The organism is Litorimonas sp. WD9-15 (assembly GCF_050271975.1).
Classification (GTDB): Bacteria; Pseudomonadota; Alphaproteobacteria; order Caulobacterales; family Maricaulaceae; genus Litorimonas.
The window spans coordinates 57,672-114,435 of record NZ_CP189850.1 but is presented as its reverse complement, the minus strand read 5'-3'; the positions used below and the strand labels follow the sequence as shown (position 1 = coordinate 114,435).

Below are 56,764 nucleotides of genomic sequence, written 5' to 3'. Positions count from 1 at the left end.
ATATCATGCGTGCCGAGGATACGGCCATAGCTCGACTCCAGACCCCAAATCGCAGTCAGCACTTCACGCGGCACCCGGTAGCGCGCTTCAATATCGTCAAACCTGCGGCCCGTCTGGATCAGTTTATCGCGACCGTCTGAGATACGCGCGTCGGACGCCGCGCCGTCCACATAGGACCAGACGGGTTTTGTAAATTCAGGCTGGTTCGCATCGCGTTCCAGTGCGAGGGGGTTGATCTTTGCCGGGATAATCACGCCGTTGACGAGGTCGGGCGCGTAGCCCTTCGCAATGGCGCGGGCGATGAAGTCCCGTTTCCAAAGCGCATGGCGTTGTTCCTGCGTCAGTTCAGGCGCGGGCTGTGCGACTTTCGCGACCGAGCTGACATCCGTCGCCGTCGCTTGCGCAAGGGGCGGCGTGGCGCAGGCTGTCAGAATGAGGGCCGAGGTCAGGAGAAGTGCAAGTTTCATGGCCAAGCCTTATCATTTCGGAGAGGCTTCCGATAGGTCGACAAATATGACAAAGTAGCGAAGATGGTTAACCCGTGTTAAGTAAATTTGGAAAGCTGGTCAGGGATGACATCCGTAGTTTTGTCCAGTTCTGGTCTGGATTCTGGAGCCTAAGGGGAGGGAAAAGGCACCCGATCCTAGCTATTTTTGTCACACTTTACGGGATTGTCTTTTTTATAGGACTTCTCAATCGATACTTAAATTGAACCGGAGGGTTAACCACCTCACCCCATCTGTTGACACCCCGCGAGTCGCTCTCTATATGCCGCGTTCGAATTCAAACCCTTTTGATGAAAGCACCGCCATGAAAGTTCGTAGCTCGCTGAAATCGCTGAAGAACCGTCATCGTGATTGCCAAATCGTGCGTCGCAAGGGCCGTCTTTACGTGATCAACAAAACTGATCCTCGCTTTAAGGCCCGTCAGGGTTAATTGCGACACTCGGACGCTCGCGTCTGACTGAAAGTTTATGTGAGGCCCCTTGCCAGAGATGGCGAGGGGCCTCATGCTATTTACAATGAAGTATTATCTCACAGCCCTGATATGCGCCTTGCCGATGACGGTCATGGCACAGGACGCGCCACAAAAGGCACCGGATGACCTGCAGGACCGTCTGCGGATTGAGATTCCGGGTTCTGATGAGTCGCGCAGAGACAGGGACCTTCCTGCGCCCGAACCCCTGCAAGTGCCCGAATTAGAGCTTCCCGAACCGGATATTCCGCAACTCGACCTGCCCGGGCCGGATATTGCGCCCGAAATCGTCGCGCCGGATTATTCCAAACTGCCGCCCATGGCGGAGCGTGCCGCACGATTGGATGATTTATTCGAAAAATTGGCGGCGCGAGACGATGAGGAGTCAGCCAATCTCGTGGCTGAGGAGATTTGGGCGATCTGGTTGGATAGTGGTTCGGCTTCGGTCAACCTCGTCCTGCGCCGGGGATCTGATGCGGCCGCGAAAGGTCGCCCCGATGATGCGCGGCGGTTTTATAATGCGACCGTCGATCTCGCACCGGACTTTGCGGAAGGCTGGGCGCGATCGTCGCGTTTAGCGCTGGAGCAGAAAGATTATAACCGTGCTTTGAATGAGGCGATTAAAACGCTCTCGCTGGAGCCGCGCCATTTCTATGCGCTCTGGACGATGGGGAACGTGCTGGAAGCGCTCAACCGTCCTGATGAGGCTTTGGAAGCCTACCGTGAAGCCAATGCGCTTTATCCGGAATTGAAAGCCGTAAAGGACCGACTTGAAGAGTTAGAGCGCGAAGTCGAAGGCAGCGTTCTTTAATCCACAACCGTCGCGTCTAAAATCCGGGCCGTTTCTTTATCATGGACCAAGAGTGCATATGACGTGCCGTCATGATCGGGGCGCTCCACATTGACCGCGCGACCGTCCCATTCGATCGTTTCAACATCTGTCACGACATTGGTGAGACGCAGAGTCCGTCCGCCATTTTCACCGCGCTCGACATCGACTTCCTGCTCACCTGGCATGAAAGAAACGAGGGCGAGCGTCGTCGCACCGGACGCATTGCCCGTGATGTTTAACTGCGATCCCACACGTTTGGCTGTGAGTGACACACCTTCACCCTGCAGGGGCATGCTCACGACATCTTTTTTGGAATAGCGTGGACTGTGGGCTGATCCGCTGAGGACGATTTGCGGCGTGTAGATATTGGACGCGCCAAATGCATCGCGGTAATCGCGCTGGCGCTGGGTGAATTCCGGATCGCCGAATGTGTCCTTCCAACCCAGATAGTCCCAATAGGTCACGCCGTAACTCAACACTAGCGTATTGGAGTCTTCTGCCAATTTCCCGACAAATTTATTGGCGGGCGGACAGGACGAACAGCCTTGCGACGTGAATAACTCGACCACGTGGGTTGGGTTGGGCTCACTGGCATGTGCGGTTGTGGCAAAAGCTGCGGTTAGCAGCGCGAGGGAGAGAGTACGATAGGTCATGCCTATCCTATAGCGACCCGAATCTGAACGCGCGACAAACGCCTTCATCACAACTGGGTGAAGGGCTGCGTCATAATGACGGTATCACCTCATCCCCCTCATTTTCCATATCCGGATTTCCATCTGCAGAGAGCATGACCGCGATCCAGCGTGTTGTCGGGAATTGCGCGAGGATGATCATGATAATGACTGTCAGCGGCGCGGAGAGGAAGGCACCAACTCCGCCCCACAGCGCGCCCCAGACCGAAAGCGCGAGAATCACGACGAGCGCCGAGAGGTTCATACTATCACCCATCATCTTGGGCTGTATCGTATTCCCGATAATCGTTTGCGCCCCGAAGAGTAGCGCCGCCAAAAGCCCAACGCGTCCCAGACTGTCAAATTGCACCAGCGCGAAAATCACGGGTAGGCCAACAGCGAAAAGTCCGCCGACAATCGGGATGTAGTTCAGGACAAAGATCACGAGCGCCCAGAACAGGGCATTATCCAAGCCCAAAGCCGTCATGGCGATATAGGAAATCACCGTCTGCATCAGGCTGATAATCGTTTGGACAGAGAGGTATTTCTCGATAGAGGTGCGAATGCGCGCACCGACCTTTGCGGCCTGTTTCCGACGTTCCATATTGGGGAAGAGATCATCCATCTTTTTCGGAAAAGAGGACTGTGCCGCAAAGAGGAACACAACATAGAGGGCGATCAAGAAGAATTCTGACAACACACCTTGAACGGTGGAGGCAAATGTCGTCAGGCCACCCTGGATTTTCTCGGTCAGGCCGAAGCTCTCATTCATTGATTCGAATGACATGGTCTCGCGACCCGTCACATTTGAAATCCAGGCAAATATCTCGCTCAGGCGTTTTTCATATCGCGGCGCATCGCGCACGACATCGCCGACCGTATCCGCAATCACGAGGATAAACCCGGCCATGAGTGCAACGACGATAAGCACCGCGATTGTCAATGCCAACCAATAGGGAAATTTCGGGGACAGATTATCCATCCAACGCGCAAAGGCGTCGATAATCAACCAGACAAAAATGGCCAAGGCAAAAGGCGCCATCAATTCACGCGTCAGATAGAGTAGCGCGATCAGCGCCATGCCGGCGAGAAAGAGAAGCGTCGCGCGGATAGTGGTATCAGGTGTTGTCGTCATAAATAGGTCCCTCTTATCCGCAGTTATATTGCATTCAGGCGCGAGACCCCATAACAAAATCAAAGAAATTTATTTGGGACTCACCACCATGAAAAACGCAATTTTTGTCGGCACAGATACGGATGACAAGAAACAGCATCTGCTCCTCCCGCTCGCCAATCGACATGGTTTGATTGCGGGGGCGACGGGTACGGGTAAGACGGTCACGCTGCAAATTTTGACGGAAGGGTTTTCCAAAGCGGGCGTTCCCGTTTTTGCCGCCGATGTGAAGGGCGACCTCTCCGGTGTGTCCCAATCCGGCAGTGTCGATCACAAGCTGCATGACAAACTCCTCCAACGCGCGATGAAAATCGGGCTTGGGGATTACGATTATTCTTCCATGCCGACCACGTTCTGGGACCTTTACGGCGATCAGGGGCATCCCGTTCGGACAACGATTTCCGAAATGGGGCCAACATTGCTGGCACGTCTGATGGGGTTGAACGATACGCAGGAAGGCATCCTGACCATCGCGTTTGAGCTGGCCGATGATGAGGATATGTTGCTGTTGGATATGAAGGACCTGCGCGCATTGCTGAACTTCATCTCTGATAATAAAGCCGAGATCAGCCGCGAATATGGCAATGTGACGAGCCAGTCCGTCGCCGCCATTCAACGTCAGCTCCTTAAACTGGAACGGGCGGGTGCGGATGAGTTTTTCGCGGAACCTGCACTGGAACTCGCGGACCTGATGCGCGTGGACGAAAATGGGCAGGGCGTCGTTAATATTCTGGCGGCGGATGAATTAATTAATTCGCCGGATCTCTATTCGACATTCCTACTCTGGCTGCTCTCGGAACTGTTTGAAGAACTGCCGGAAGTCGGGAACCCGGATAAGCCGAAAATGGTCTTCTTCTTTGACGAAGCGCATTTGCTCTTCGAGGACGCGCCGAAAGCACTGGTCGATAAGATTGAACAAGTCGCCCGCCTGATCCGGTCCAAAGGTGTTGGTATTTATTTCGTGACGCAGAATCCGGCGGATATTCCAGATTCTGTCCTCGGCCAGCTCGGTAATCGCATTCAACACGCCCTGCGCGCCTATACACCGAAGGAACAGAAGAGCATCCGTGCCGCGGCGAGTTCCTTCCGTGAAAATCCGGCTTTCGATACGGAAGAGGTGATCACCGATCTCGGTGTGGGCGAGGCGCTTGTCTCTATGCTCGACGCGAAAGGCGTGCCCGGCATTGTGGGGCGCACCCTGATCCGCCCGCCTGCGTCGCGCCTAGGCCCTGCCACAAAAGCGGAGCGGAAAGGCATCATCGCGAGCTCGACCCTCGAAGGAAAATATAAAGAGACCATCGACCGCGAAAGCGCCTATGAAGAGCTGGAGAAAAAAGTCCAAGCCCGCGAAAAGGCTGAGGCCGAAGCCGAGGCAGAAGAAGCCAAAGCCGAAGCGGCCGAGAAAAAAGCCAAGGCCAAGACGACCAAGCGTCGTTCAAGCCGAAAGAAAAAATCCGCAGGCGAAGTCCTCGCGCATGAAGCGAAACTCGTCGCGCGCCAACTCGCCAGGTCGCAGGGGCGGAAACTCATTCGCGGAATTCTGGGCGGTTTTATGCGGCGGTAGGGCATGAATTGGCTGAGAATCTTCGCGCCAATATTAGGCGTTCTACTATTTTGGTGGTTTGTCTTTCCTCGTTTTAACCTTAAGCCTGCGACGCCAGATGAATTGGGACGGGTTATGATTAAGCCGGGAATTATATCTTGGCTTTGCGCATTTTTCTGTCTTGTTTTGACGATTTCATTCCAAGCATTTGCTGTTACTGAATTTCTGTCAAAAGGTGATGATGTTCTATTTTGGACTGTGCTCGGGCTGCCGCTATCCTGCATTTTCGCGTTTGGTGTATATGTCATATGTTTTACGCGTCTTTGCGTTTCTGATGAAAACATTGAAGTGAAAGGTCTCACTAAATGGGGGCAATATTCTTGGGATGACATAGCAGGAGTCGATTACCATCCAATCTTAGGGACGCGTGTCCAGCTCTTAGACGGTAAGTCTCGTTATGTTTGGCTTTATGGTTATGGAACGTCTCAAGTCGCTGATATGTTTCTGTCTAAGAACAAACCTTTTGTTATTACCCCATGACCCTCCGCACCCGTTTCGCACCCTCGCCCACGGGGCAACTTCATCTCGGTCATGCGCGGGCGGCGTTTGAAGCGTTTGGCTTTGCCCGCGAGCAGGGTGGGACCTGTCTGCTGCGGATTGAGGATATAGATCACACGCGATGCCGCCCTGACTATATGCGCGGCATTTACGAAGACCTCGATTGGCTGGGCTTGGATTGGCCTCTGCCCGTCCGGGTTCAGAGCCGGCATATCGCCGATTACATGGGGGTCGTCCGCGAATTGGTTGGGCGAGGGCTCGCCTATCCCTGCACCTTAACGCGAGGGGATATAAAAGCCCGGAAAACCTGCGGTCCCGCTACATCTTTGAGCTTCAGCAAAGATGTTCTGATGGCTTGGGGTGATTACTCACTTCATGGCATTGAGTCCGCATACAGGCTGTCCGACGAGACGATTGAAATACTCACCCAGTGTTTAGACAATGCCGCGAGAAGGGAAAGCCCAACGCTACCCTTTTCAATCCGGTTCAACTTGCAAGCGGCGCTAAGTGAAGTAAGTGAGCAATCACTTACTTATCAGGAAATCTCGAGACGTGATTGTGTGGATCGCGTTAAGAAGGTTGAAAAACAGAATGCGTTCAACGTTTTAAACGATTGGGTTCAGTCTGATCGCCCTGACCCCATTATCGCCCGTCGAGATATCGCCACATCCTATGATATTGCGGTGACCCATGATGATGCGCTTCAAAATATCACGCATATTGTGCGTGGGCGGGATTTGGCGGATCAGACCCCGCTCCACGTCCTGCTTCAAACTCTGATGGGATGGCCGACGCCAATCTATTACCATCACGATTTAGTCCTACGAGAGAACGGCGAAAAACTCGCGAAACGCAATCTCGACACGGCTCTCGCCAGTCTGCGCGAGGCGGGGCAGAGTGTGGCCGAGATAAAGCGCTTAGCCGGTGTCACCCAAGAATAAGAACACTTAGCCCGCTAGGAATAGATCGGCGCTTCACCTAATGAAAAAATATGACGCCTGATCTCATCCTCTCCCTCTTTGACGCGCTCGGCATGTTCGTCTTTGGCCTGTCCGGTGGCTTGATGGCTGTGCGACAGCGTTTTGATTTGCTGGGCGTAATTATCATCGCCTTCCTGCCTGCCATTGGTGGTGGGACGTTGCGGGATGTCCTGCTCGACCAACCCGTCTTCTGGTTGGAGGATGTGCGAATTCTCTACATCCCAACCCTCGCTGGATTGGCCGCCTTTTTCGCGCCGCGGCTTTTCTCCCGTATTCGGATTTTAAAATGGATTGACGCGGCGGGACTGGCGCTGTTTGCGGTGGTCGGCGCGTCGAAAGCGCTCGACCTTGGCTATGGGCTCGGGATTTGCGTGTTGATGGGCACGATGACGGCGACGGCGGGGGGGCTTATCCGGGATGTCGTCTGTAACGAGACACCGTTGCTGCTGCGTCAGGATATTTACGCGACAGCCGCCATTGTCGGGGCGGCGGCTTTCGTGATTGCGCGGACAAACGGGTTGGGTGAATTAGCGGCTCTGTCAATCGGGACGGCCCTTTGTTTTATCGTCCGGGCCATCTCGCTAAGATTCAAACTCAACCTGCCCCTGCCAAAAGTTGGAGAGTGATATGAAACGGTTTCTGAAATGGGTGGGTATCGTTTTTGTCACGCTAATCGTGATTGGGTTCGTCAGTCTTAAATTTATCGTCTGGCCCAAAGTGGATGCGGATATGAATCCCGTGACGGCCCATACACCTTTTAATGTCTCGGAAAAGGCCAAAGCCCTGCATGATGAGCTCTGGGTCGCGGACCTCCATTCCGATAATCTCCTCTGGCGACGAAATCCCCGGAAACGCCACGATTACGGCCATGTCGACCTGCCGCGCCTCGAAGAAGGCGGTGTCGAATTTCAGATATTCTCAGCCGTCACGAAATCCCCAAAGGGACTGAACTTTGACGAAAATGACGCGAATGCGCCCGATGATATCACAACGCTCGCGCAGGCGCAGCTCTGGCCGCTGCGCACCTGGGGTTCGATCTATGAACGCGCCGCATATCAGGCGCAGCGCTTGCAGAAATTGGAACGGCAGGGCGAAGTCCATATCGTGCGGACTTCTGCGGATATGACGAAGACAGACCGTCTGCTCGGACTGCTCTTAACCGAAGGCGCGCATCCCTTGGAAGGCGAGATCGCAAATATCGCTCGGCTCAAGGCGGAAGGCTACCGCGCGATGGGCTTGCAGCATTTCTTCGACAATGAACTCGGTGGCTCCATGCATGGGACGTCTCAAACGGGATTGACGGAATTCGGGCGGGACGCCGTGCTGGAAATGCGAGCGCAGGGCATCATTATCGATGTCGCACATAGTTCCCGTGCCGTCGTGCGCGACGTCCTCGAACTCACCAAAGACCCCATCTTCGTTAGTCACGGCGGGACGATTGCCCATTGCCCCCGAACGGCCAACCGGAACCTTCCGGATGATATTCTAAAGCAAATCGCTGCTCGTGGTGGGATAATCGGGATCGGTTATTTCAATGGCGCGATTTGTGATATTTCGCCGGACGGGATTGCGGATGCGATTATTGATGCGGCGACTTTGCTGGGCCCGGATGCGGTGGCGCTCGGCTCCGATTTTGACGGCACAGTCACGACCTCGCTCGACACCTCAGAACTCGCCGCGATTACGGATGCGTTGTTGCGAAGGGGGATGAATAGGGAAAATATCCGCAAGATCATGGGGGGAAATGCACGGCGGTTTTTTGTGGAGAATTTGCCGGTGGAGTAGTGTCAAACTTACTTGATTTCCGATAAAGACTTACCTGTTGACTTGCGCAAATTGATGAAAGCTAAGTGTCTTAAAGCGCCCAAAATAAGACGCTCGTTTTTGACGTCAAATTCCCCAAACTAGAGTCGAGAAAAGCAAACTAAAAATACCTTTATAAGTTAGCAATAGCCAAAGTAAGATTGCTTTTAGCTTGTGTTTCCAGTTGATCAAAAAAGTATGCTGTATGGTATAAACGCGGTCGCGACATAAAGGATTTTAAAATCTCTTTTCGTTTCTTTCGAAATATAAATAATGGGACTTGCTTATATTCTTTCCGTACGTTCTTCTCAAACTCAGCGTAAATGTGCTTCTGAGCACCCAAAATGCTCAAATCAATATCAAGCATTAACTTGCCATCACCTGTCTGGGGGGCGGCATGATCTTTAGTGAGGGTAATAAGCTGACTAATACGTTCAATAATTTTCGGCTCTATAGAGTTTCGGGACAAAAATGACTTTGCCAACTCAGCACTGTCCTCTTCATTCGTTGATGAAAAAGGTTTGTAAATCACATCATGGAACCAAAGTGCTAACTCGATTTCATGTAGATAAGTGGCTTGCTGTGAAACGGCGTCTAAATGTTTAAAACAGGCATTTATGTGCTCAAGGGTATGATAAACGCGATGTTTTTCTGAATAGGCTGCTAGGAGACTGTCATAAGTCTCGTCGTTTTCAGAAAGACCAAAAGCTGTCATAAGCTGATGCCAGCCCTCACGATTAACTCTTAAGCTTTGGGGCATCATCTTTCCTTATTCCGAAGGCCTGCAATAGGTTTTTCATCGCTAGAACGCTATAAAGCCAAGCCTTACGCCATCTATTGCCCAGTAAAACTATATGTACATGCCATCCTTTTTCCCTTCGAGCGCTATACCCACTGTAGAGTACAGAAAATGCCTCTCGATCACCAAGTTTTTGGAATGCAATCTTCTGTGCATATTGCACCCCTAAGGTAAGCATCTCTGTGACATCTATATCAGAAGGCTCTCCAAGAGTTCTAGGAAAGCATAGTAAGTAATAGTTAGGGATTAGATCGTTTCTTATGCTCAGAAGCTTGCACTCTGCGCCTGACTTCAAAGTAAACCTATCGACGATATGATTTTTGGTCATGACGTAACAATAAGTAAAATTGGAAAATATAGAAGTTATCTTTTCGCATACCTAACGCCCTAAATTGCCGCCGTAGCTGAGTGTCCTAAAATCGCCCAAAGTAAGCCACTCGTGGACTCGAAATATTATGGAATTTTGGGTCAGTTCGAAAACAATGATAAGTCACTTAAAATAGTGCCGGCGAGCTGAAAATTCCCAACCCCAAACATGACCGCGGCCCCTGTCCTGTTCGCGGGGCTGAACGCGAAGAGGGCCGGAGCCGCTATCGACGGGAGCCTAGGGAAAGGGCCGTCTTGTCAAACGTGGGAACGTTTTTTGTCGTCGCAGGTCAGACCAAATTCAAAGTCCGGGGGCTGGGGGGGCTGATAAAAAACCGAACCCTTTACTTGTTCTGCCCTGCGACTAGTCTTGTCTGACCCTGCATTGCGGTCCAATAAAGCCCCAATTGTGACCAGATTAGGGCCATCTATTACAAAAGAGAGAGAAAACGGCCATCCACTCGCGTCGCAGGCGTGATCACGCACAGGGTTGTCAAACAGGGGCGACGACTTATGTTGAGAGTATGACACAGGTTGTTCCTTTTCCCACAACATCAAACACACCGTCAAAAGGTCCGTCTCAGATCGCCTTTGACCGACAAGAACTCTCCGCAATTTTAAACGTCTATGGCCAGATGGTCAGCAAGGGCGATTGGAAAGATTACGCCATGGATTTCCTGCGCGATAAGGCTGTCTTTTCCGTTTATCGCCGCGCATCGGAGCATCCGCTCTACCGGATCGAGAAAGTGCCTGCCCTGCGCAATAAACAGGGGCAGTTTTCCGTCATTGCGCCGGGGGGGTTGGTGTTAAAGCGCGGACATGAATTGACGACAGTCTTAAAAGTTTTCGACAAAGCGCGATTCCGCAGCGTCTAGGGGCTGACCTCAAATTTATAGAGCAGGGTCCGCTGACGGGCGGAGAAATTATCGTCTGAGATTATAAAGATGATCCGTGTACCGTCGGGTTTTACATCCTGCGCAAGGCCTTCAAAATTATCAACGGCCAGCGGCGGGGCGAGACGGACCGTTAGCTCCGGCAGGACTATTTCGTTCATATTCCCCTGCTCATGATCATAATATCGCGTCAGGTGCACGTCACTATCCGCGCCCACCAATTTGAAATTTGGTGCGACGGGAACCTGTTCAGGCTCAAGCTCAACAATGCCCTGATGATTGAAAGTCAGAACGGGCGCGACATCGCCGACCGATGTTTCATATCCCGCTTGTAAGCGACCTTGCGCATCGACATTCAAACTCTCCGCGCCACCATTTGCCGAGATTTTTGATTTCAGAATACGTTCGGGCAGGGCGGCGAAGAGAATGCCCTTGGCCGCCACGCCGCAACGTTCCAGATTAAAGGCGAGGATGCGGTGATTGCGCTCAAAGCTGACAAAGGCGAGGCCGTCACTGAGGGCAAGGCCTTCTGCATCGCCATCAGCTTTCCCGCTGACCAATCGACCTTGCTCATCCAGCATGGCCATGGAACTGCCGCCGCCATTCGGGACGCCGTCAGACAGTCCAATCTCAAAGAAATTGCCTTGGTCGGAAACGGCGAGGAGGTCGCCAGACGCTTGTAGAGCCAATCCCGAAAGTCCGCCGAGATCCGCGCTGGGCGAGGTCAGGTGCCATCCCCCGATAAATTTGACGGAAGGTGGCAGCGCTTTGGCTGTGTCTTTCGGTTTACCCAGTTCAACAGGCTTGGCTTTGATCTCCAAAGGGGAAGGGGCATAACCTTCTGCTTCTGACGTGCAGGAGGCTGAGGCCAAACGTGAGTTCGTCTCCATTTGGTCAATGGAGTCCGAAATTATCGCAGGCATTGCGGTCTCACCCGCACATGCCGAAAGCAGAATCCCGGCGACGCAGAGAGTGGAAAGACGCGCCAAACTCACGGGCTAGCTCGGTAGGGGTGCAGTCGGCCCGGCGAGTCCTTCGCCGCGTTTTGCGCCTCCACCGCGCACACCTTCCGTGTCTTTGGCAGGGCAGAAGGACAACACAGTTGAGCCTTCGGCGCGGAATTCCTGACCGGGCTGAATGAATTCCAACAATCCATCGGGCTTGCGCGCGAGAATCAGGTCCAGGTCGTCACCGCGATCCTTATAGAGATCGTCTAGCGTATATTCGCCCGAGAGGTTCGTGGCCCGGAACCTCCATCCGCCCCACCAATCCCGCGTCAGGGCATCAAATGTCCGCCCGCGCGATGTTAGTGTCCGTCCGCGGGAGGTGAAGGCAATGCCGGCTTCTTGATCGACCTCATTATCTTTTGCGCCAATTTGGAAGACGCGGTGTCGGCCCAGTTCCGGCGCAAATTCCACGCAGACGAGCGCGTTATAGGCCTCGTTCGGTGTCGCCGCGATTAGGATGTTAAACGCGCCGTGATCGAGGGAGTAATCGGCATTTTCCGACAGAACTTCGCCGTAAAATGTATTGTGGCCTTCCAGTCTCGCGCCGCGAAGACGCCGCCAATTTGTATCGGCCACTGTGACTTTAATATGCATGTCCTTCAGCGCTTTGGCGAGACCAAGTGACCACGGGTTTGCCCCGACAATCAATACGCCGTCACCGTCACCACTATCGAGTTTCAGCATATGGGCGAGCGGTCCGATAAAGAACCCGGCGAAAAGCACTGTGGCAAAGACGAGAGCAAAGGCGAGCGGCACGAAAATCGCGCCATCCGCGCGACCCAGGGCCTGCATTTCCGCCGCAAATAAACCCGCGACCGCAACAGCCACAATGCCGCGCGGCGCGATGAGGGAGACGAGCAAGCTTTCTTTCCAAGACAGGCCGGACCAGAGCGTCGAGAGCATCACCGCAATGGGCCGAACGACAAACATCATGGCGAGGACAAAGGCGATGACTTTCCAGTCCTGCACGAAAGCGCGCAAGACTTCGGGCGTCAGGGTCGCCGTCAACATGACGAAGACTCCGGAGACGAGGATGATCGCGATATTTTCCTTGAAACGGCGCATTTCCACCATGGAGGCAAATTTCGTATTGGCCATGGTCATACCAAGGGCGGTCACCGCCAGCAGGCCGGTTTCATCCGCCAGAATATTGGCGAGCACATAAATTACGAGCACCCAAGCAAGGACGACGGGGGCTTTTAAATATTCAGGGATCAGACCTCTGCGGAAGGCCCACGCCATGCCGATGCCGGACAGGATTCCGACAACGGTTCCGAGGATTGCGGCAAAGGCGATCTTACCAAAAACCATGGCCATGCCGACATCCATCTGGGTAATCCGGATAAATTCGAACACGACAACCGCAAAGAGTGCGCCGAGCGGATCATTCACGATCCCTTCCCATTTCAGAACATTGGCGGGTTTGGCCTGTAAATGCGCTTGGCGGAGGAGGGGCATGATGACAGTCGGCCCGGTCACAATGAACAAGCCGCCCACCATAGCCGCCATATCCCATTCCAATCCGGCAAGATAATGGGCCGCAAGCGTACCTAGGCCCCAAGCTATGGGACCTGCCAAGACCACCATTCGGATGACCGCGCTTCTCGCTTCGCCCAAATCTTTGAATTTCAGGTTCAGCCCGCCCTCAAACAGGATAATCGCCACAGCAATCCCGATCATGGGGCGGTAAACATCGCCAAAATCGGATTGCGGGTCGAGATGGAAAGCCTCCAACCCATCATGTAGAAAGCTCGGCATGTTCAGGGTCATGAAATAGGCGACGAGCGGGCCGAAAATCAGCCCCGCAATCGCCATAAGAACGATAGCTGGACGTTGGAGTTTCCAGGCCAGCCATTGCGCGCCGATACCCAGCGCCCCGATCAGCGCAATCTTAAACGGCAGCACTGAACCCACATGATGTGCGTCTGCGCCACCGGCCGAAAATATCATATCGGCCGTCAGGCCTATCAATTCAAAACCCATGTAAGGTCCAGTCTATAGTGGCAGGCGCTTCCCCTTTGAGGCCCGACCGACCTTGGGAATAGCCTAATCGAGGGAAGAGGTCCAAATGATAAAAGCGGCCTATTCCTCGACGCGGAAAATATCGAACCCGATAGCGGATGTGCCGTAATCACCTTCATCATATTCATCGATAGCATCTTGAAAGAAGTGCAAAATATGATTGTGTATCCGTTCGAAAACGGGCTGTAATTGCGTCTCGTCGATCGGCAGGGGCAGGGCGAGCGGACGTTTATCGCCGATGGAGACTTTCATCATATCGCCTTCTTTGCGACAATGAAATTTCAGACGCATGTAATCTTTGTCCTGCGAAATTCGTACGGCCAATCCGAAGGTGATCGGCTTCAGTGGAAGATAGCCCTGACCGGAGACTGAAAACGCGCCGGACTGATAATTCTCAGCCCGAAACGGACCTTCCGGCGGGACGAGGAAGACGCAGGGCTCGTCTGAGCCGTCGAGCCAGGCGCAGAATGTATCGCGGATTGTTTCCGCCACAGATCGGATTTGGGCGTAATTATCGAAACTCCGCGCGCCGTGCACTTCGGCCACGGCCCAAATTTCGGAGAGTTTCGAATCCTCTGTCGGTTTCATATCGTGCTTCGTGTGGAAAGGTGTTTCGGTCATTCCCGTGTTGTGCCGTGAAAAATGGTCAAGTCAATCGTTGGCGCGGGGTAAAAGGCGAACTGTTTTCCCGTAGGGCGCGACTCTGGCACAGGGATTGAAAGGTCATGTCCAACGTATCAATTCGGGAGTGGGCTATGCGCACAGTAATGATGACAGGACTCATAGGGCTAAGCGTAGGCCTGAGCGGTTGTTCGCAAATTTCCAGTCTCTGGAAGGGCAAGTCTGACACCAAGGTTGAACAGGAGGCGTCACTCCGCTCAACACCCTCACAGGATTACGGTTTTGGTGATGGTGGCTATGAAGTCGACCTTTATGAGGTCCCAACTGAATCCGTTTATGCGGGATATGAGGTCGAGCTCTATAATCCGTCACAATATTACTATTACGGCTATGGTGACACGGGACGTCGTGCATTCACGACATCAGTAACAGCAGACCCGCGAGAGGCGGCCTTCGTCAAGCTTAACGGGCAATCCGATGCCAATGATTGGCGTAATTGCGAAACCCGACATCAGGGTTATCTCTTTCTTTCTGAGTATGATTTTCGTCTCGACCCGGAATTCGAAGTGTGCATGCGCAATAAGGGCTATGTCTTGACGAGCGAGGCCGGTTTTTCATCGGGGCAGGCTTTGAGCGCGCAAACCGCCGGACTTCGCGGCTATGCAACATCTTCCAGTATTTCCTATGGCGGGACTTATTACCCTTAGCCTTCAGCTTTGAGGATGGCCTTTAAACCGTTTTGAAAATGATAAAAGGTCGGGGTAAAGCCCAATTCATGCGTAGCGCGATCAATGCTAATTCGCTTACATTCGGCGTAAAATGTCCGCGCCATATCTGACACGTCCTCGCTCCCGACACTGACGCGCGGCGGTGGTGGCAGGTCAAGAAGCTGTGCCGCGTAATCCAGCACATCCTGCGGCGGGGCAGGGTTCCCATCCGCCAAATTGTAAATGGCCTGTGGATTTGGTTTGTCCGAACTTAGCAAGAGAGCGCTGACAATATCGTCGACATGGATGCGGTTGACGACCTGACCCTCTTTAATGACCGCGCGGGCCTTGCCCTGGCGTAATTTGTCAAAGGGCGACCGTCCGGGGCCGTAAATTCCCGCCAGTCGGAAAATATGAACGGGCCAACCTGTTTCCACCCATGCAATCTCCGCCTCTGCACGTGCCTTGCCGCGTTTTAAACCGGGTGTCGGGGCTTCACCTTCAAAAGCCCAGCGGCCTTGACGATCCCCATAGACTGAGGTCGCGGACAGATAGGCAATCCATTTGGCAGAGGGTATGAGCTTGCCGAGCGCTGCTAATGCGGGGTCAGAGCCGTCCTTATGGGGCGGGATGGATGTCACAATCATATCCGCTGATTGGAAAATCTTACGTAGATCGTCGGACGCCTCTCCATCAAACGCCAGACATTTCACGCCATCTAGATCTGTCTGCCCATCCCGCGTTGTCACGGTGACCGCATAGCCTCGCGAGATCAGCGCGGGCGCAAGATGCGATGCGGTATATCCCGCACCAAGCAGGAGCGCAGATTGAGGCTTATTAATGCGACCGTTCATTGTCGGCTCAGTTTCCCCCCGCTATGGCGCGTCTATGACAAGATTAGCTCTCATCACATTTCTATCTTTTGCCTTTAGCATGCCCGCCCTTGCTGCGGACTTAACGGCGGAATTTGATCAGCGCCATGAGGAATGTCTTGAATCCATCGCGGCAGATGCGGAAATCGCTTATGAGGACGCGTTGATTTGGGTTGATGATGGCGGGGGTCGCCGTGCCAAACATTGCGTCGCCATGGCTCTCTATGCGTTGGGGCAGGAAAAACAGGCGGCGTTCAAACTGGATGAGCTTGCCAAAGCGACAGATGGTGGCAGTCCCGCCATGCGGGCAAATTTCTACCTTGAGGCCGCGAATTTCTGGCTGGCCGCAGAAGAGGCGACGAAAGCCTATACGTCTGCAACGGCCGGCTTAGACATCGCCTATCAAAATACCGACCTGCGTATTGCCCGCGCCCGCGCCTATGCGCTGTCCGGGCGATATGATTATGCCGAGACGGATTTGACCTCTGTTCTGACTCTGGACCCGACCCGCGCCGACGCACTTCGCTACCGTGCCGATGCGAAATTTAAGCAGGATAAATTGAACGAGGCGCAGGTGGATATTGAGGCCTCCCTCGATCTTGATCCCCAATCGGTCGAAACGGCTTTATTGCGCGGACAAATCCGTGAGGCCGTTCGGCTAAAGGGTGTCGAAACAGCGACAGAATAGAAAAGCCGGATTGACGCCTATACGGTTTTGCCTTCAAGATAATCCGCACGCCGCCGTCGGATATCGCCATGATCGCCCATACAATTATCGAGACATCCGATTTGGACGCGGCCGTCCTGTTTTACGATAAGCTATTTGCCATCATGGGCGGACGGTCCATCCGCTCCCGCGAATGGGAACGCGCCTATGCTGTCCATCGCGGTGCGCCCGCCTTTGTTTTGCAAGAGATTAAATCCGGTGCTGCAACCCCAACGGGTCAGCGCGCCATAATTGTTCTGCAATGCAACACAGAGGCCGATGTCCAGAAGGTTTACGACACGGCGTTGCGCCTCGGGGGACAGCCGGACAGCGCCCCGGCTTGGCAGGATGAAACGATATTTACAGCCTCCTTATATGATAAAGACGGCCATAAGATTGGGTTGCGCGCACGGCAGAAAACGCGTCTGCCTGTACCTCAAAAATTAAGACGGGGTTCCCGACAGGAAGATGACCGTGCGTCCGTGGCAAGCGGAATTAAACTGCTCGATATTGTCGAGCGATATAAATCGCTGGATGACGCGACGATCCTTGATTTTGGCTGCGGGGCGAAAATCGCGCAGGCCCTGCACCAGATCGGCGACCCGCAATTCCGTTATTACGGTTTGGATATTTATTCTGAACTGATTGAATTCTTACAGCAGAGTTTCCTAGACGATCCTGCCTACGCGTTTTCCGTCGTGCCGTTTCATAACGCAATGTATAATCCAACGGGTGAGATGATGACGCCGGATTCGGCCCTCCCCATTCCAGACATTCGCGCCGATATTATCACGATGTTCTCCGTCGTGACCCATCTCAATCCGGAGGACTGTGTCGCCGTTCTTTCGATTTTGAAACGATATGCCAAGCCGGAGACACGCCTGATTTTCTCAACCTTTCTGCAGCCCGATCAAGTCGAGCCTTTCGTAGATCAAGACCCAATGCGTCCTTTGCTCGAGGCGAAATACAGACCGGATTTCATGCGCGAGCTAATTACAAATGCAGGTTGGAGCATCGTCGAGGAAAACCCGCCCTTTAGAAAACTCATCCAACATTACTTCGTCTGCGAGTTGAGCTGATTAATTCTCCGTTCCATAATCCGGCGCGAGTGTCTCGCTGAAAAATTCCAAGATCTGACGGTCTCGATGAATACGGTTGGCGGTATTCCGGAAGCCGTGTTTCTCGCCCGGATAGGTCTGAATACGCATATTGTGCATGTTATTTTTCTGCACAGCGTCCATGAGTTTGATTGAGTGGCGGAACACAACATTATCATCGGCCATCCCGTGGATGAGCAGGACGGGTTCCGTCAATCCGTCGAGATATTTAAACACGCTACCATCCTCGTAGCTACCAGCCGTGTAATTCTCCGCGCCAACTGTCGGGTCACCGAGATAGCGTTCCGTATAGGCCGTATCGTAAAGCGTCCAATCCGTGACGGGTGCGCCGGAGACACCGGATTTGTAATGGTCGGTCTGTGCCAGCATATGCAGGCTCATATAGCCGCCATAAGACCAGCCATAGACGCCCATATTCTCGCCATCGACAAAGGGTTGTGAGGCCAGCCAGTCCGCGCCTGTGGATTGGTCGATGACTTCGATCTGGCCCATACTGCGGTAGAGATGATCTTCGAATGCCTTACCCCGGTTGGTCGCGCCGCGATTGTCGAGCGTGAAGACAATAAACCCGTGATGGGCGAGCATATTTGCGAGCTGTTTCCGCCCAAATCCGCGCCGCACACGTTGTACACCCGGACCGCCATAGACGATGGTGATGGCGGGACGTGTTTCGCCCGCTTTCAGGTCTTTTGGTTTGAAGAGCATGTAATCCAGCGGGGTGCCGTCTTCAGCGTTAATTTGGCCATATTCGGGTGTAATATGCGCGTCGAGATGCGGCGCGTAAGGATGGCTTTCATCCAGATTATTCTCGTTCAGCCAAGCCAGCGGGGTGCCATCCGCTTGCATAGCGCGCAGGGTTGCGGGTATGATATCATCCGTATGGGTCTGTAAAAAACGGGTGCAATCCCCATTAAAAGACGCCCCGAATAGCCCGTCGCCCTGCGTAATTTGTGCGACAGTCGGCCCGTCTTCTGCGAGGGAAACTTTGAAAATATGGTTTGAGAGCGGGGTGTCCTGCCATCCGCTGACAAATACGCTCTCATCCGCACGACAGACGAGGTGATTGGCGTTCAGCGTCTCCGGGGTGAGGGCGTTTATGGTCCCGTCAGCGTCCACTTTGAAAATCTGACGGACATCATTGCGCTGGGCTGACCAGAGCATGCCGCCCTCTTCCGTTGGCATCATGGGCGGACCGATATTTAACCAGGTCGGAGAGGTTTCTTCATAGAAGAGTTCTTTTGCGCCCGTTTTCGCATTGACCTTGTAAATCCGGTGCGTCTTGTGATCGCGGGCAAGGACGCCGACAAAGGCGGTCACATTGTCCGGCGCCCACGCGACGCGGGTCAGATAGATATCATCGCCAAGAGTGTCGTCATCATCCAGTGCAACCCAGCGTGTCTTTCCGCCTGTGGCCGAGACAAAACCTAGCTTCACGGTCGCATTATCTGTTCCGGCAAAGGGATAGCGCTGCGCGATATTCGTCACGCCGTCCGTGCCGAAATCAATGCGATTTTCAATCGCGACGGGGCTTTCATCGATTTGAGTATAGGCGACCATTTTTGCGTCGCGGGACAGCCAATATCCCGTCGCGCGGTCCAGCTCTTCCTGCACGACAAAACTGGCCGTCGCATTGCGGATTGTATCCGTACTGCCGTCTGAGAGTTGACGTTCCAGACCTGTTTCCAGATCTTTGATATAGAGTTCGTTCTCGCGGACATAGGCAACTTTTGTACCGTCAGCGCTGACTTTCGGGTCCGTCTCAAATCCCTTCGTCGCGGTGACTTGGCGGCTCTCAACCGCCGTCAAATCGTGAAGATAAATATCCCCACCTAACGGAAAGAGGAGAAGGTTCTCCCCAACCCAGCTATATGACACGATACCGCTGCCATATTCACGGGCGCGCTCTCGGCGGTTTTTCTCCTCCTCGGACAGGACTTCCGGTCCCGCCAGCAGGTCGGTCGAACTGACGAGGAGGCGGCCTTCTCCAGTTTCCAGATCATAGGCCCAGAGGTCCTGTTGCGCCGCGTCATCCTCTCGCCCTTGCAAGACGGTCGCAAATTCACCCGACGGAGCAATCTGCACAGAGGATAGGCGCGTCCCGCCAAGCGCCGGAGAGCTGTTAATCCGTTCCGGCGTCAATCCACCCTGCACGGGCGTATTTCGAATATAATTTACGGGCTGTGTCTCAGCTTGTGACTGCATCACGGCTTCTTTCAAAGTCGTGGGCGGTTCATCGGACGCGGTACAAGCGGCGAGAGCCATTGAGAGAAGAAGAGCGGGGAGAACAAGTTTCATGTCCCGCTTTTGCGACGGCGAGAGGGGGAGTGCAAGCGATGTCATGCGGAGAAACATTGCGCAGAGATAATTTGTTCAACGAAAAACCCCATGCCAAGTCTTCGTTGAATAGGGGAGTTGGGGATGTTGTTTTTGAAAATATTGGTTCGGTGGATAGCCATGCTCACATGTCTGTTTGGCTTTGCCGCCTGTCAGGAGAGTTTGGTTCCTGAACCTGAATTGTCAGATCAAAATATCCAAGACTTAACTGAGCAAATCAAATGGCTGGATAGCAGTGTGACCTGCGAGCGTTTGGACGTATTGGTCAGACGCGTTGGCAATGTCGAGGCGATCCCGGAATTTTATCGGCGAAAGCTCTGGGCACAACAAGCGGTCTGCAGTGTGACACCCGGAACTGATATCAACACATCTGCCTATGAAATGACCAAAGCGGCTGGAATATGGGCTGACTTATCAGAAGATGTTGTGACGCTTTATGCGAAGTCCACGACCGCTTCTGAACCTCAGCTATGTTGCGCGATACAGAAAGCGGTTTGGGGCCCTATCGGGGACATTGAGGATAAAATCTGGAAAGCGAGACTTCGCCTGAAAGAAGCAGATCGGGCAAGCCTCATGTTCATGGATACGAGCGGGACAAACCCTGATTTTAGTCCGCTCATTATCCAAGGCGAAAATGCTGATATTGTAGATGTTCCGTTTCTAAGCGACCCTGCTATCAAATTGTCCGGTACATTTGAACAACGTCAAATTTCCAGTTCTGAATTGGGAGAGACGCGAACGGTTAGTATCTACACAGCCAAAGGAAAATATGATCCCAATGCGCCCGTCATCATCTTAGCAGATGGTATCAGTTTGGGATATTACGCTCGTATGATCGACCCAATGATTGAACAGGGTTTGATAAAACCTGTTAACTTTATGGGTATTCATTCGGAGCGAGACTCCATCTCTGAAGCATTGCGAGATTTGCCGAAAGATCCGCGGGCGTCAGATTATCTGCCCGGATATGACAAGGATTTTCCTGACAGATTTGATAATCACATGGAATTCATCTTCGAGACCGCGCTTCCAACACTATTTCCATCCTCAGAGAATAGTCGCAGACTGGCCGTAGGCGGTCATTCGAATGGCGCCGTATTTTCAGTTCATGCCGGTGTGAGAAACCCAAACCTCGTGGATGCTGTTTTATCTGTCTCAGGTGGGTTTGGCGGCTTGAAAGCCGCACAGGAATGCTCAGAGGACGGCGCTAACTTTTATATTTCTGCGGGAGTGTATGAGCCGTCTTTCCTGGCCTCTACGGAAGTGACCGAACAGACATTGAAAGCGCAGGGATGTAACACCCGCGCGACCTATCATCCCGTCGGTCACGATCCCGGATTTTTCAGGACAGAACTTTACCGCTTTCTCTTGGCGGAGTTCGGCAATGACTTATAAAGTTCCTTTGATATTTCATCCGCTGGAGTCTTTCGCTACCTTTTCATGAAAGAAGAGCTGCGCTACGCCCGTTTCATGTTAGTCCACGCCTCACATGCCTGATCTCCGCCCCGTTTTCTTCGTCATTGGATTGATGAGCGCTGCGCTTGGCGTTTTAATGTTCATCCCGATGTTGGTCGATTTGTTTGACGAAGCGCGGGCGTGGCGGGCCTTTGGCATTTCCGGTGGGATTGTGACGCTGTTCGGTGCGTTATTGGCGACAATTACCTATACGCCCGACCCGACTTTGCGGGCGCGGGGGGCTTTTGTTCTCACCGTGTTTGCGTGGTTGACACTGGCCATTCTCTCCGCACTGCCCTTTCTCTTTGAACCGATAAATTTATCGCTGACCGATGCAATGTTTGAAGCGACGTCCGGCATTACGACGACCGGCGCGACGATCCTGACGGGTCTGGATGATATGCCGCGCGGGGTGCTGATGTGGCGCGCTATCCTGCAATGGATCGGCGGCGTGGGTATTGTCGTGACGGCGATGGCCGTGTTGCCGATGTTGAAGGTCGGCGGCATGCAGCTCTTCCGGTTGGAAAGTTCAGATATGGGCGAGAAAATCCTGCCGCGTGCGGCGAGTCTCGCCTTGGGAATTTCGCTGGTCTATCTCTTTCTGACGGTCTGTTGTTTCCTCGGATATATTTTTACAGGTATGTCGCCTTTCGACGCCGTGGCTCATGCGATGACGACGCTGGCGACAGGTGGATATTCCACGTCGGACCTGAGCATGGGCGGTTTCATGGATAATGGCGCAGACATTGTCGGCACGATTTTTATGATGCTCGCCGCGCTGCCATTCGGGGTGTATCTGCTGATGACGACGCGCGGGGATTGGAAGGCGATTTTCCGCGACAGTCAGGTGCGGGCTTTTGTGACCGTGATTGCGGCGCTCACGCTTATCATCACATTCTTTCTTATTCTATCTGACCAGTTTGAATTGACCCGCGGGCTGAGGCTTGCCGTCTTTAATACGGTCTCTATCGTCACGGGGACCGGCTATGCGACGGCGGATTATAATGGCTGGGGGCCATTCGCGGTGACGGCCTTTTTTGCCTTCATGTTTATCGGCGGTTGTGCGGGGTCAACCGCCTGCTCCATCAAGATTTTCCGATATCAAGTCGCCTTTGAAGCGATGCGCAATTACCTCTTCCGCATGCCGCGTGAACATGTCGTCGTGCCAATGCGTTATGGCGGGCAAGCGTTGCCACCCACCGTCGTCTATTCCGTGATGAGCTATTTTTTCGTCTTCTTCATGACCTTCGTCTTAACGGCAATCCTGCTCTCCCTCATCGGGTTGGACCCCATCACGGCATGGTCGGGCGCGGGGAGTGCGATCGCCAATGTCGGTCCGGGATTGGGCGAGATTATCGGTCCGGCCGGAACCTATCAGGACTTACCCAGCTCTGCGAAATGGGTGCTCCTAACCGCGATGATTATTGGCCGATTGGAAATTGTGACGGCGTTGGTGCTGCTCACACCCGCGTTCTGGAAGTCGTAGCCCAGTTTTGAGTGGGCGCGGGACGCCTAAGAAATATTCGCCGGATCAAACACGTAATTCGTCGCGCAAAATTCGCAATTTGCCGTGATGACGCCGTCCTGCACCATGTCTTGAATCGCAGTTTCGTCGAAACTCTTAAATGTATCCACGAGACGCTCGCGGGAACAGCGGCAATTGGCATTGACGTCATGCGTTTCGACAATCCGCACGCCGTCCTCATGGAACAGGCGAAAGAGCAGGCGATGCGTTGAGAGATCAGGATCGATCAGTTCCGCATCTGTCAGCGTTCCGAACAAGGTCTGCGCGGTCTGCCACGGCATGGTCGCATCGATGCGGGCTTCGTCATCCGCGATCTTCTGGATCATCATACCACCGCCGGACCAATGCGCGCCGTCCGCGTCGACGGCCTGACCACAAGCGAGGCGGATTTTGGTTGGGATTTGCTCTGATTGATTAAAATAATGCTCTGCACAATCAGAGAGGCGGTCTCCGTCAATCGCGGCGACGCCCTGATATTGATCCATATCCGGACCTTGATCGATCGTCATGGAGAAGGTCCCCGCACCGAGCAGTTCTTTTGCGGTGGGATTGCGGGATTCGCTCTCAATCTCTTTGAGTTTTGTTTCATCCCAACGCGCATAGCCACGGATACTGCCCTCAGTCGTACAATCCGCCATCAGTAAGCTGATCGCGCCGTCATTTGTGCCGTGACACTGTACGACCAGACGGCCCTTGAATTTCAGGGATTGCGCAACGAGAGCACCCGTCATCATGGCTTCACCTAGGAGGCGGGCAACAGCCTCCGGATAGCGGTTTTCGCCGCCCGGTCGCAGCGCTTGTTCTAAAGCCGGGCCGAGTTTCACAGCACGGCCACGCACGGGCTGGTCATCTAGTTGGAACACGGTGACTTGGTCGGTTGTATTGGCGTCTAATGTCGGGGTCGTATCGGTCATCCGCGCCATGTGGGGGATGAAGGCTGAAGACGCAAGTAGCTGTCTGCAGACACGAAAAAACCCGCCGTCAGACGGGTTTGATGTTTCAAATTTTTGGCTGCAGCTAACGGCCGTTTGAGCTAGTTGACTTGCTTCGCCATCAGATCACGAATTTCTGCAAGCAGAACTTCGTTAGCTGGCGGAGCGGCTGGCGCTTCTTCTTCAGCCTTTTTCGTCTTGTTCATACCTTTGATGATCATGAACATGACGAAGGCCACAATGATGAAACTGATGAGTGCATTAATAAAGAGGCCGTAACTGATAGCTGTTTCCGGCGTTGTGATCGTTCCGTCAGCCGCTACGACAGCTTCGGTCATGACATATTTCATATTTGCCATATCGACGCCGCCCATGATTGGGCTGATGGCCGGCATGAAGACGTCACCGATGAACGATGTGACGACTGTTGCAAAAGCCGAACCCATCACGAAGCCGACGGCCATATCGACGAGGTTACCCTTCATCGCAAATTCTTTAAATTCTGAAATCATTCCCATTGGATTTCCCCTTGAAAGTTAAAGCCGGACCCTATTCCGGCTACTGCGCGCGTAATTCGCATGTAGAGGGGGCATGGGTCAACATACTTAATTTTGTCTATGAATGCTGTTCATCTTGTATCAATCAGGTTCCACACATCAGAAAGGTCCCGCCCATGCAATATCTTCATACAATGCTTCGCGTCTCAGATCTTGAGGCAGCGCTCGCCTTTTACTGTGACGGATTGGGGCTGGTCGAGACCCGACGCTATGAAGCCAAGAAGGGACGGTTTACGCTGGTCTTTCTCGCGGCACCCGATGATGTGGAGCGGGCGAAAGCGGATAAAGCTCCCTTGGTTGAATTGACTTACAATTGGCCCGCAGAGGACGGCACGGCGGAAGAGCTTACGGGTGGGCGTAATTTTGGGCATTTGGCTTACCGTGTCGATGATATTTACGCGACCTGCGCGCATCTCCAATCCCAGGGCATCACAATTCTCCGCCCGCCCCGTGACGGCCATATGGCGTTCATCCGCAGTCCGGACGGCGCATCTGTCGAGTTATTGCAGGCAGGCGACAATCTCGCCCCGCAAGAACCTTGGGCGTCAATGGAGAATACCGGAGAATGGTGATTTAGATATTCAATTCTTCGAATTGATTGTCCGAGGACCGAAAGCCTTAGCTTTCAGCTAAAAAATTATTTCTTAGACGCGTCGTCAATCCGTTGACGGAGTTCCTTACCCGTGCGGAAGAACGGCACATGTTTTTCCGGCACGGCGACACTTTCGCCTGTGCGCGGGTTGCGTCCGGCGCGGGCATCCCGGCGGCGCACGGAAAATGCGCCAAAGCCACGGAGCTCCACGCGCGCACCAGCTTCAAGTGTTTGTGTGACTGTTTCCAGCACGACCGCCACCAAACGTTCCATATCCCGACGCGTCAAATGCGGATTTTCTTCGTGGAGGGTGTCGATGAGTTCTGATCTTAGCATGGCCCTTATAAATCAGGGACGGCCCTAACAGGTCAATCGAAATCCGACATTCGGGCATAAAAAAAGCCCCTGTTACAGGGACTTTTATGGTTAATGCTGGCTTAATTTTCTCCGGTCAATGCGTTCACCGCACTGACCGAAGAGTTTAAAGCCTAGTTGTCACCTTTGAGGGCAGCACCGAGGATGTCGCCGAGGGACGCGCCGGAATCGGCGGAACCATACTGTTCGACGGCTTCCTTCTCTTCCGCGATTTCCAGCGCCTTGATGGACAGCTGATAATCATTACGGGCGCGGTTGGCGCGAGTAATCATGGCGTCAACCTTGTCACCGACGGCAAAGCGTTCCGGACGCTGCTCGGACCGTTCACGGGACAGATCGCCTTTACGGATGAAGGCTTTGACATCATTCTCTTCGCCGAATGTGACGTCCAGACCGGCTTGCTGTACGTTGACAACTGTACAGGTAACAGTCGCACCGCGATTGGCACCGGCTGCACCGGCAGGGGCTTCGTCTTTGGTGAGTTGCTTGATGCCGAGCGAAATACGCTCTTTCTCAATGTCGACTTCGAGGATTTTGGCTTCAACTGTGTCGCCTTTATTATAATCCTTGAGGGCTTCTTCGCCGGACTTGTCCCAAGACAGGTCGGACAAATGCGCCATGCCGTCGATCTCGCCGTCCAGTCCGATGAACAGACCAAACTCCGTGATAGAGCGAACTTCGCCTGTGACCGTGCTGCCGAGCGGGAAGCGGTCGGAGAAATCGTCCCAAGGGTTGCTTTGAACCTGCTTGATACCGAGGGAGATGCGACGCTTCTCCTGGTCGACATCGAGCACTTCGACTTCGATTTGCTGCGATGTGGAGACGATTTTGCCGGGATGGACGTTTTTCTTTGTCCAGGACATTTCAGAGACATGGACGAGGCCTTCAACGCCTTCTTCCAGCTCGATAAATGCACCGTAATCGGCGATATTCGTGACCGTACCTGTGTGACGTGTGCCGGGCGTGTATTTCGCGGCGGCTGCATTCCACGGATCTTCCTGAAGCTGCTTCATGCCGAGGCTGATGCGTTGTGTTTCAGGGTTGATGCGGATGATTTTGACCTGAACCGTGTCGCCCACATTGAGGACTTGGCTCGGGTGGCTGACGCGACGCCAGGACATGTCTGTGACATGAAGGAGGCCGTCAATACCGCCGAGGTCAACGAAGGCACCGTAATCGGTGATGTTCTTGACAACGCCGTCACGTGTTTCGCCCTCTTTAAGCTGACCGACGAGTTCCGCACGTTGTTCCGCACGCGACTCTTCGAGGATGGCGCGACGGGAGACAACGATGTTGCCACGCGAGCGGTCCATTTTCAGGATCATGAAAGGCTGTGTCTGACCCATGAGCGGGCCAATATCGCGGACCGGACGGATATCAACTTGCGAACCCGGAAGGAAAGCATTGATGCCGCCGAGGTCGACCGTAAAGCCACCTTTGACGCGACCGACGATTTCGCCGTTCACAGGCTCTTCTTTTTCGAAGAATTTGTGCATCTTGACCCAGGCTTCTTCGCGGCGCGCTTTGTCGCGCGAGAGAACGGCTTGGCCGAGGGCGTTTTCAATACGCTCAAGGTAGATATCGACGCTGTCGCCGACTTTTGGCATTGTGTCTTCGCCGGGTGTGAAGAACTCACGGGCGTCGATACGGCCTTCGGTTTTCAGACCGACGTCAACAATGACGACGTCTTTTTCGATACCGGTGACAAGGCCGGAGACGACTTTGCCTTCTTGCATCGGGGAAGCCTCAATCGCGGCTTCAAACATGGATGCAAAATCATCCGTGGTGGGGTTCATAGTTTCGGACATGTGTAAGGGAGTTCTCCAACAATTAGGTCCTGCCAATTATTCGCCTCATTGCGAGCTAATGGACTAGCCCGGCCAATCCGGGCGTAAGAAATATGACGCGGCAGGAGGTGGAGTGCCATCCAGCGCAGTCGCGCGGCCTATAGGGGAGGCGGGTTGGGGATGCAAGCGGGGATCATGTTTTTCAAACGCGGATTAAGGGCCGTCTGATCCTCATTGCGGACGTTAACTGAGCGGATTAGATTGCCAAGAATGACAAATTTTCGAAACACCTTTTGTAGTGCGTCTATTCACATGGCTTTTCACACTAACCTAAGAAAATAGAGCCTTCAGGATATTGTATTCTCGGTGTCGTTTTCGATGCGAGAAAGAACCCGAGGGTCAGAGGGCCCAGTCTGCCCAAAAACATGATTAAGCAAATGATTGCCCTGCCAAAGTCATTGAGCTCGCCGGTCGCCCCCTGGCTCAATCCTACTGTTCCAAAAGCAGAGGTTACTTCAAATGCAGCTGTCAAAAAATCTATTTCATGCGTCGCAACGATCAAAAATAAACCCGCCAAAATGACGAAAAGGCTGATTGTCAAAAGCGCCATCACTTTTAAGCCTTGCTGTAATCCCACACTGTAACCGAATGCTCTCATTTTTCCAGAATTGCGAAAAAATGCTATCGTTGCGAGCAGGAGTACCACAGCGGTTGTGACCTTAATGCCACCCGCCGTAGATGTGCTACCGCCGCCGATGACCATCAGAACCATCGTCATGAGTGTTGTGCTATCCTGCATGGCTGCCGTATTCATTGAGTTAAAACCAGCCGTTCGGGGGGTAACGGCCTCGAACCATATTGCGTTCAGTCTCTCCCCTGAAGTTGCCAAACCAGCCAATGTTTCAGGGTTGTTCCATTCCAACACTCCATACCCAAAGCAGGAGATAAGGATTAAGCTGAGTGTTCCGACTAACATTAAACGTGTGTGCAGAGAGAATTTCTGCCATTTTCCATGTACCAAGATATCAGACAGAACTGCGAAGCCGAGACCTGCGACAATAAACTGAACGGAAATTGTAATTATAATGAGTGGATTGCCAACATAGCCCATGAGGCTGTTTGAGAACAGTGAGAATCCAGCGTTATTAAAAGCCGAGATAGAATGAAAGGCAGCCTGCCATAACCCTTCACGCCAACCAAAGTCAGGCACGAAAACGAATGCCATTATGGCCATGCCGATTACTTCACAAACTAACACGACTTTGAAAACAATCCGGACAATGTCGAGTAATCCCCCTAGAGATGACAGGCCCATTTCTTCCCGAAGGAATTGCCGTTGTGCTAGACCAATTTGCATCCCTAAAGATGAGAGGACCAAGACCGCAAATGTCATTAGGCCCATGCCTCCGAGCTGTATCAACAGCATAAGGACACCTTGTCCAAATGTTGTGAATGCCGTTCCGGTGTCTACAACAACTAAGCCAGTAACAGTTACAGCTGAGGTCGCGGTAAAGAACGCATCTGACCAAGTGATACCGTCATTGGATGCGACGGGTAACATTAGTAATAAGGCACCGACCGTAATCCAACTTAAGTACAGCAGCGCCAGCAGAGCGGGGGCTGGTAAATCTAAAAATCGTCTCACTGCAGATTACATTACGTCGGAGAATTTGCGTAATTGGCTACGCGTGCCGAATAGAATGATCTTATCGTTTTCCTTCAAAACATCATTAAATTCAGCGGAACTAGAAAACACGCCATCAGAGTAAACACCCATGCAAGAAATATTGTGGGCTTTTTCAAATTTAAACTCCGCCAGTGATTTACCTGCTAAAGAAGAAAGCACCTCCATCATGACGACGTATTGTCCGTCGCCCAGTGACATAAAGTCTTCCAGATGAGGATTATGGATTATCTGAGCGATATGTGTGCCGAAGCGCTGCTCGGGAAGTACAACATAGTGAACACCAATTGCCTTCAAGATTTTTTGTTGAGTCTGGGTCTGCGCTTTAACCCAAACCTGTCTGCATCCTAATTCCATCACATTCATAGCAACCAGAATACTAGCCTCAGTATTTTCGCCGATGGAAACTAAGACCGCATCATAAGTCTCAAGTGCACATTGAGAAAGAGCTTTGTCATCAGTCGCATCAACCTGAATAGATGACTTTATCTCATCACATATCATGCTCACGCGAGCAGGGTCATCGTCAATACCAAGGACATTGTCTCCCATGCGGGTTAATTCTCTAGCTACAGAGACACCGAAGGTGCCGAGGCCAATGATAGCTACATTTCTGCATTTGTTAGCCATGGATTTTATATCTAAAAGTTGTCTGAAAGTTATGTTTCTACAAAAACAGGTTTAGCTCGTGTGTGTTCCTCCGTCTATCTATTGATGTGCGAATGATGTGCGAAATTTTCTGGCTCCGATATCCGCTTCGCCCCCTAAAGCGACATTAAGCGTTAGTCGCACCTCTCCACATTCGAACACCCTTTGACTCGCAATCACGCCCACTTCCGCCTAAGTCCATCCCATGAAGTTCGGTGAACATTTCTTGGAGGAGTTGAAGGCGCGGGTTCGGCCGTCTGACGTTGTCGGCCGCCACGTGAAACTTAAACGCCAAGGACGTGAATTTGCAGGGCTGTCGCCCTTCACGAATGAAAAGACGCCGAGCTTTTTCGTGAATGACGAAAAGGGGTTCTATCACTGTTTTTCCAGCGGTAAACATGGCGATGCGATTTCGTTCCTGATGGAGGTCGAGGGTTTGTCCTTTCCCGAAGCCGTCGAAGCCCTCGCGACAATGGCGGGGATGGAAATGCCGCAGGCTGACCCGCAGGCGGAGGCGCGCGCGGCGAAGAATAAAGAAACCATCTCATGGATGGAGCGCGCGCAGGAATTTTTCGAAAAGACGCTCTACCGCACGGATGGCGCGGCGGCGCGGGACTATCTCACAAATAGAGGCATGAGCAAGACGGCCGCCAAAGCTTTCGGCATGGGTTTTGCGCCGGATAATTTCTCGGCGCTAAAGGATGAGCTGATCGCGCAGGGCGCGACGCCCGCGCAATTGGTTGAGGCCGGATTACTGGTCGAGCCGGAAGACCGCTCCCGCGCCCCGTGGGACAGGTTCCGCGACCGCATCATGTTTCCCATCCACGACACGCGCGGGCGGCTCGTCGCCTTTGGCGGGCGGGCCATGGCCAAGGATGCCAAGGCGAAATATCTGAACAGTCCCGAAACGCCGATTTTCCAGAAAGGGCGGCTGCTCTATAATTATCACCGTGCGCGGCGGGCCTTCTCGGACGCGTCCAATACGGCGCGGGGACTGATTGTCGCCGAAGGCTATATGGATGTCATCGCACTGGCCCGTGCGGGGTTCGGTCATACGGTCGCGCCGATGGGCACGGCCCTGACGGAAGATCAGCTTGATCTGCTCTGGCGGGTCGGACCGGAACCTATTCTCTGCTTTGACGGTGATAAAGCGGGCGTTCGTGCCGCGTTCCGGTCGATTGAACGCGCGCTACCCCTGCTGCGCCCCGGACAGACTCTGCGTTTCGCCATGTTACCGGAGGGGCAGGACCCCGACGATCTCATCCGTGCATCGGGACCGCCTGCTATCGCGAAAGTCCTCGACGCCGCCATTCCGCTCGTCGATATGCTCTGGCGGCGCGAGGTCGAGGCGGAACCGCTCAACACGCCGGAAGCCAAAGCCGGACTGAAATCGCGGCTCTACAAGGCGCTGGACGAGATTGAGAACGGCGATGTTAAAGCGCTCTATAAAACAGAGCTTCTAGCGCGGTTTGACGCAAATTATGGCTGGCAGGCCCAGCGTGGCAATCAGTATAAACGTAAATCTGACGGGGAAACGAAAGCTGGCAAGACGACGCAAATTGCTTCTGCACAGAAACTGGCCTCCAATACGCGGGTTGAAACCACGCTGATCGGGGCGATTCTCGAATTCCCCGAATTGCTGGAACGCGTGGATGAGCGCTTTTTTGAGCTGGAATTTGGGAGTGCAGATGCGTCTGCTCTACAAAAAGCAGTTCTCAACTGGTGGCGGCAGGCGAAAGCGGTTGAAAAAACTCATCTCTTTACACATATACAGTCCTCAGGAATGGAACAGGCTTATCGTGCGCTGTCCCGTCAACGGCTCTTGATCAGGGCGGGGATGGGGGGCGCAGACGCAACACTGGATACTCGCGCGGCACTCTGGAACGCCCAGGCCGACACCCTTATAGGGACCACCCAGTTGGAAGCGGAGAGCTCGGACACTCGCGCCCGGATGGTCGATGCCATTACGGGTGACAACTCGGACGGATTGCACCGTGCGATGCGCGCATCTAAAGAGGCGCGCGACTAGGAATTTCACGGCCCTCTCGGTCATGTGCGGATCACGCATGGGCGCTGGGGCTAACGATATTTTAAGTCCTGCTTTACCATAAGCGGGGCTGAATAAAGGGTGATCAAACATATGGCCAAAGCTGCCGCGGCTGAAAAAGCCACTCCAACGACTGCGTTGGCGACGAAACGTAAACGTCTCGACTTCGACAATATCGATGTCAAACGCATGATTGTGGAGGCCAAGAAATCTGGCCTCCTGCATACGGATGAACTCAACAAACATCTCGATATGGACGGCATCACCGCCGACGAAATCGAGATCATCATCGCGCAACTCTCCGAGATGGGTATTTCCGTTCATGATCAACGGGACGAGGAAACGCTCGGGCCGAAGACGCTCGCGCGGACCTCCACCACGGCGGTCAAGGGCGGCAATTCCAAGGAAGAACTCGATCGCACTGATGATCCCGTGCGGATGTATCTGCGCGAAATGGGCGTCGTCGAGCTGCTCTCCCGCGAGGGCGAGATCGCGATTGCCAAACGGATTGAGGCCGGCCGCGACACAATGATTAAGGGCCTGTGCGAAAGCGCCCTGACATTCGAAGCCATCATGATTTGGCGCGAAGAGCTGGAGGAGGGCGAAATCCTCCTGCGCGACATCATCGATCTGGACACGATGTATAACCGCTCTATCGGGAATATTCAGGAAGACCGGTCCGCGCTGGCTGTTCGCCGCGAGAAGATCGAAAAAGGCGAATTGGAAAAACAGGAAGGTGACCTTGAGTCCCTTGCCGAAGAACGCAAAACCAAAATGCCGGAGCGGACCTATAAGCCCGGTGAAAAGCCCATTGAGGATGATGAGGACGAGGAAGAAGATAAGACAAATCTCAGCATGGCCGGCATGGAAGCCGCCCTGCGCGACGACATCATGCTACGGCTCGACCGGATTTCGCAGGATTTCGTGCGCTTCCAAAAACTCCAGCAAATGCTCATCCGCGCGCGTCTCTCCGGCAAGAAACTGCGCAAGCCGCAGGCCGAAGAATATGACGCCGTGCAGGAACAGATCATTACTGAGATTAAAGAGCTACAGCTCAATAACGCGCGGATCGACGCCCTGATTGACCAGCTCTATACAATTAATAAGCGCTTCATCTCACTTGAGGGCAAACTCATGCGTTTGGCCGACGGTAACGGCGTCCCGCGTGAGGATTTCCTGACGGCTTATTTGGGCTCTGAATTGAACCCGAATTGGACGGAAGAGATGGAAGGGCGCTCCACGGCGTGGGACCGTTTCCTACAGCGTGAAAACCGCTCCATTCATAAAATCCGGAATGAAATCGGGGGGCTTGCGCAGGAAACCGGTGTGCCCGTCGATGAATTCCGCCGCATCGTCCAAAAGGTCCAAAAAGGCGAGCGAGAAGCGCGTCAGGCCAAGAAGGAAATGGTCGAAGCAAACTTGCGCCTCGTGATTTCCATCGCCAAGAAATATACAAATCGCGGCCTGCAATTCCTCGATCTCATTCAGGAAGGCAATATCGGCCTGATGAAGGCCGTCGATAAATTCGAATATCGCCGCGGTTACAAATTCTCGACCTATGCGACGTGGTGGATCCGTCAGGCGATCACACGCTCTATCGCGGATCAGGCACGGACGATCCGGATTCCGGTTCACATGATTGAGACGATTAACAAGATCGTCCGGACCAGCCGTCAAATCCTCCACGAAATTGGCCGCGAGCCAACACCGGAAGAACTGGCCGCAAAACTCTCTATGCCCTTGGAGAAGGTCCGCAAGGTCATGAAAATCGCCAAAGAGCCGATCTCCCTCGAAACCCCGATTGGTGACGAGGAAGACAGCCAACTCGGCGATTTCATCGAGGATAATAATGCCATCCTCCCGATTGAGGCGGCGATCCAATCTAACCTACGCGAAACCACAACCCGCGTGCTGGCATCGCTAACCCCACGTGAAGAACGCGTCCTGCGAATGCGCTTCGGGATCGGAATGAACACGGACCACACGCTGGAAGAAGTCGGGCAGCAATTCTCGGTCACCCGTGAACGGATCCGCCAGATCGAAGCGAAAGCGCTACGGAAGCTGAAACATCCAAGCCGAAGCCGGAAGCTCCGGAGTTTCTTGGATCAGTAAACCGCGCCAGATGTTTAAAAAGGGCGCCGTAACTCTGGCGGCCTTTTTAACTTTGGCAGCAACTTATGTGGCTGCTAAAAATTTGGGCTTAATTGGACGTTTATTCAGCGATGGTTTGAATGCGAGCGAGACTTTCCCACTCTTTCAAGTCGGTGATGCTTTCCAACTTAAGCTTGAGCCGAACTGGCGTGGAACATATCGTTACAATGCTATCTTGAAGTTCGGCGATAAAAGCACGCCGGAAGGGAATAAGAGCCAATCTGCAAGCTTCAAGATCAAAGAAACTCTGTGTGACACAGGAAAACTCTTGGGCGTTGAAGATATTGAGTTAGAAGCCGATTCAAAAAAATATACTCATTTCTCTCTTGGCCGCTATGGCAAAGAAATCAGACTTCCTTTGGGGCAAAAAAGATTGGCCGTTTGTCTAAATGTTAGTGTGGAAAATCTTAGTGAACCTGTCGTTCAGACGGCGGCCTTAAATATTTATGCCGTTAATACGCGGCCATGTTGGTTTGTCGAATGCCTTTTAGATTAGATGATTGACCCAAACCTCTGAGACTGGTGCCTATCAAAAATTACGCAAATCAAGTCGCACCGAATCGGCCATAATCTGATATTGATTTAGATAGCTTTTCCCCCTCGGGTTTTCGGTGTGAAGTGCTGCAATCGATACACTTACTTCTTAAACGAGAGACTTTAATGCCCGCGCGCGTTTCTCATCTGGGTTACCCCACTGCCCGCAATATCAACCACCCAAGATAGGCAGCATAGGCCAACAGCAGTACCGCCCCCTCCCAGCGCATAATTTTCTTATGCGTCAAGGCAAAGCCGAACATGGCAGCGGTCGCGAGACAAAGGACTACACCGTCGATCAGGGAGAACCCGCCCGCGCCAAAGCGTAAGGGATAGACGGCGGCGGTTACGCCCAAAATGCCAAGCCCGTTAAAGATATTGCTGCCGACAATATTGGCAAAGGCGAGGGCGTTTTCTTTCTTCAGACTGGCAATTATGGAGGCCGTCGCTTCGGGGAGGGAGGTTCCGATGCCCACAATCGTAATCCCGATAATGGCTTCGCTGACGCCCAATCCCCTCGCGATGGACGACGCGCCGCGGATCAGACTTTCCGCTCCTGCCATGAGCAGCACAATCCCGCCCACCGCGAAGAGGAGTGACAGCAGAACGGATTGCGGGGCTTTGACATCGTCCATCTCGCTATCATCAATGGCATCCGCCATATCCGCACGGATGGTGAGGAACATATAGAGCGTGAAAGCGGCGATGAGGACGAAAGCACCGACCTGCGGGATGCCGCCCGTGTAAATCCAATACAGCGCGGCGATGGACCCGAAACTCACGAATATCGCGTCCCGTGCTAATCCGTGCATCCGTGTCGCAATTGGAGCAATCAAGGTCGCCGCGCCTAATATCATCAGGATGTTGGAAATATTGCTGCCGAGGACGTTACCAAAGGCGATATCCGGCGAGCCCTTTGCCGCCGCGCCAAAAGTCGCGACGAATTCGGGCATGGATGTGCCGAATCCGATGAGGGTCACCCCGATCAGGGCTTTGGACATGCCCAGCCGTGTGGCCAGTGCCACGGAGCCGCGCACAAGGATTTCACCCCCGCCCACGAGGAGGGCGAGACCGAGAAGGATCAGGACTACGCTCAAGATTTAGATGTTTTCCGTCGGCGCCAGAACCAGCGCAGGAGGAATAATCCCGGAATAATCACGAGTAGTAACCACGGTAATATGGCCGCGACGAAATAGATTACGCCGGACAGACCTTCCGATAAGGTCCGCATGAAATCCTTCAACGCATCACCGACGGGCGAGAAGGCTCCGCGTGTGACGGCCTGTCTCTGGCTGCTGTAACTGATGTCGACAACGGACATGGAGACCCGCGCCCGCAGGGCTTTCAGGTTCGCCGTCGCGCTTTCAATCTCGGCCTGCACCCGCGCGAGTTCACGTTCGAGGGCGAGCAGGTCGGGCAGTTTGGCATCGCGTGTTTCCAGAAGGCCTTCAAGCCGCGTTCGCAAGGTCGTCTGCGCTTTCAACCGCGCATCCGTATCGAGAATGGACCGCGTCAGGTCTTCGACGGAGGTATTGGAAGAGGCGAGGCGGCCTTTCGCCGTCTCAATGTCTTTCTGCATACCCGCGACGAATGTTTTGAGCCATTCCGGTTCAGCGCGGAGAGAGAGGTTCGCGCGAACATCGTCTTCCGAATAGGCGTTCGCGTTGGAGCCCATGACTTGGCATTTGGTTGGCCCCGCATCCTGACAGACTTGCATATGTTTATCGGCGGTCGCTTTGACGGAGGCGACGGGGAGTTCGAGGCCGTAGCCGTAGCGATAGGCGAGAAATGTGCCAGAGGTTTCCGACGCTTCCTTGCGTTCCATAGGCGGTTCCCACGCAACGTCTGCACTTTCACTATATGCTTCCCTCTCTACCTGACTCTTATCAAGACTGTAGAACTGAGGAGACTCAGTTTGCTCACAGGCCGCTAAGCCTATGACGGCGAGTATAAGCAGCGCGCGGCGCATCAGTCCAACCGTTCCACGGGCAGGCCCAATTCACCCAACGGTCCGGCCTGCGTTTCCGCATCTCCGACGACAAGATAAGTCATGGCATCAGGGCGGATATGCGCGGCGGCGATCCGTTTGAAATCCGCCAGCGTCATGGCTTGGATCGCCTTGGCATTTTGCGCGCGGTAATCCGGTGCGTAACCATAGGCATCAATCTCGCCCAAGACACCGAGCTTGTCGCGCAGCGTTTCCGTCTTCAGCGCCTGCCCGCGAATAAGGGCATCTTTTAATTCTGCCAAATTTTCTTCCGTGGTTTCGGGGCCGTGGCTGGAGAGAATCTCTTGAATGAGTTCGATCGACTCTTTCGTGACATTGGACCGCACAGAAGACGACACACCAAATGTGCCGTTCTCTTTGCTGCCGTTAAAGCCGGAGCGGATGCCATAAGTATAGCCCTTCTCCACACGCAAGGTCGTGTTGAGCTTGGACGTGTAAATACCACCCAGCGGGAAGTTAATCGCTTCGGCGAGCGGGTAATCCGCGTCTGTCGCAGCCAGTGCAGGGCGGGATAAACGGAGCACAGATTGTTTCGCCCCGGGCACATCATAGAGATAGATTTTTGCTTCCGTGACGGGGCTGAGCGTCTGCGAAACGGGCGCTTTCGCCGCGACATCGGGACCGATATCCCCCCGGTCCCAAGCGGCCTTTACGCGTGAGTTTTCGTAATCTCCCGCCACGCGAAGGGCTGCGCCGTTCAGCGTGTAATGATCGGCATGAAACGCTTTCAAATCCTCCAGCGTCACGCCTTCCAAAGCGTCAGCCGCGCCGTACCCCGTCAGGCCGGAATGGTGAAGCGGGCTGTCTTTCGGATAGGTCAGTTCCGCTGCTTCACGCCGCGCGATGGAATTCGGGTTGCCTTCGCCGGATGTGATGGATTGCAGCACCTGATTTTTCAGCGTTGCAAATTCTTCTTCATCCCAGCGTGGCTCGAACAGCATTTCCTGCACGAGATCCATCGTCGCATCGAAGTTCCGCGACAATGTTGTGCCCGTCACAAAAACGCCCGTATTTCCGGCGCTGACTGAAATGCTGGATCCCAACATGCCAATTGCGTCTTCCAACTCAGCGGTTGTCTTATTCGCCGTACCTTTGGACAGCATATCCGCCGTCAGACCCGCAGCGGCAGGGGCGGAGACATCATTGCGCAACCGTCCACCGTCGAGGCGGAGCGAGAAATTGATGACCGGAATCTCGTCACTCGGCAGACCCAATACAGTCAGCCCATTATCGAGGTCGGTTTGCCAGATAGTGGGGGAGGGCAGGTTATAGCCTGCGCCGAAATCCGGCTCAACCGTGCGGTCAAAACTGGACGGCGTCGGGTTTTCGATGACGCGCGCGGCAGGGTCGAATTCAACGGCGGCACCTTCACCGGCGACGATCTCCTCTTCCACGACATCCGCAACCGCGGAGCCTTCCAGCCCTAATTCCGCCTCGCCCATCGGGACGAAGCTGGTCGCGATGAAGGGCTTCCCCTTTAGGTAGGTCTCATAGACTCGCATCACATCAGCGGTGGTGACGTCGCGGTACGCGGCGAGGTCTTTTTTGTAATAGCCCGGATCATCGGTGAAGAGATTATATTCCGACAGGGCGATGGCCTTGTTCAGGGCGCTGTCGAAATTCCCGTAGAATTCGACTTCGACACTCGCCTTGATCCGGTCGAGATCTTTCTGCGGCATCCCATTTTCCTCGAACCGTGCAAAGGATTGCTCGATTGCGGGGGACAGTTCGTCCAGATCGGTTCCGGCATTGCTCGGCGCGATCAAGTAAAACTCACCCGCAATCTCGGACACGTTGGAAAACGCGCCAACTCCGGGGGAGAGTTTAGCCTCGTCGACGAGGACTTCATTAAACGGCGCGGTCTTGCCCTGCGTCAGATAATTGGCGAGATATTCCAGCGCATAGCTATCGGGATGATATTGCTCCACCGTCGGCCAGACATAGGTCAGGCGCGGGACGGTCGCAAAATTATCCTCATGGACGAGTTTGATCGTCTCGGACAATTCGCCCGGACGAGCACCGTAAGGTTCAATCTCTTCGCCGGCCGGAATTTCACCGAAATATTTTTCGACATAGGCTTTGGCTTCGGCCACGTCAAAATCACCCGTGATCGTCACGGTCACATTATTGGGCACATACCAGCGCGCGTAAAAGTCCTTTGTATCCTGCAATGTTGCGGCGTCGAGATCTTCAAGACTGCCAATCACCTGCCAGTTATAGGGGTGATCCGCGGGGTACAGCGCCTTGCCGATGACATACCAATTATGGCCATAGGGCGCGTTGTCGACGCGCTGGCGCTTCTCATTTTTGACGACTTGTTTCTCATTGTCGATGACGTTCTGCGTGACGGTCTCAATGAACCAGCCCAGTTTGTCCGCTTCGGCCCACACGACTTTTTCCAGCGCGTCTTTCGGGACGGCTTGGAAATATTGCGTCATATCATTGGTCGTGAACCCGTTTGTACCTTCACCGCCAATGCGCGTGTTCATTTCGTCCAATCCGCCATAGCCAAGGTTTTCGGAATCGAGGAAGAGAAGATGTTCGAATAAATGCGCGAAGCCCGTCCGGCCCTCGGTCTCTCTCGCAGACCCAACGTGAGCGGCGAGGTTGATCGCGACAACCGGATCAGACCGGTCAACATGAAAAACGACGTCGAGGCCGTTCTCCAGCGTGATTTTCTCATAGTTCAGATCAAGGGCGGGCGCGCTGGCACTTTTGACGTTCGCTGATGTGTCTGTCTTTGTGGATGCTCCGTCCGCGCAAGCCGCCAGAACAAAGGGTGCAGCGAGTAATACCGAGCTAATTCTAAAATTCATGACCATCTCCTTTGTCATTCGTCCGTAAAAGACTACGCTCCGCACGGAACCGGGGCAAGCGGCAAGCGTTTGTAGAGACAACTGAATCAAATTGGAGACTAAATCATGGGCATTATCGGACTTATCCTGACTGGACTGTTCGCGGGATTGATCGCGCGTTTTCTGATCCCCGGAAAGACGAAACCCGGCGGTCTGATTATGACGACTCTTCTGGGTATTATCGGGTCATTTGTGGCGGGATATCTTGGGCAGATGCTGGGTTTTTACCAAGTCGGCGAACCTGTCGGATTTTTGGGCGCAGTGATTGGCGCAATCATCGTGGTCTATATCTACAATAGGCTCCGAGACTAATCGAACCGTCCCGACGCGACATCTTTATGTAAATCTTGAGCGGCGAAGACTTTGCCGTTCATGACACCATAAACGCCTGCTGGCAGTAATCGTGCCGCAATGACAGCGCCGCCGAGATTGAAATTGCCGTCCGACTGACCGAGGGACCAAGGTCGCATGGCGCCCGTCAGGACGACCGTCTTTTTTCCAATATTCCCGTCCAGCGCCTGTGCCGTCAGTTCCATTGTCCCCGTTCCATGCGTCACAACGATCCGGTTTTCCGGTGCCGTGTTAATTGCGCGGAGGATTTTGGCGCGGTGGGTGTCGTCCATATCCAGACTGTCAATCGACATGAGCGATTTGATACGCGAAACCCGTGCGCGGCCCTGACCGAGAATATCCGCCACACGGCTTGTCCCATCGAGAATGAGGCTCTCGGAAAACGTATCATGGACTTTGTCGAGCGTGCCACCCGTGACAAGGATGGCGAGCGGGTCGCGATTTATCATGATCGTCTCTAATCTTCAGCGCGGAAAATATAGCGCTTGCGGACCCCAACTGCGGGGACCACTTCGCCATTAATCGTTTTCGGATTGAACCGTGTGCGCATGGCGGCGCGTTCAGCGGCTTTGATAAAGTCGCGTTCATAGCGTTCGGCGTCGACAGAGATAATCTCCGTCTGGCTGACTCGGCCTTTTTCGTCGATGTTCATGGCGACGGTCACGATCGCGCCGATATTCCGACGCCGCGCATTTCTTGGATAGCGCGGGCTGGTATTGCGACGCACGGTGGGTTGGACAATGACATCTTTTGCGACGGGACGTGTCGGCGGCGGAGGCGGGGGTACATAGACGGGCTGGAAGATTTGTGGGGGTGCGCCCGCGAGCGTATCAGACGGTAGATTTTGCGGGATAGGACTGTCGACATTCTCCAGTGACCGATCAGGCAGGGGTTGCGCTTTCGCAGTCTCGTCAATTTCCTGCGCCAAGGCGTCCAACTCTTCCCCTCGTCCACCGAGCAGTGCGCGGTTCCATTTGGCCTCATAGGCGGTGAGGGCGGCTTGCTTGTCTTCCGCTTCGGCCCTTACATCATAGACTTTTGCCGTCAGAGCCTCCCAATCGTCCAGTTCTGCGCGTTGAATAATGTCCAGCTGATCCGTGATCGCCGCCGCGCGGTCTGTATCGGGAAAAGCGCGTTGGTAATCCAGCAGACGTGCGCGGCGCAGGGCCGGTGCGGGTTCCGCAAGCGCCTGCAGATAGGCCGCGCGGGAGGCAGGAGTCTCCACCGATTGGCCCGGGTCAGCAGGCGTGCCGGGACTAAACAGCCAGACAAAGAAAAACACGACTCCCGCCAGCACCGCTCCGATCAGGAACGGCCAGATCGAAAATCCGCCACCGCGGCGCTCTTCTTCGGGATCGTCAATTGTTTGATACATTTCGAGCTATTTATAGGCGCAAAAAATCGTGACGCTATTGAAATTCTGCCACTGACTGCGCACAAGCCGCTTATGTCCGCTACTGCTCCCCTGACCAAAGACTCCCATGTCGTCCTCGTCGACGGGTCTGCTTATATTTTTCGCGCGTTTCATGCGCTGCCTCCCCTAACCAATAAAAATGACGGCACGCCCGTCGGCGCCGTTGCCGGATTCTGCAATATGCTGTTCAAGCTACTGCAAAACCAGAATGACAAAGATCGTCCGACCCATTTCGCCGTGATCTTTGATGCGTCCGGCGATACGTTTCGTAACGAGATTTATGACCTTTATAAGGCCAATCGTGGCGCGCCGCCCGAAGACCTCGTCCCACAATTCCCCCTGACCCGCGAAGCGACCATCGCGTTTGGCTCTCCCTCGATTGAAATGACAGGGTTTGAGGCGGATGACCTGATCGCGACCTATGCACGGATTGCGGATGAGGCGGGTGCGCGATGTACGATTATCAGTTCCGATAAAGACCTCATGCAGCTCGTGACGGAAAATGTCATCATGCGCGACCCGATGAAGAATAAGGATATCGGGATTAAGGAGGTCGAGGAGAAGTTCGGCGTCAAACCTGACCGCGTGATTGATGTGCAGGCGCTGGCCGGAGACAGCGTCGATAATATTCCGGGCGTGCCGGGGATCGGGGTCAAAACGGCGGTGTTACTATTGAACGAATATGGCCCCTTGGAAGAGCTACTGGAGCGCTCCCACGAAATTCCGCAAAAGGGCCGCCGTGAGAAGATGATGGCGAATAAGGAGATGGCGCTGATCTCTAAACAACTCGTGACGTTGAAAACCGATATTGATCTGGAAGTCCCGATTGAAGACCTCGCCGTCACAGATCCGGATATTGATGTCCTCTTCGACTTCCTCGAACGCATGACGTTTCGCACCCTCACCGCGCGGGTCCGTGCGGCACTGGGCGAGGGCGAGACGGATGGATTGCGTAAGGATGACACCGCGCCGGAAGCGCCCGCCGACCTCACTGCGCCCGCCAATGTCGTTTTCGATAAGGAAAAATATGTCTGCGTTCAGGACGTCGCGACGCTGAAAGACTGGGTGGCCCGCGCCATGGTGAAATCCGCCATCGCTGTCGATCTGGAAACGGACAGCCTCGATTCTGCCGCCGCCAATATGGTCGGCGTCTGTCTCGCGCTGGACGATAATGAGGCCTGTTATATTCCTCTAACGCACAAAGGTGAAGGCGACGAATTATTTGGCGGAGACGCGCCGCAACAGGTCCCAATGCAGGATGCGCTGGATATTCTGGAGCCGCTATTCCACGCGCCGCAAGTCCTGAAAGTCGGGCAGAATTTCAAATATGATCTCGGCGTTTTTCAGCGTTATGAGGGGAATGGCAGACCCCTACATCCTGCGCCCTATGACGACACGATGCAGATCAGTTATGCGCTCGAAGCGGGGCTCCACGGTCACGGCATGGACACGCTGTCCGAAATGCATTTCGGCCACAAACCGATTGCCTTTAAAGACATTGCAGGGACGGGCAAAAAGCAGAAAACCTTTGACCAGATCGCGCTCGACGTCGCCACGCCTTATGCGGCGGAGGATGCGGATGTGACGCTGCGTCTCTGGAAATTCCTCAAGCCAAAACTGGCGAGCGAAGGCGTCGCAACCGCCTATGAAACGTTGGACCGCCAGCTCCCTGCCGTCGTGGCGAAAATGGAGAATGAGGGCATTAAGGTTGACCGTGCGGAACTTAATCGTCTTTCAGGCCTGTTTGCGCAGAAAATGGCGCAGCTCGAAGATGAGGCCTATGAACTCGCGGGTGATAAATTCAATATCGGCTCCCCCAAACAGATCGGTGAAATTTTGTTTGACAAAATGGGGCTTGAGGGTGGCAAGAAAACCAAGACGGGCGCCTGGCAGACGGGTGTCGACATTCTTGAAAAACTCGCGGATGAGGGCGAAGTCCTGCCGCGCACCATTCTCGATTGGCGGCAATATTCGAAGCTGAAATCAACTTATACCGATGCGCTGGTCCAGCAGATCAATCCCGATACGGGCCGCGTTCATACGAGTTTTTCCCTCGCCGCGACAACGACGGGGCGGTTGTCTTCCTCTGACCCGAACCTTCAGAACATTCCAATTAGAACCGAGATGGGCCGCAAAATCCGCGATGCTTTCGTGGCGGAGACGGGGCACGTCCTCGTCGCGGCAGATTACTCGCAGATCGAGCTGCGCCTGCTGGCCCACATCGCCGACCTTCCCAATATGAAACAGGCTTTTGCGGATGGCGTGGACATTCATGCGCTCACCGCGAGCGAGATGTTCAATGTCCCGCTGGCCGAGATGACACCGGAAGTGCGCCGCAATGCCAAGGCAATTAATTTCGGGATTATTTACGGGATTTCCGCCTTTGGCCTCGCCAAGAATATCGGCATCTCACGCGGTGAAGCGTCTGATTACATCAAGACTTATTTCGAGAAATTTCCGGGCATCAAGGACTATATGGAAGCCGCCAAAGCGGAAGCGCGCGAATATGGCTATATCACCACCATTCTGGGCCGCAAATGCCACATCAAGGGTATCCGCGACCGTAACCAGATGAGCCGCGCCTTCGCCGAACGCCAAGCCATTAACGCGCCCATTCAGGGCGCCGCCGCAGATATCATGCGCCGCGCCATGATCAAAATGCCGGATGCGATTGAAGGTGTGGAAGGCGCAAGACTGCTCCTGCAAGTTCATGATGAACTGGTGTTCGAAGTGCCGGAAGGTCAGGCGGATGAGTTGATCGGGATTATCACGCCAACTATGGAAAAAGCCCACGAACCCGCCGTGGAGATCAGTGTGCCGTTATTGGTGGAAGCTCACGCGGCGAAGAACTGGAACGATGCGCATTAGTCTCGCTTTCGCGGGCGTTCTTTTGACGGCCTGCTCAGGAGGACCTGACATGATAACATGGAACACGCTCTCTGGCGAAGCACCGCTTGTTATCGCCCATCGCGGGGCGTCGGGTGTCCTGCCCGAACACACGATTGAGGCCTATGACCGGGCGATAGAGATGGGCGCGGATTATATTGAGCCTGATCTCGTGATTACCAAAGACGGCGTCCTTGTCGCGCGGCATGACCGTTATCTCTCCGGTTCAACCAATGTCTCGGACCACCCTGAATTCGCAGATCGTAAGACAGTTAAGGTGGGGCATGATGGTGCGGATTGGTTCGTTGAAGACTTCACATTGGCCGAAATTAAAACGTTGCGCGCACGACAGCCGAGAGCTGGACGGTCAGTGGAATTTGACAATCAATATATCATCCCGACATTTGATGAAGTCTTGGCTTTAATCGCCGAGAGGTCAAAGCAAACCGGGCGTCGGATTGGCGTTTACCCGGAAACAAAACATCCAGCGGCCTTGGCCGCGCTAGGTCTTCAGCATGACGAACCTCTATTAGCAAGTTTGGAAGCACATGGTTTTAACAACGCCGAAGATCCGGTTTTCATCCAATCTTTTGAGGTGGGAAATCTCGAACGGTTAAATGACCTGACGGATATACGTCTCGTTTTTTTGACAGAAACAAAACCTGATTTTACCAAGATTGCGACCGTGATTGACGGCGTGGGGCCTTACAAAAAACTCCTCATTTCCAATGGGCAAGATACCGGCTTCATACGTGAGGCGCATGCGTCAGGCCTAACTGTACATAGTTGGACATTCCGTGATGACGCGCTTGATCCTGCATTCGAAGATATAGACGCGGAAATGAAAGCCTATTATGCGCTCGGTATAGACGGCGTATTTTCCGATTTCCCCGATACGGCCCTACGGGTGCGTGACATAGTAAAGGACACACCATGACCAAATTGATCCTCGTCCGGCATGGACAATCCCAATGGAATTTGGAGAACCGTTTTACAGGATTTCACGATATCGGTTTGACCGAGCGCGGTGTGGAGGAGGCCAAGAAGGCTGCCGAACTTATCACCGCCGAAGGCATCACGCTGGATATCGGCTTCACATCTTTCCAAAAACGCGCGATTAAAACACTTTGGCTGACGCTGGAAGGTATTGAGCAAATGCACATTCCCGTGACGAAAAGCTGGCTATTGAATGAACGTCATTATGGCGCGCTGACCGGACTGAATAAGCAGGAAACGCGCGATAAACATGGCGATGAGCAGGTCCATATCTGGCGTCGTAGTTTCGATGTCCCGCCGCCGCAAATCGATATGAATAGCGAATATCACCCCTCCAAAGATCCAAAATACGCCCATATTGATCCGTCCGTCTTGCCGACGGGTGAGAGCTTGAAAATGACCTGCGCGCGGGTTGTGCCTTACTTTAACGACCAGATTGTTCCGCATCTGAAAGCGGGATCAAATGTCATTATCTCCGCGCATGGAAATTCTCTGCGCGGCATTTTGAAAACGATTTTCAACGTCTCGGATGATGACATTCCCGGATTTGAATTTCCAACGGGCAATCCGCTCTTGATCGATATGAAACCCGGTACACTGGAAATTACCGCCGCGCGTTACATGGACGACACACGCGCGAAGGATCTGCCCGAAATCGCGAGTGCCTAGTCACGAAACTTATATGCGTCGCGCCTTGGCATTAGGCGCGGCACAATCCGGACGCACGGCGGAAAATCCGGCTGTCGGATGCGTGCTGGTCAAAGACGGGCTGATTATCGGCGTGGGTGCAACACAAGATGGCGGCCGCCCTCATGCCGAAACCGTCGCGTTACAGGTCACCGGAAAACAAGCGAACGGTGCTACCGCCTATGTCACGCTGGAACCGTGCAGCCATTACGGTCAGACTGCGCCCTGTGCCAATGCGTTGATTGAGGCAGGGATATCACGCTGCTTCATCGCCTGTATTGATCCTGACCCAAGGGTGCACTGGCGCGGCGCGGCACTGTTGCAGGAAGCGGGCGTGGATGTAGAGGTAGGGTTGTGTGAAGCGGAGGCGATGGCCGCTCATGCAGACTTTTTTGCGCGGGTGAAAAATAGTGGACTTCAAATTATATGATACTGATTGGTTGCTGAAAAAGTTTAAGGCTGGGGAAAGGCTTAAATATGTTTATTTTTGGGGCCATACTTCCTACCCAAAAGGTACTGTTACGAAAGCTTGCTTGAGTCAGTGGTGGCCATCTTCTTTTGACGTTCAAGGAAAACGTTATTTCACTGCCGAACATTGGATGATGGCTGAAAAAGCGCGGCTTTTTGGAGCGGAAGCTATCGAGAAAAAAATCCTTCAAGTAGAAGAACCTGGGGCGGCAAAGGCCTTAGGTCGTAAAGTTGAAAATTTTGACCCTGTAGTCTGGGACAGGAAAAAATACAAAATTGTTTTAGAGGGTAACTTTCACAAATTTAGTCAAAATACTGAGCTTGGAACATTTCTAATCAATACTGGCCAACGCGTTCTTGTAGAAGCTAGCCCAGTTGATGCCGTTTGGGGTATTGGTCTAGCTGCAGATAATCCGAGGTGTGAGGATCCATCTAAATGGCCAGGGACGAATCTACTCGGTTATGCTCTTATGTCAGCCCGAAATTTACTTGAGGCGAACACGACCTGACATAAGTTGATCTCGTTATGTCCAACTACTCCCCCAAACTCTCCCGCAGCGGGCCTTCTTGCGGCATGCCGATTGCGTGGAAACCGCCGTCCACATGATGGGTTTCGCCTGTGCAGGAGAGGCCCAAATCTGAGAGCAGGTAGAGCGCGGCACCGGCGACACCCATCGGATCGGTATTATCCTGCATCGCACTGGCGGCCTTATTAAAGCGGAACATGTGACGGCCTGAGCCGATCCCTGCAGCGGCGAGCGTTTTGATGGGGCCAGCGGAAATCGCATTGACGCGAATTTGGCGCGGGCCGAGGTCTGCCGCGATATAGCGGGTCGAGGCTTCGAGCGCGGCTTTGGCGACGCCCATGACATTGTAATTCGGGATGACGCGCTCACTGCCCAGGTAAGTCAGCGTAATCATCGCGCCCCCATCATTCATGATGTTTGATGCACGGCGGGCGGCATCGACGAAGGAATAGGCGGAAATATCCAGCGCGGATTTGAACCCCTCCCGTGTGGTCTGCTCAATAAATGAGCCTGCGAGTTGGTCTTTACCCGCAAAGGCAATCGCATGAACAAGAAAGTCGATTTTGCCCCATTTGTCCTCAATCGTTTTGAACGCGGCTTCCATCTGATCATCATTCGTGACGTCACAATCGACGAGTGTGTCGGAGCCAACGCTTTCCGCGAGGGGTTTCACACGGCGGAGGAGTTTATCGCCCTGATAGGTGAAGGCCATTTCCGCACCTTGTGCTGCAAGCTGCTGCGCAATGGCCCACGCGATGGAGTTTTTATTGGCAACGCCCATAATCAGGCCGCGTTTTCCGGCCATCAATGTTCCGGTTGGAAATGTTTGTTCAGCCATTTTGGCCTCCTGTCCCTAATCTATGATAGGTTTATAATTTACGAGGCGGCATGACCACCCCAAAGCGCGGCGAAAGGTCATTAATCTTGCGTTCAGGTCTGGCTTCATATGACTCAACTATGGTTGGGGAAATTAAGGATGTCACCGCTGACAGAGATGTCAGGCGGCTTTTCGCGAATATTGATGCGATGATGTCAGCGGCCCAACCGGCCGAAACGTTCGAGATTTTTAACGCCGCGCTCGCGCATTACGGGTTTGATAAAGTTGTTTTGGGGCAGGCCTTTATCATGGCGGATGCCGGGGCGGCGGATCGTCGGTTTTTCTACCATTACGGTATGGATGATTTTTTGGCCGTTTATGCGCAGAAGAATTACCAGTTTTCAGACCCTGTGACTTTGCGCGTCATGCGCACACATCGGCCGTTTCGCTGGCGTGAAGCCCATGTCGACATGACGAAACGCCAAATGGAACAAGTTGCGGAAGCGCAAGCGGCAGGTTTGAAATTTGGTATCGTTTTTCCAGTCGTGGATGAGGCGGGCGCGACCGGATTTGTCTCTCTGGGGCGAGAGACAGATTTCAGTTTGTCGGATGCGGCGTTTCTCGAATTAGAACTTCTCTGCCGCTATGCCTATTTCGCGATCGATCGGCATTTTGAGTCCAAAGCGCCTCAAAAGACGATAAAATTGACGCCACGTGAAACGGCGATTTTGTTACATGTTGCACATGGAAAAACGAATTGGGAAACGGGGCAGATTATGGGGATCAGCGAGTATTCCGTCCGTGATTATCTCAAATCGCTCTCGGCCAGATTGGAGACCTCTAACCGCACGCACACCGTTGTGAAGGCGATCCAATTGGGACTCATTCTACCTTAAAATGTTCGCGCGAGGCCAAGTGCGGCGGTGATGCCGTCTTTCTTGGGGGCAAGCGTTGTGTCCTCCACATCTCCAACGAGCCTCGAATAATTCACGATCCCGATGAGCTGGAAGTCGTCATTTATATCTAAATAGGCCGCCATATGTGCGCCGAGTGTGGAGACTTCCGAACCAAAATCGAGCGTCGTGACAGGTGATCCGGCGGGCAATGTTGTCGCGGCGAGTTGCGCGTCATTAATCCCGTAAAGAGAGTCGAGATAATCACCCGAATGATAGGTTGCCCGGACGCCCGGATTAATGCGTAGATTTTCGATAGGAAAAAACTGCGTCGTGACAAGTGTATCTATGCGGTAGCCGTCCAAATCTCCGGAAAGAGGAACATTTGCGACCACATCAATCGCAGCAATTGGTGTGTAGAGACGACTCGAAATTAGACCCGCAAAGCCGCCATCAATGTCAAAGGCCTCATCGAGGAGTGGTGTGTCTTCACCATCCCGCCCAAGGCTGTAATGGACAGATCCGCCCAAGCGAAATGTCTCATTCCGGATCGCATAGGCTCCTGCGCCGAGGGCCGGGTTGGCGAAAAACCGCCCTTTATACTGTGCGTTGATATAGGGGAGGACGGACAGGTCACTTTCTTCCGAGCCGACATAGGTTTCCCGCGTCACAGCCGCGATACCGAGATCCGCAAAAGTGAGTTGTTCCTCCTCAGGAATATCAAAAATGGAGTCCTGTGCCGACGCAAGAGTCGGGACTGTTAGCAGGGCTGCAGAGATAAGAAGATGACGCATAAATATTCCTTGATTGAAGACATAATGCGCCAAAATCATAAAAGTTGCGTCAATATTATATCTTGGCAAAAATCACGGATCCATTTGTCCCGCCAAAGCCGAAACTATTGGACATGGCCGTTTTGACTTCCGTCTCGACCGCTTCTTTCGCGATATTAATCGCTGGGATTTCAGGATCGAGATTTTCGACATTGATAGACGGGGCGACGAAGCCACGCTCCATCATCAGCAATGTGTAAATCGCTTCCTGAACGCCCGCCGCGCCGAGACTATGGCCCGTCAGACATTTTGTGGCGGAGACATAAGGGCCATCCAGCCCAAAGACGCGCTCAATCGCATTGGTTTCTGCGATGTCCCCAACGGGTGTCGAGGTGGCGTGCGGATTGATATAATCGACCGTGTCCAGATCAGCATCTTTCAACGCCATGCGCATGGCGCGTTCCGCACCTTCACCGCTGGGCGCGACCATGTCATAGCCGTCTGATGTCGCGGCATAGCCCACGATTTCGGCATAGATTTTCGCGCCGCGGGCTTTCGCATGTTCATATTCTTCCAGCACGAGCATGCCCGCGCCGCCCGCAATCACGAAACCGTCGCGGTCAACATCAAACGCGCGGGACGCTTTGTCCGGCGTGTCGTTATATTTGCTGCTCATCGCGCCCATTGCGTCGAAGAGGGAGGACATGGACCATTCCAACTCCTCGCCGCCGCCCGCGAACATGATGTCCTGCTTGCCCCATTGGATTTGCTCTGCCGCTGACCCGATACAGTGGAGGGACGTTGTACAGGCCGACGTAATCGAGAAGTTCACGCCTTTGATTTTAAAGTGCGTGGCCAGTGTCGCTGACACAGTCGAGGACATCGCCTTTGGCACGGCAAACGGCCCGATCCTTTTCGGGGACAGGTTCTTGCGAGTGATGTCAGCGGCGCGAACGATCTCTAATGAGGACGGTCCACCCGACCCCGCGATAATGCCCGTGCGTTCATCCGAGACCTGCTCTTCCGAGAGGCCCGCATCTGCAATTGCATTCGTCATCGCGACGGCAGCCCAACCTGCGGCATCGCCCATAAAGCGGTAAGAGCGCTTGGAAATGACTTCCTTATAATCGCAATCGGGACGGCCGGAAATTTGAGAACGGAAGCCAAGTTCCGCCATCTTCTCATCTTTCTTGATACCGCAATTCCCGGCTTTCAAATTTTCCGCGACGGTATCCGCATCATTTCCGATGCAAGAGACAATACCTAATCCAGTGACTACAACTCGACGCATGTTCGCTTATCCTGCTTTTTCTTCTGCTTCAGTAGGTGGGATGAAAAGGCCGACGCGCAAGTCTTTGGCCTGATAGATCAATTCATCATCGGCATACATCCGCCCATCGGCAATACCGAGGACGAGGCGGCGATGGATGGCGCGTTTGATATCGATTTCGTAACGGACTTTTTTGATGTCCGGTGTGACCTGTCCGGTGAATTTGACCTCACCGACGCCCAAGGCGCGACCGCGTCCCTGTCCGCCGGTCCAGCCAAGCCAGAACCCGACAAGCTGCCACATGGCGTCCAGGCCTAGGCAACCCGGCATGACGGGGTCGTCGCGGAAATGACATTCGAAAAACCACAGGTCCGGATTCACATCCAGTTCGGCGATGACCTGCCCCTTACCATTCGCGCCGCCATCATCATCCATATGGGTGATCCGGTCGAGCATGAGCATGGGCGGCAGGGGCAGTTTTGCATTGCCCGGACCGAAGAGGCTTTTTTCACCGCTGACGATCAGGTCGTCATAGTCATAGGACGATTGAATTTTTTTCATAATGGATGGCCCGTGTGATTTGCCCGTTACTTAAGACAGGCAGACTGGCAAGGCAAAGTCTGATTCAAAAAGTTCAGCCTAAGATTTGGGCTTAACCGTGTAGCGCGCCAGGAGCCGGTCGACCATCTCCCAATCCGGTGCGAGTTGGTCTGCAGCCTTTAAATCGCGATAGGCGGCACTGTAATTTTCCTGCCGATCATAGAGTAATGCGCGATTGACGAGGGCTGCGGGTCGCGTTTGGCTCTCGACATCTTCCAAGGCGGTATTGATAGAGATGAGGGCCTCATCCAACCGGTCCAGATGGATCAAAGCGGCGGCGCGATTTACATGTGCCTCGGTGAGTGTGGGTAGAACTTCCAGGGCGGCGTCGTAATTCTCCAACGCGACCTGATAGTTTTCCTTGCGCATCTGTAGAATACCGTAATTCACACGGGTTGCGGCGTAATCTTTGCCCATCAAATTTTGTTCCAACGCAGCTTCGCAAGTCTGCAGCGCAGAGTAGCTGCCCTTATTTCCTTGTTTGGCATAGGAGTAACATTGCGCGGCATCGCCCTTACCAATCACCATTAACTGCGCCGAGGCCGTTTGGGCGGAGGCGGCGAGGAGGAGGGAGATGCAGGCGGCGCGTAAATATGTCATGCAACGCACTTACCACATTTTCACGAAAGTGCCTAATCCGTCAGCAAGCCCAATCGCCGCAGGACGGGCATCACGCCCACTGCGCGGTCCACCTGATGCACGGTCATCCCGACTTTGCGGGCGGCCTCGACATTGACCGTTGTGTCCTCGAAGAACCAGACATTCTCTGCCGCGACGCCCATTTCCGCGAGGGGGATGTGGTAGCTGTCCGCATCCGGTTTCGCGACATTTATCTCATGCGAGGCGAAGGCGTGGTGGAACACCTTATCCGTTTTAAACATCGTGTTCAAATGCCCCCAATGCAGCGCGTTCGTGTTGGACAGACAGGCCGTCGTGAACCGTGTCTTCAACGCCGCCAGCGCGTCCATCACGCCGGGGAAGGGGGGCTCGACCCAACTGTTCCACAATGCGCCGACATCCGTGTCGGGCAGGTCGAACATCTGCCGCAGCTCCGCCGTGAAGACCGCGTCCCCGACCTCGCCCCGTTCATAGGCGTTGAAAATCTCGCTCCCCGCGAAACGGTCAATGACCTCTGCACGGGTCAGGTCATAGCGCGCGGCGAGAACCTCCGGCCCGACCCAGGGCACAACAACCCCGCCAAGATCGAAGAGGAGGATTTTGGGGCGGGGGGCGGTCATGTGAGCGACCATAGTTGAGGTCAGGACAAGCTGCAACGCTGACCGGCCATCTTGGGCACGACAGAGAGAATAAAAGCGGGACGCCCGCAGGTCGGTCACCGCGATGGTAACCAATATGATATAGTTTTACGCAATGACCGCGACCTTCGGGTGTCAGTCCGAAAGGCGCATCGTATATTCGACTCTCGCCAAATACACGACCTGCGGCGGTGTGTCTCCAACGGCGGCCTTACTTGACTGCGGATGTTTCAACCCGTCAGGCACTCGCGGCTGGGCCCCTCCACATTCGCGTTACCGAATGTTTCTAGGCACACCGTCCTCCGATACCAGAAAGGAACGATCACTTCCCTGTCCCGTGTCCGAAAGAACGAGTGTGAATATAGGGCGGTGGCGGAAAGTGCGGGGGTTGTTTTTTATAAATGCGGATTGGCCTCCAAGCTTTGCGGCTTAAAACGCAATGTCATCCCGCATCCATTGGGTCGGGGTGACAGATGAGACTGAGTTTGAGACATTTTATAATCGCGAAAGCGCGGATTAAGTTTCCCATAAACGCGGATGAAGGGGAAACCGTCCCCCGTCCTCCCGCCCAATATTGTGTTTAAGCCACAGACCGCATATCGTCGCCCCATGACCAAGATATTCACATGCGGTTTCGCCGCCGCCACGCTCCTCATCGCCGCGCCGCAATTCGCGGCGGCACAAGACACGGACGCACTGGCCGGGCTCTTCGCCTGTGAGTTAATTTCAGAGACGCAGGCCCAGCTCAGCTGTTTCCGGACGGAAACCGCCAAATTACGCGGGGCGGAAGCCTCGGGTGAAATCGTGGCCTTGGAAAAAGAAGCGGTGGAAGAATTCAAAGAGCTCAAAGCCGAGAAAGACATTAAAACCGCCAAATCCCGCACCCTCACCATTCAAAGCACACAACGCGTCGGCCCAAATCGATATGTTCAATTCACGCTCGATAATGGCGAAGTCTGGCAACAGGCAGAAACAAAACGCGTGCGATTGGGGCGCGCCAATCCCGATAAGCTCACAATAAAGCGGGCCTCCTTTGGCAGCTTCCTCGGCAAGGTAAATGACAGCCGCAGCACGTTCCGCGTGAAGCGGGTGAAGTGAGGGGCGGCTAACGCCGCGCCCGTAAAAATCATTTCCCGTATAGCGCACGAGCGCGGCTCACATCGTCATTGGCGAGGTAACGCTGAGGCCCCGAATATGACGGGAACATCAATGCGCCTCTGGTCCGGCTATGTCCCAATCCAATCGAATGACCGAACTCATGTGCTGCAACAGTCAAAAGGTCAATTGTTGCACGAGGAAGTGGCAACTTGTGATGCCATTTTTCTGCCTCGTCGAAATGAGCGTCTCCAGCGAGCCGGCCACCATTCGGTGGAGGAAAGAAAGCATGGGCAAGAACGCTGCCCGGTCCATCGAAATCGGCTCCATCGCCATGTGCGCCGGCTTCAAATTTAATGTCGATATCGGCTTGGCCATTCACTCTTTCAAAGGTCAACCCACAGGCTTTGTCCCACAAGGAAAATGCGGCGGCGATTGCCTCCACCTGCTCTGACTGCGGTAAGTCTGGCGAAAAATTGATAATCTTATAGGTCAACTTTTTTTTGCTCCACTTTCTTGCAGCAAGTGAAAAATCCGCGAGTTGTGGAAAGTCAGGAAAACCACATCGCGGCTTCGACATCTCGCTCAAAGTTGGATCATCAAGTTCCCCTGTTACATCAAGACCATGAAAATGTTGATAGAGCTGCACAGCAGACGTCATATCATCATCAAATATCGGACCGGATTTGAAGTCTGATGTCTGAAAATAGCCATATTTTTGGAGGAAGAGTTGAACCTTCTCAATACCTTCTGATGAGTCACCTTTCTTTGCGCCTCGGACTGTTTGAAAATCAAATTTTTCTTGGGCCACCTATTTCTCCTTCATTTTAAATGATGAGTAGAAGTAGCGTTTTAGGTGAGGTGCGACTGTTACCTGCGTCACATTATTGGGGTCAAATATTTGACTCTTTATTCAACCTGACAGGTTTGCGGATTACAGATTGAGATTTGGATGTTTAGAGTTGTGTGGCGAAGAGAGACTTTACGCTGGCCGAAGTCTATGCGTTTGAGAATTATCTGGGGGAATTACATCCTGAGAATAATAATGTGCGACCCAAGATACGCCAGCAGTTGCAGATTCTGCGGGATGCTGGCGTTTTGGAGTTTTTGGGTCGTGGGCGGTATAGAACGACAATATGACTGAAATACATCCTTCATCACTACCAGTTCCAGATAAATCAATGTTGTCTATGTTTGGTGACATTAATTCCATCAAAGCTGGACGGTGCTGGGCTCCATTAGATATGTGTGAGAACACTCCTATAGCTGCACACAGCATTCAAAATAGCAGAGTCTTAGATGTAATTCACGAAGAGGGTCGCGTTTATCAAATCAATTCAAAGGTTGGCGATCAAGCGCTAAAAACTGAATTTAGATTAATAGGTCGGAATAAAGTCACTACATTTAGAGGCTTGTGTGGCAATCATGACAGAGAGATTTTTGCGCCGATTGATAGTGGTGATTTGGTTATGGATACCGATCAGCAAAAAGATTTGCTTATGTGGCGTGCAATTACTTCAGAGATGTCTGCAAAAATGGCAATGGCTCTATATTTTCAAAAACAATTTCAAGAGCGTATCGATCAAGGTAAAGCAAGCCCAAACAGTATGGATCCTTTTGGAATGGAGTCCATGCAATGGATGATGGTTCTCCATGACTTTTATAAATATCGCGAGAAGTTTTGGTCGCCGCTTATAGTTGATACTGATAAAAATTTAAACAGAGGAGATATATTTAATAAAAGACACATACTCAAAGACACCGGGGCTAAATTGGCTGCAAGCTCATTTTTTGTAGTAAGAGGAAATGGAAGTGACTCGGCAGGCCATCTTGGTGTTAATATTTGGCCAGTTGGCAATGATACATATGTTCAAATTTCTTATGTCCGGGAGGATATACCTGTGGCTCCGAAATTAATAAGAGAATATTTGTATAAAAAAAAGTTTACAACAAGAAGTGTGTCCTCCTTGCTGTTAAATTATGTTCAAAATTTTGTATTGAAGCCTAGTGTTGTAGATAATTGGCCCGATGAAAAGCGCAAAGCGCTAATCAATGTTTTTTCTGAAAATGTTTTGGGTAATCCGGTGTCAAATCTCACAGATACCTATGATTTATTTGCTTAATAACAATATAAAAAATTGATTTTAAAAAAAAGAGCCGCCCCAATGGAGCGGCCCTCTAGGTTCAGTGTATTACGCGGTGGCTACCGCGCGGGAGATTAGAGCCGCTTCGCGCGGGATAAACCCCGCGCTTCGCGGTAGTTCGGCGATTTGGTCCAGTGGACCAAATCTCACGAACTACATCATGCCTCCCATACCGCCCATTCCACCCATGTCCGGCATAGCGGGTCCGCTATCCTTCTTTGGCGCGTCGACGATTGCGGCTTCCGTTGTCAGGATGAGACCTGCGACAGAGGCGGCGTCCATCAGGGCCGTGCGGACGACTTTGACGGGGTCGATGATGCCTTCCTTGACCATGTCGACATATTTGTCGTTCTGGGCGTCATAGCCGAAATTCGCCTTGTTTTCGGAAATGATGGCTCCAACAACGACGGCGCCTTCGACACCGGCATTATCCGCGATTTGACGGACCGGATATTGCAGAGCCGCTTTCACGATCTCGATACCGGCTTGCTCGTCATCATTCAGACCTTTGACATCGATAAAGCGTGACGCGCGGAGGAGGGCTGTACCACCACCCGGCACGATACCTTCTTCGACGGCGGCACGTGTGGCGTTCAGGGCGTCATCGACGCGGTCCTTGCGCTCTTTCACTTCGATCTCTGTCGATCCACCGACCTTGATCACGGCAACACCACCGGCGAGTTTCGCCAGACGCTCTTGCAGCTTTTCACGGTCATAGTCAGAAGAGGTCGCCTCGGCCTGTGCGCGGATTTGCTCGACGCGGGCTTTGATGTCTTTCTTCTTGCCCGCACCGTCGACGACGACTGTGTCGTCCTTCGTGATGTGGACATGTTTGGCCGTGCCGAGATCTTTCAGTGTGACATTCTCGAGCTTGATGCCGAGATCTTCACTGATAACCGTACCGCCCGTCAGGATGGACAGGTCTTGCAACATCGCCTTGCGACGATCGCCAAAGCCGGGGGCCTTGACCGCTGCGATTTTCAATCCGCCACGGAGTTTGTTGACGACGAGAGTCGCGAGCGCTTCGCCTTCAATGTCTTCCGCGATGATGAGGAGCGGCTTGCCCGTTTGCACAACCGCTTCGAGGATGGGCAACATGCTCTGCAGCGATGTCAGCTTGCCCTCATTCAGCAGGATGTAGGGATCGTCCATCTCGACGCGCATTTTCTCGGCATCTGTGATGAAGTAGGGCGACAGGTAACCGCGGTCAAACTGCATGCCTTCAACGACGTCCAGCTCAGTCTCGGCAGTTTTGCCTTCTTCGACTGTGATGACGCCTTCATTGCCGACTTTGCCCATGGCTTCTGCGATCATCTCACCGATCGCGGACTCGCCATTGGCAGAGATCGTCCCGACCTGTGCGATTTCGGATGACTTGGAGATTTTCTTCGCCTTGGCGAGGAGGTCTGTTGCGATCTCGGAGGACGCTTTGTCGATCCCGCGTTTGAGGTCCATC

The 56,764-nt window shown here is 53.4% G+C and carries 54 protein-coding genes and 1 pseudogene (2 of these 55 only partly in view); 27 read left to right on the top strand and 28 right to left on the bottom strand.

Annotated features, from left to right (window positions below):
• Positions 1-467 carry the beginning of a lytic murein transglycosylase gene (locus ACP9M6_RS00565; RefSeq protein WP_427452508.1) on the bottom strand. 793 nt of this gene lie to the left of the window's left edge, so 467 of the gene's 1,260 nt are visible here — the first part of the coding sequence; its start codon is at positions 465-467; its stop codon lies beyond the left edge, outside the window.
• A gap of 343 nt (positions 468-810) precedes the next feature.
• On the opposite strand from ACP9M6_RS00565, the gene ykgO reads away from it, so the two are divergent.
• Together ykgO and ACP9M6_RS00555 are read left to right on the top strand one after the other, a co-directional pair.
• Positions 811-936, top strand: a complete 126-nt coding sequence (gene ykgO / locus ACP9M6_RS00560) for a type B 50S ribosomal protein L36 (protein WP_026942405.1) — start codon at positions 811-813, stop codon at positions 934-936.
• Positions 937-1,009: 73 nt separating this feature from the next.
• Entirely contained in the window at positions 1,010-1,786 is a 777-nt protein-coding gene (locus tag ACP9M6_RS00555; protein WP_427452507.1) for a tetratricopeptide repeat protein, read from the top strand.
• Here the strand turns inward: ACP9M6_RS00555 and ACP9M6_RS00550 are convergent.
• Both ACP9M6_RS00550 and ACP9M6_RS00545 read right to left on the bottom strand, forming a co-directional pair.
• Positions 1,783-2,460, bottom strand: a complete 678-nt coding sequence (locus tag ACP9M6_RS00550) for a DUF1223 domain-containing protein (protein ID WP_427452505.1) — start codon at positions 2,458-2,460, stop codon at positions 1,783-1,785. The genes ACP9M6_RS00555 and ACP9M6_RS00550 overlap by 4 nt on opposite strands.
• A 70-nt stretch (positions 2,461-2,530) precedes the next feature.
• Complete coding sequence (locus ACP9M6_RS00545; protein WP_427452503.1) at positions 2,531-3,613, bottom strand: AI-2E family transporter; 1,083 nt, start codon at positions 3,611-3,613, stop codon at positions 2,531-2,533.
• 88 nt (positions 3,614-3,701) lie between these two features.
• On the opposite strand from ACP9M6_RS00545, the gene ACP9M6_RS00540 reads away from it, so the two are divergent.
• Genes ACP9M6_RS00540 through ACP9M6_RS00520 form a run of 5 tightly spaced genes read left to right on the top strand, consistent with a single transcriptional unit; the run spans position 3,702 to position 8,518 of the window.
• Positions 3,702-5,216, top strand: coding sequence for a helicase HerA-like domain-containing protein (locus ACP9M6_RS00540; RefSeq protein ID WP_427452502.1), 1,515 nt, complete (start codon positions 3,702-3,704; stop codon positions 5,214-5,216).
• Between the two features lie 3 nt (positions 5,217-5,219).
• Positions 5,220-5,735 (top strand): hypothetical protein, encoded by a 516-nt coding sequence (locus tag ACP9M6_RS00535; protein ID WP_427452501.1) that lies wholly within the window; start codon positions 5,220-5,222, stop codon positions 5,733-5,735.
• Entirely contained in the window at positions 5,732-6,694 is a 963-nt protein-coding gene (gluQRS, locus tag ACP9M6_RS00530; protein WP_427452500.1) for a tRNA glutamyl-Q(34) synthetase GluQRS, read from the top strand. The genes ACP9M6_RS00535 and gluQRS overlap by 4 nt, the downstream gene beginning before the upstream one ends.
• Before the next feature lie 50 nt (positions 6,695-6,744).
• Positions 6,745-7,359, top strand: a complete 615-nt coding sequence (locus tag ACP9M6_RS00525; protein WP_427452498.1) for a trimeric intracellular cation channel family protein — start codon at positions 6,745-6,747, stop codon at positions 7,357-7,359.
• Between the two features lies 1 nt (position 7,360).
• A complete protein-coding gene (locus tag ACP9M6_RS00520) occupies positions 7,361-8,518 on the top strand; it encodes a dipeptidase (RefSeq protein WP_427452496.1) in 1,158 nt (385 codons plus the stop codon).
• Positions 8,519-8,669: 151 nt separating this feature from the next.
• Here the strand turns inward: ACP9M6_RS00520 and ACP9M6_RS00515 are convergent, their stop codons facing one another.
• Complete coding sequence (locus tag ACP9M6_RS00515) at positions 8,670-9,299, bottom strand: HD domain-containing protein (RefSeq protein ID WP_427452494.1); 630 nt, start codon at positions 9,297-9,299, stop codon at positions 8,670-8,672.
• 926 nt (positions 9,300-10,225) lie between these two features.
• Here ACP9M6_RS00515 and ACP9M6_RS00510 point away from each other — a divergent pair.
• Positions 10,226-10,576 carry a DUF2794 domain-containing protein gene (locus ACP9M6_RS00510; protein ID WP_427452492.1) on the top strand — a complete coding sequence of 117 codons (351 nt, stop codon included), beginning with the start codon at positions 10,226-10,228 and terminating at the stop codon, positions 10,574-10,576.
• Here the strand turns inward: ACP9M6_RS00510 and ACP9M6_RS00505 are convergent.
• The 3 genes from ACP9M6_RS00505 to ACP9M6_RS00495 all read right to left on the bottom strand — a co-directional run bounded on the left by ACP9M6_RS00505 (position 10,573) and on the right by ACP9M6_RS00495 (position 14,244).
• Positions 10,573-11,517 (bottom strand): esterase-like activity of phytase family protein, encoded by a 945-nt coding sequence (locus tag ACP9M6_RS00505; RefSeq protein WP_427452490.1) that lies wholly within the window; start codon positions 11,515-11,517, stop codon positions 10,573-10,575. The genes ACP9M6_RS00510 and ACP9M6_RS00505 overlap by 4 nt on opposite strands.
• Before the next feature lie 75 nt (positions 11,518-11,592).
• Complete coding sequence (locus tag ACP9M6_RS00500) at positions 11,593-13,584, bottom strand: cation:proton antiporter (protein ID WP_427452488.1); 1,992 nt, start codon at positions 13,582-13,584, stop codon at positions 11,593-11,595.
• Between the two features lie 99 nt (positions 13,585-13,683).
• On the bottom strand, positions 13,684-14,244 hold the full coding sequence (locus ACP9M6_RS00495; protein WP_427452486.1) for a hypothetical protein: 561 nt from the start codon (positions 14,242-14,244) through the stop codon (positions 13,684-13,686).
• Between the two features lie 134 nt (positions 14,245-14,378).
• Here ACP9M6_RS00495 and ACP9M6_RS00490 point away from each other — a divergent pair, with 134 nt between their 5' ends.
• Positions 14,379-14,951: a hypothetical protein gene (locus tag ACP9M6_RS00490; RefSeq protein ID WP_427452484.1), complete on the top strand. Its 573-nt coding sequence runs from the start codon at positions 14,379-14,381 to the stop codon at positions 14,949-14,951.
• On the opposite strand, the gene ACP9M6_RS00485 is transcribed toward ACP9M6_RS00490, so the two are convergent.
• The gene (locus ACP9M6_RS00485) at positions 14,948-15,805 is read right to left on the bottom strand and encodes an SDR family oxidoreductase (protein ID WP_427452482.1); all 858 of its coding nucleotides are present in this window, start codon (positions 15,803-15,805) and stop codon (positions 14,948-14,950) included. The two genes, ACP9M6_RS00490 and ACP9M6_RS00485, sit on opposite strands and share 4 nt — an antisense overlap.
• A gap of 34 nt (positions 15,806-15,839) precedes the next feature.
• Here ACP9M6_RS00485 and ACP9M6_RS00480 point away from each other — a divergent pair, with 34 nt between their 5' ends.
• Positions 15,840-16,511 (top strand): tetratricopeptide repeat protein, encoded by a 672-nt coding sequence (locus ACP9M6_RS00480; protein ID WP_427452480.1) that lies wholly within the window; start codon positions 15,840-15,842, stop codon positions 16,509-16,511.
• Between the two features lie 68 nt (positions 16,512-16,579).
• On the top strand, positions 16,580-17,608 hold the full coding sequence (locus ACP9M6_RS00475) for a methyltransferase domain-containing protein (protein WP_427452477.1): 1,029 nt from the start codon (positions 16,580-16,582) through the stop codon (positions 17,606-17,608).
• On the opposite strand, the gene ACP9M6_RS00470 is transcribed toward ACP9M6_RS00475, so the two are convergent.
• The gene (locus ACP9M6_RS00470; RefSeq protein WP_427452475.1) at positions 17,609-19,942 is read right to left on the bottom strand and encodes a DPP IV N-terminal domain-containing protein; all 2,334 of its coding nucleotides are present in this window, start codon (positions 19,940-19,942) and stop codon (positions 17,609-17,611) included. It abuts the gene before it with no gap.
• 123 nt (positions 19,943-20,065) lie between these two features.
• Here ACP9M6_RS00470 and ACP9M6_RS00465 point away from each other — a divergent pair, with 123 nt between their 5' ends.
• Together ACP9M6_RS00465 and ACP9M6_RS00460 are read left to right on the top strand one after the other, a co-directional pair.
• Complete coding sequence (locus ACP9M6_RS00465; protein WP_427452473.1) at positions 20,066-21,376, top strand: alpha/beta hydrolase; 1,311 nt, start codon at positions 20,066-20,068, stop codon at positions 21,374-21,376.
• Positions 21,377-21,470: 94 nt separating this feature from the next.
• Positions 21,471-22,922 carry a TrkH family potassium uptake protein gene (locus ACP9M6_RS00460; RefSeq protein ID WP_427452470.1) on the top strand — a complete coding sequence of 484 codons (1,452 nt, stop codon included), beginning with the start codon at positions 21,471-21,473 and terminating at the stop codon, positions 22,920-22,922.
• Positions 22,923-22,948: 26 nt separating this feature from the next.
• On the opposite strand, the gene ACP9M6_RS00455 is transcribed toward ACP9M6_RS00460, so the two are convergent.
• Positions 22,949-23,875: an Hsp33 family molecular chaperone HslO gene (locus ACP9M6_RS00455; protein ID WP_427452468.1), complete on the bottom strand. Its 927-nt coding sequence runs from the start codon at positions 23,873-23,875 to the stop codon at positions 22,949-22,951.
• A gap of 119 nt (positions 23,876-23,994) precedes the next feature.
• Positions 23,995-24,411, bottom strand: a complete 417-nt coding sequence (gene mscL / locus ACP9M6_RS00450) for a large-conductance mechanosensitive channel protein MscL (RefSeq protein ID WP_427452466.1) — start codon at positions 24,409-24,411, stop codon at positions 23,995-23,997.
• A gap of 155 nt (positions 24,412-24,566) precedes the next feature.
• Between mscL and ACP9M6_RS00445 the strand changes: the two genes are divergently transcribed.
• Positions 24,567-25,022 carry a VOC family protein gene (locus tag ACP9M6_RS00445; protein ID WP_427452464.1) on the top strand — a complete coding sequence of 152 codons (456 nt, stop codon included), beginning with the start codon at positions 24,567-24,569 and terminating at the stop codon, positions 25,020-25,022.
• 65 nt (positions 25,023-25,087) lie between these two features.
• Here the strand turns inward: ACP9M6_RS00445 and ACP9M6_RS00440 are convergent, their stop codons facing one another.
• The 4 genes from ACP9M6_RS00440 to ACP9M6_RS00425 form a co-directional block, all read right to left on the bottom strand.
• The gene (locus ACP9M6_RS00440; RefSeq protein WP_427452462.1) at positions 25,088-25,378 is read right to left on the bottom strand and encodes an integration host factor subunit beta; all 291 of its coding nucleotides are present in this window, start codon (positions 25,376-25,378) and stop codon (positions 25,088-25,090) included.
• Positions 25,379-25,530: 152 nt separating this feature from the next.
• On the bottom strand, positions 25,531-27,225 hold the full coding sequence (rpsA, locus tag ACP9M6_RS00435; protein WP_427452460.1) for a 30S ribosomal protein S1: 1,695 nt from the start codon (positions 27,223-27,225) through the stop codon (positions 25,531-25,533).
• Between the two features lie 304 nt (positions 27,226-27,529).
• Complete coding sequence (locus ACP9M6_RS00430) at positions 27,530-28,849, bottom strand: TrkH family potassium uptake protein (RefSeq protein ID WP_427452458.1); 1,320 nt, start codon at positions 28,847-28,849, stop codon at positions 27,530-27,532.
• 6 nt (positions 28,850-28,855) lie between these two features.
• Entirely contained in the window at positions 28,856-29,518 is a 663-nt protein-coding gene (locus ACP9M6_RS00425; protein WP_427452456.1) for a potassium channel family protein, read from the bottom strand.
• Positions 29,519-29,741: 223 nt separating this feature from the next.
• Between ACP9M6_RS00425 and dnaG the strand changes: the two genes are divergently transcribed.
• From dnaG to ACP9M6_RS00410, 3 genes are all read left to right on the top strand, one after another.
• Positions 29,742-31,565, top strand: coding sequence for a DNA primase (gene dnaG, locus ACP9M6_RS00420; RefSeq protein WP_427452454.1), 1,824 nt, complete (start codon positions 29,742-29,744; stop codon positions 31,563-31,565).
• Between the two features lie 111 nt (positions 31,566-31,676).
• Positions 31,677-33,695, top strand: a complete 2,019-nt coding sequence (rpoD, locus tag ACP9M6_RS00415; protein WP_427452452.1) for an RNA polymerase sigma factor RpoD — start codon at positions 31,677-31,679, stop codon at positions 33,693-33,695.
• A 10-nt stretch (positions 33,696-33,705) separates the two neighbouring features.
• On the top strand, positions 33,706-34,230 hold the full coding sequence (locus ACP9M6_RS00410; protein ID WP_427452450.1) for a hypothetical protein: 525 nt from the start codon (positions 33,706-33,708) through the stop codon (positions 34,228-34,230).
• A gap of 190 nt (positions 34,231-34,420) precedes the next feature.
• Here the strand turns inward: ACP9M6_RS00410 and ACP9M6_RS00405 are convergent, their stop codons facing one another.
• The 3 genes from ACP9M6_RS00405 to ACP9M6_RS00395 all read right to left on the bottom strand — a co-directional run bounded on the left by ACP9M6_RS00405 (position 34,421) and on the right by ACP9M6_RS00395 (position 39,092).
• Positions 34,421-35,365, bottom strand: a complete 945-nt coding sequence (locus ACP9M6_RS00405) for a calcium/sodium antiporter (protein ID WP_427452448.1) — start codon at positions 35,363-35,365, stop codon at positions 34,421-34,423.
• A complete protein-coding gene (locus tag ACP9M6_RS00400) occupies positions 35,362-36,093 on the bottom strand; it encodes a DUF4349 domain-containing protein (RefSeq protein WP_427452446.1) in 732 nt (243 codons plus the stop codon). The genes ACP9M6_RS00405 and ACP9M6_RS00400 overlap by 4 nt, the downstream gene beginning before the upstream one ends.
• Positions 36,094-36,236: 143 nt before the next feature.
• Positions 36,237-39,092, bottom strand: coding sequence for a M16 family metallopeptidase (locus ACP9M6_RS00395; protein WP_427452444.1), 2,856 nt, complete (start codon positions 39,090-39,092; stop codon positions 36,237-36,239).
• A 105-nt stretch (positions 39,093-39,197) separates the two neighbouring features.
• Between ACP9M6_RS00395 and ACP9M6_RS00390 the strand changes: the two genes are divergently transcribed.
• Entirely contained in the window at positions 39,198-39,443 is a 246-nt protein-coding gene (locus tag ACP9M6_RS00390) for a GlsB/YeaQ/YmgE family stress response membrane protein (RefSeq protein ID WP_427452442.1), read from the top strand.
• On the opposite strand, the gene ACP9M6_RS00385 is transcribed toward ACP9M6_RS00390, so the two are convergent.
• Together ACP9M6_RS00385 and ACP9M6_RS00380 are read right to left on the bottom strand one after the other, a co-directional pair.
• Positions 39,440-39,931 (bottom strand): asparaginase domain-containing protein, encoded by a 492-nt coding sequence (locus ACP9M6_RS00385; protein WP_427452440.1) that lies wholly within the window; start codon positions 39,929-39,931, stop codon positions 39,440-39,442. The genes ACP9M6_RS00390 and ACP9M6_RS00385 overlap by 4 nt on opposite strands.
• A gap of 8 nt (positions 39,932-39,939) precedes the next feature.
• A complete protein-coding gene (locus ACP9M6_RS00380) occupies positions 39,940-40,857 on the bottom strand; it encodes an energy transducer TonB (protein WP_427452438.1) in 918 nt (305 codons plus the stop codon).
• A 72-nt stretch (positions 40,858-40,929) separates the two neighbouring features.
• Between ACP9M6_RS00380 and polA the strand changes: the two genes are divergently transcribed.
• The 5 genes from polA to ACP9M6_RS00355 are packed head-to-tail and all read left to right on the top strand — an operon-like array spanning position 40,930 to position 46,442.
• Entirely contained in the window at positions 40,930-43,764 is a 2,835-nt protein-coding gene (gene polA, locus ACP9M6_RS00375) for a DNA polymerase I (protein WP_427452436.1), read from the top strand.
• 49 nt (positions 43,765-43,813) lie between these two features.
• A complete protein-coding gene (locus tag ACP9M6_RS00370; RefSeq protein WP_427452434.1) occupies positions 43,814-44,719 on the top strand; it encodes a glycerophosphodiester phosphodiesterase family protein in 906 nt (301 codons plus the stop codon).
• Complete coding sequence (gene gpmA / locus ACP9M6_RS00365; protein WP_427452432.1) at positions 44,716-45,447, top strand: 2,3-diphosphoglycerate-dependent phosphoglycerate mutase; 732 nt, start codon at positions 44,716-44,718, stop codon at positions 45,445-45,447. The genes ACP9M6_RS00370 and gpmA overlap by 4 nt, the downstream gene beginning before the upstream one ends.
• Positions 45,440-45,895, top strand: a complete 456-nt coding sequence (gene ribD / locus ACP9M6_RS00360) for a bifunctional diaminohydroxyphosphoribosylaminopyrimidine deaminase/5-amino-6-(5-phosphoribosylamino)uracil reductase RibD (protein WP_427452430.1) — start codon at positions 45,440-45,442, stop codon at positions 45,893-45,895. The genes gpmA and ribD overlap by 8 nt, the downstream gene beginning before the upstream one ends.
• Positions 45,876-46,442, top strand: coding sequence for an NADAR family protein (locus ACP9M6_RS00355; RefSeq protein WP_427452428.1), 567 nt, complete (start codon positions 45,876-45,878; stop codon positions 46,440-46,442). Before ribD ends, ACP9M6_RS00355 begins: the two co-directional genes overlap by 20 nt.
• Positions 46,443-46,467: 25 nt before the next feature.
• Here the strand turns inward: ACP9M6_RS00355 and ACP9M6_RS00350 are convergent, their stop codons facing one another.
• On the bottom strand, positions 46,468-47,298 hold the full coding sequence (locus tag ACP9M6_RS00350; RefSeq protein WP_427452426.1) for an enoyl-ACP reductase FabI: 831 nt from the start codon (positions 47,296-47,298) through the stop codon (positions 46,468-46,470).
• A gap of 119 nt (positions 47,299-47,417) precedes the next feature.
• Between ACP9M6_RS00350 and ACP9M6_RS00345 the strand changes: the two genes are divergently transcribed.
• On the top strand, positions 47,418-48,173 hold the full coding sequence (locus tag ACP9M6_RS00345; RefSeq protein WP_427452424.1) for a helix-turn-helix transcriptional regulator: 756 nt from the start codon (positions 47,418-47,420) through the stop codon (positions 48,171-48,173).
• Here the strand turns inward: ACP9M6_RS00345 and ACP9M6_RS00340 are convergent.
• From ACP9M6_RS00340 to ACP9M6_RS00320, 5 genes are all read right to left on the bottom strand, one after another.
• Positions 48,170-48,964: a MipA/OmpV family protein gene (locus ACP9M6_RS00340; RefSeq protein ID WP_427452422.1), complete on the bottom strand. Its 795-nt coding sequence runs from the start codon at positions 48,962-48,964 to the stop codon at positions 48,170-48,172. The genes ACP9M6_RS00345 and ACP9M6_RS00340 overlap by 4 nt on opposite strands.
• Positions 48,965-49,019: 55 nt before the next feature.
• Positions 49,020-50,234, bottom strand: coding sequence for a beta-ketoacyl-ACP synthase I (fabB, locus tag ACP9M6_RS00335; RefSeq protein ID WP_427452420.1), 1,215 nt, complete (start codon positions 50,232-50,234; stop codon positions 49,020-49,022).
• Between the two features lie 6 nt (positions 50,235-50,240).
• Positions 50,241-50,774 (bottom strand): bifunctional 3-hydroxydecanoyl-ACP dehydratase/trans-2-decenoyl-ACP isomerase, encoded by a 534-nt coding sequence (gene fabA / locus ACP9M6_RS00330; RefSeq protein WP_427452418.1) that lies wholly within the window; start codon positions 50,772-50,774, stop codon positions 50,241-50,243.
• A gap of 78 nt (positions 50,775-50,852) precedes the next feature.
• Entirely contained in the window at positions 50,853-51,413 is a 561-nt protein-coding gene (locus ACP9M6_RS00325) for a hypothetical protein (RefSeq protein ID WP_427452416.1), read from the bottom strand.
• A 32-nt stretch (positions 51,414-51,445) separates the two neighbouring features.
• Positions 51,446-52,051 carry an HAD-IA family hydrolase gene (locus ACP9M6_RS00320; RefSeq protein WP_427452414.1) on the bottom strand — a complete coding sequence of 202 codons (606 nt, stop codon included), beginning with the start codon at positions 52,049-52,051 and terminating at the stop codon, positions 51,446-51,448.
• 627 nt (positions 52,052-52,678) lie between these two features.
• Here ACP9M6_RS00320 and ACP9M6_RS00315 point away from each other — a divergent pair.
• Entirely contained in the window at positions 52,679-53,167 is a 489-nt protein-coding gene (locus tag ACP9M6_RS00315) for a hypothetical protein (protein WP_427452412.1), read from the top strand.
• A 28-nt stretch (positions 53,168-53,195) separates the two neighbouring features.
• Here the strand turns inward: ACP9M6_RS00315 and ACP9M6_RS00310 are convergent, their stop codons facing one another.
• Positions 53,196-53,975: a matrixin family metalloprotease gene (locus ACP9M6_RS00310; protein WP_427452410.1), complete on the bottom strand. Its 780-nt coding sequence runs from the start codon at positions 53,973-53,975 to the stop codon at positions 53,196-53,198.
• A gap of 149 nt (positions 53,976-54,124) precedes the next feature.
• Here ACP9M6_RS00310 and ACP9M6_RS00305 point away from each other — a divergent pair.
• Positions 54,125-54,304: pseudogene (locus ACP9M6_RS00305) on the top strand (DpnI domain-containing protein); the annotation flags it as partial.
• On the top strand, positions 54,301-55,287 hold the full coding sequence (locus ACP9M6_RS00300; protein ID WP_427452408.1) for a hypothetical protein: 987 nt from the start codon (positions 54,301-54,303) through the stop codon (positions 55,285-55,287). The pseudogene ACP9M6_RS00305 and the gene ACP9M6_RS00300, both read left to right, overlap by 4 nt.
• A 174-nt stretch (positions 55,288-55,461) precedes the next feature.
• On the opposite strand, the gene groL is transcribed toward ACP9M6_RS00300, so the two are convergent.
• On the bottom strand, positions 55,462-56,764 hold the 3' portion of the coding sequence (gene groL, locus ACP9M6_RS00295; RefSeq protein ID WP_427452406.1) for a chaperonin GroEL. The gene runs 338 nt beyond the window's last position; the window shows 1,303 of its 1,641 coding nt (coding positions 339-1,641); its start codon lies off the right edge, out of view; it ends in the stop codon at positions 55,462-55,464.

What these genes read in the sequence shown, in the direction of transcription:
- ykgO (WP_026942405.1), top strand. Translation starts at nt 811, where the DNA reads ATGAAAGTTCGTAGCTCGCTGAAATCGCTGAAGAACCGTCATCGTGAT.
- ACP9M6_RS00555 (WP_427452507.1), top strand. Translation starts at nt 1,010, where the DNA reads ATGCTATTTACAATGAAGTATTATCTCACAGCCCTGATATGCGCCTTG.
- ACP9M6_RS00550 (WP_427452505.1), bottom strand. Translation starts at nt 2,460, where the DNA reads ATGACCTATCGTACTCTCTCCCTCGCGCTGCTAACCGCAGCTTTTGCC.
- ACP9M6_RS00545 (WP_427452503.1), bottom strand. Translation starts at nt 3,613, where the DNA reads ATGACGACAACACCTGATACCACTATCCGCGCGACGCTTCTCTTTCTC.
- ACP9M6_RS00540 (WP_427452502.1), top strand. Translation starts at nt 3,702, where the DNA reads ATGAAAAACGCAATTTTTGTCGGCACAGATACGGATGACAAGAAACAG.
- ACP9M6_RS00535 (WP_427452501.1), top strand. Translation starts at nt 5,220, where the DNA reads ATGAATTGGCTGAGAATCTTCGCGCCAATATTAGGCGTTCTACTATTT.
- gluQRS (WP_427452500.1), top strand. Translation starts at nt 5,732, where the DNA reads ATGACCCTCCGCACCCGTTTCGCACCCTCGCCCACGGGGCAACTTCAT.
- ACP9M6_RS00525 (WP_427452498.1), top strand. Translation starts at nt 6,745, where the DNA reads ATGACGCCTGATCTCATCCTCTCCCTCTTTGACGCGCTCGGCATGTTC.
- ACP9M6_RS00520 (WP_427452496.1), top strand. Translation starts at nt 7,361, where the DNA reads ATGAAACGGTTTCTGAAATGGGTGGGTATCGTTTTTGTCACGCTAATC.
- ACP9M6_RS00515 (WP_427452494.1), bottom strand. Translation starts at nt 9,299, where the DNA reads ATGATGCCCCAAAGCTTAAGAGTTAATCGTGAGGGCTGGCATCAGCTT.
- ACP9M6_RS00510 (WP_427452492.1), top strand. Translation starts at nt 10,226, where the DNA reads ATGACACAGGTTGTTCCTTTTCCCACAACATCAAACACACCGTCAAAA.
- ACP9M6_RS00505 (WP_427452490.1), bottom strand. Translation starts at nt 11,517, where the DNA reads ATGCCTGCGATAATTTCGGACTCCATTGACCAAATGGAGACGAACTCA.
- ACP9M6_RS00500 (WP_427452488.1), bottom strand. Translation starts at nt 13,584, where the DNA reads ATGGGTTTTGAATTGATAGGCCTGACGGCCGATATGATATTTTCGGCC.
- ACP9M6_RS00495 (WP_427452486.1), bottom strand. Translation starts at nt 14,244, where the DNA reads ATGACCGAAACACCTTTCCACACGAAGCACGATATGAAACCGACAGAG.
- ACP9M6_RS00490 (WP_427452484.1), top strand. Translation starts at nt 14,379, where the DNA reads ATGCGCACAGTAATGATGACAGGACTCATAGGGCTAAGCGTAGGCCTG.
- ACP9M6_RS00485 (WP_427452482.1), bottom strand. Translation starts at nt 15,805, where the DNA reads ATGAACGGTCGCATTAATAAGCCTCAATCTGCGCTCCTGCTTGGTGCG.
- ACP9M6_RS00480 (WP_427452480.1), top strand. Translation starts at nt 15,840, where the DNA reads ATGACAAGATTAGCTCTCATCACATTTCTATCTTTTGCCTTTAGCATG.
- ACP9M6_RS00475 (WP_427452477.1), top strand. Translation starts at nt 16,580, where the DNA reads ATGATCGCCCATACAATTATCGAGACATCCGATTTGGACGCGGCCGTC.
- ACP9M6_RS00470 (WP_427452475.1), bottom strand. Translation starts at nt 19,942, where the DNA reads ATGAAACTTGTTCTCCCCGCTCTTCTTCTCTCAATGGCTCTCGCCGCT.
- ACP9M6_RS00465 (WP_427452473.1), top strand. Translation starts at nt 20,066, where the DNA reads ATGTTGTTTTTGAAAATATTGGTTCGGTGGATAGCCATGCTCACATGT.
- ACP9M6_RS00460 (WP_427452470.1), top strand. Translation starts at nt 21,471, where the DNA reads ATGCCTGATCTCCGCCCCGTTTTCTTCGTCATTGGATTGATGAGCGCT.
- ACP9M6_RS00455 (WP_427452468.1), bottom strand. Translation starts at nt 23,875, where the DNA reads ATGACCGATACGACCCCGACATTAGACGCCAATACAACCGACCAAGTC.
- mscL (WP_427452466.1), bottom strand. Translation starts at nt 24,411, where the DNA reads ATGGGAATGATTTCAGAATTTAAAGAATTTGCGATGAAGGGTAACCTC.
- ACP9M6_RS00445 (WP_427452464.1), top strand. Translation starts at nt 24,567, where the DNA reads ATGCAATATCTTCATACAATGCTTCGCGTCTCAGATCTTGAGGCAGCG.
- ACP9M6_RS00440 (WP_427452462.1), bottom strand. Translation starts at nt 25,378, where the DNA reads ATGCTAAGATCAGAACTCATCGACACCCTCCACGAAGAAAATCCGCAT.
- rpsA (WP_427452460.1), bottom strand. Translation starts at nt 27,225, where the DNA reads ATGTCCGAAACTATGAACCCCACCACGGATGATTTTGCATCCATGTTT.
- ACP9M6_RS00425 (WP_427452456.1), bottom strand. Translation starts at nt 29,518, where the DNA reads ATGGCTAACAAATGCAGAAATGTAGCTATCATTGGCCTCGGCACCTTC.
- dnaG (WP_427452454.1), top strand. Translation starts at nt 29,742, where the DNA reads ATGAAGTTCGGTGAACATTTCTTGGAGGAGTTGAAGGCGCGGGTTCGG.
- rpoD (WP_427452452.1), top strand. Translation starts at nt 31,677, where the DNA reads ATGGCCAAAGCTGCCGCGGCTGAAAAAGCCACTCCAACGACTGCGTTG.
- ACP9M6_RS00410 (WP_427452450.1), top strand. Translation starts at nt 33,706, where the DNA reads ATGTTTAAAAAGGGCGCCGTAACTCTGGCGGCCTTTTTAACTTTGGCA.
- ACP9M6_RS00400 (WP_427452446.1), bottom strand. Translation starts at nt 36,093, where the DNA reads ATGGAACGCAAGGAAGCGTCGGAAACCTCTGGCACATTTCTCGCCTAT.
- ACP9M6_RS00395 (WP_427452444.1), bottom strand. Translation starts at nt 39,092, where the DNA reads ATGAATTTTAGAATTAGCTCGGTATTACTCGCTGCACCCTTTGTTCTG.
- ACP9M6_RS00390 (WP_427452442.1), top strand. Translation starts at nt 39,198, where the DNA reads ATGGGCATTATCGGACTTATCCTGACTGGACTGTTCGCGGGATTGATC.
- ACP9M6_RS00385 (WP_427452440.1), bottom strand. Translation starts at nt 39,931, where the DNA reads ATGATAAATCGCGACCCGCTCGCCATCCTTGTCACGGGTGGCACGCTC.
- ACP9M6_RS00380 (WP_427452438.1), bottom strand. Translation starts at nt 40,857, where the DNA reads ATGTATCAAACAATTGACGATCCCGAAGAAGAGCGCCGCGGTGGCGGA.
- polA (WP_427452436.1), top strand. Translation starts at nt 40,930, where the DNA reads ATGTCCGCTACTGCTCCCCTGACCAAAGACTCCCATGTCGTCCTCGTC.
- ACP9M6_RS00370 (WP_427452434.1), top strand. Translation starts at nt 43,814, where the DNA reads ATGATAACATGGAACACGCTCTCTGGCGAAGCACCGCTTGTTATCGCC.
- gpmA (WP_427452432.1), top strand. Translation starts at nt 44,716, where the DNA reads ATGACCAAATTGATCCTCGTCCGGCATGGACAATCCCAATGGAATTTG.
- ACP9M6_RS00350 (WP_427452426.1), bottom strand. Translation starts at nt 47,298, where the DNA reads ATGGCTGAACAAACATTTCCAACCGGAACATTGATGGCCGGAAAACGC.
- ACP9M6_RS00345 (WP_427452424.1), top strand. Translation starts at nt 47,418, where the DNA reads ATGGTTGGGGAAATTAAGGATGTCACCGCTGACAGAGATGTCAGGCGG.
- ACP9M6_RS00340 (WP_427452422.1), bottom strand. Translation starts at nt 48,964, where the DNA reads ATGCGTCATCTTCTTATCTCTGCAGCCCTGCTAACAGTCCCGACTCTT.
- fabB (WP_427452420.1), bottom strand. Translation starts at nt 50,234, where the DNA reads ATGCGTCGAGTTGTAGTCACTGGATTAGGTATTGTCTCTTGCATCGGA.
- fabA (WP_427452418.1), bottom strand. Translation starts at nt 50,774, where the DNA reads ATGAAAAAAATTCAATCGTCCTATGACTATGACGACCTGATCGTCAGC.
- ACP9M6_RS00325 (WP_427452416.1), bottom strand. Translation starts at nt 51,413, where the DNA reads ATGACATATTTACGCGCCGCCTGCATCTCCCTCCTCCTCGCCGCCTCC.
- ACP9M6_RS00320 (WP_427452414.1), bottom strand. Translation starts at nt 52,051, where the DNA reads ATGACCGCCCCCCGCCCCAAAATCCTCCTCTTCGATCTTGGCGGGGTT.
- ACP9M6_RS00315 (WP_427452412.1), top strand. Translation starts at nt 52,679, where the DNA reads ATGACCAAGATATTCACATGCGGTTTCGCCGCCGCCACGCTCCTCATC.
- ACP9M6_RS00300 (WP_427452408.1), top strand. Translation starts at nt 54,301, where the DNA reads ATGACTGAAATACATCCTTCATCACTACCAGTTCCAGATAAATCAATG.